General features: G+C 67.4%; 56 protein-coding genes and 1 pseudogene (1 of these 57 cut by a window edge). 28 read left to right on the top strand and 29 right to left on the bottom strand.

Annotated features, from left to right (window positions below):
- On the bottom strand, window positions 1-679 hold the 5' portion of the coding sequence (locus tag ACJH6I_RS18280) for a cellulase family glycosylhydrolase (RefSeq protein WP_226521637.1). 329 nt of this gene lie to the left of the window's left edge; 679 of the gene's 1,008 nt are visible here — the first part of the coding sequence; it begins with the start codon at window positions 677-679; its stop codon lies off the left edge, out of view.
- 60 nt (window positions 680-739) lie between these two features.
- A complete protein-coding gene (locus tag ACJH6I_RS18275) occupies window positions 740-1,351 on the bottom strand; it encodes a TetR/AcrR family transcriptional regulator (protein WP_212811849.1) in 612 nt (203 codons plus the stop codon).
- Between the two features lie 182 nt (window positions 1,352-1,533).
- On the opposite strand from ACJH6I_RS18275, the gene ACJH6I_RS18270 reads away from it, so the two are divergent.
- The 9 genes from ACJH6I_RS18270 to ACJH6I_RS18230 all read left to right on the top strand — a co-directional run bounded on the left by ACJH6I_RS18270 (window position 1,534) and on the right by ACJH6I_RS18230 (window position 12,438).
- Window positions 1,534-3,291, top strand: a complete 1,758-nt coding sequence (locus ACJH6I_RS18270; protein ID WP_318986020.1) for an FAD-dependent monooxygenase — start codon at window positions 1,534-1,536, stop codon at window positions 3,289-3,291.
- Window positions 3,288-4,421 (top strand): VOC family protein, encoded by a 1,134-nt coding sequence (locus ACJH6I_RS18265; protein WP_318986019.1) that lies wholly within the window; start codon window positions 3,288-3,290, stop codon window positions 4,419-4,421. The genes ACJH6I_RS18270 and ACJH6I_RS18265 overlap by 4 nt, the downstream gene beginning before the upstream one ends.
- On the top strand, window positions 4,418-5,356 hold the full coding sequence (locus ACJH6I_RS18260; RefSeq protein ID WP_318986018.1) for a fumarylacetoacetate hydrolase family protein: 939 nt from the start codon (window positions 4,418-4,420) through the stop codon (window positions 5,354-5,356). Before ACJH6I_RS18265 ends, ACJH6I_RS18260 begins: the two co-directional genes overlap by 4 nt.
- The gene (locus ACJH6I_RS18255) at window positions 5,353-7,236 is read left to right on the top strand and encodes an acyl-CoA synthetase (protein ID WP_318986017.1); all 1,884 of its coding nucleotides are present in this window, start codon (window positions 5,353-5,355) and stop codon (window positions 7,234-7,236) included. Before ACJH6I_RS18260 ends, ACJH6I_RS18255 begins: the two co-directional genes overlap by 4 nt.
- A gap of 119 nt (window positions 7,237-7,355) precedes the next feature.
- Window positions 7,356-8,030: a hypothetical protein gene (locus ACJH6I_RS18250; protein WP_212811853.1), complete on the top strand. Its 675-nt coding sequence runs from the start codon at window positions 7,356-7,358 to the stop codon at window positions 8,028-8,030.
- Window positions 8,027-8,836 (top strand): SDR family oxidoreductase, encoded by an 810-nt coding sequence (locus tag ACJH6I_RS18245; protein WP_318986016.1) that lies wholly within the window; start codon window positions 8,027-8,029, stop codon window positions 8,834-8,836. Before ACJH6I_RS18250 ends, ACJH6I_RS18245 begins: the two co-directional genes overlap by 4 nt.
- 4 nt (window positions 8,837-8,840) lie before the next feature.
- Complete coding sequence (locus ACJH6I_RS18240) at window positions 8,841-9,617, top strand: 1-acyl-sn-glycerol-3-phosphate acyltransferase (protein ID WP_318986015.1); 777 nt, start codon at window positions 8,841-8,843, stop codon at window positions 9,615-9,617.
- Window positions 9,618-9,636: 19 nt separating this feature from the next.
- On the top strand, window positions 9,637-11,214 hold the full coding sequence (locus ACJH6I_RS18235; protein WP_318986014.1) for a bifunctional 3-(3-hydroxy-phenyl)propionate/3-hydroxycinnamic acid hydroxylase: 1,578 nt from the start codon (window positions 9,637-9,639) through the stop codon (window positions 11,212-11,214).
- Window positions 11,215-11,247: 33 nt separating this feature from the next.
- On the top strand, window positions 11,248-12,438 hold the full coding sequence (locus ACJH6I_RS18230; protein WP_318986013.1) for a cytochrome P450: 1,191 nt from the start codon (window positions 11,248-11,250) through the stop codon (window positions 12,436-12,438).
- A gap of 61 nt (window positions 12,439-12,499) precedes the next feature.
- On the opposite strand, the gene ACJH6I_RS18225 is transcribed toward ACJH6I_RS18230, so the two are convergent.
- Complete coding sequence (locus ACJH6I_RS18225; protein WP_318986012.1) at window positions 12,500-13,348, bottom strand: PhzF family phenazine biosynthesis protein; 849 nt, start codon at window positions 13,346-13,348, stop codon at window positions 12,500-12,502.
- A gap of 126 nt (window positions 13,349-13,474) precedes the next feature.
- On the opposite strand from ACJH6I_RS18225, the gene ACJH6I_RS18220 reads away from it, so the two are divergent.
- Entirely contained in the window at window positions 13,475-13,822 is a 348-nt protein-coding gene (locus tag ACJH6I_RS18220) for a hypothetical protein (RefSeq protein WP_318986011.1), read from the top strand.
- Window positions 13,823-13,843: 21 nt separating this feature from the next.
- On the opposite strand, the gene ACJH6I_RS18215 is transcribed toward ACJH6I_RS18220, so the two are convergent.
- The 4 genes from ACJH6I_RS18215 to ACJH6I_RS18200 form a co-directional block, all read right to left on the bottom strand.
- On the bottom strand, window positions 13,844-14,344 hold the full coding sequence (locus ACJH6I_RS18215; RefSeq protein ID WP_318986010.1) for a DUF4383 domain-containing protein: 501 nt from the start codon (window positions 14,342-14,344) through the stop codon (window positions 13,844-13,846).
- Window positions 14,345-14,373: 29 nt separating this feature from the next.
- Window positions 14,374-15,393, bottom strand: coding sequence for an alcohol dehydrogenase catalytic domain-containing protein (locus tag ACJH6I_RS18210; protein WP_318986009.1), 1,020 nt, complete (start codon window positions 15,391-15,393; stop codon window positions 14,374-14,376).
- Window positions 15,394-15,481: 88 nt separating this feature from the next.
- Window positions 15,482-15,907 (bottom strand): tautomerase family protein, encoded by a 426-nt coding sequence (locus ACJH6I_RS18205; RefSeq protein WP_318986008.1) that lies wholly within the window; start codon window positions 15,905-15,907, stop codon window positions 15,482-15,484.
- A 55-nt stretch (window positions 15,908-15,962) separates the two neighbouring features.
- Window positions 15,963-17,504 carry an NAD(P)/FAD-dependent oxidoreductase gene (locus tag ACJH6I_RS18200; protein ID WP_318986007.1) on the bottom strand — a complete coding sequence of 514 codons (1,542 nt, stop codon included), beginning with the start codon at window positions 17,502-17,504 and terminating at the stop codon, window positions 15,963-15,965.
- Between the two features lie 73 nt (window positions 17,505-17,577).
- Here ACJH6I_RS18200 and ACJH6I_RS18195 point away from each other — a divergent pair, with 73 nt between their 5' ends.
- Entirely contained in the window at window positions 17,578-18,168 is a 591-nt protein-coding gene (locus tag ACJH6I_RS18195; RefSeq protein WP_318986006.1) for a helix-turn-helix domain-containing protein, read from the top strand.
- 16 nt (window positions 18,169-18,184) lie between these two features.
- Here the strand turns inward: ACJH6I_RS18195 and dprA are convergent, their stop codons facing one another.
- From dprA to ACJH6I_RS18180, 3 genes are read right to left on the bottom strand one after another with little or no spacing between them, the layout of a single operon-like run.
- The gene (gene dprA / locus ACJH6I_RS18190; RefSeq protein WP_318986005.1) at window positions 18,185-19,318 is read right to left on the bottom strand and encodes a DNA-processing protein DprA; all 1,134 of its coding nucleotides are present in this window, start codon (window positions 19,316-19,318) and stop codon (window positions 18,185-18,187) included.
- A complete protein-coding gene (locus tag ACJH6I_RS18185) occupies window positions 19,315-20,823 on the bottom strand; it encodes a YifB family Mg chelatase-like AAA ATPase (RefSeq protein WP_212811861.1) in 1,509 nt (502 codons plus the stop codon). The genes dprA and ACJH6I_RS18185 overlap by 4 nt, the downstream gene beginning before the upstream one ends.
- The gene (locus ACJH6I_RS18180; RefSeq protein WP_318986028.1) at window positions 20,823-21,179 is read right to left on the bottom strand and encodes a YraN family protein; all 357 of its coding nucleotides are present in this window, start codon (window positions 21,177-21,179) and stop codon (window positions 20,823-20,825) included. Before ACJH6I_RS18180 ends, ACJH6I_RS18185 begins: the two co-directional genes overlap by 1 nt.
- A gap of 246 nt (window positions 21,180-21,425) precedes the next feature.
- Between ACJH6I_RS18180 and ACJH6I_RS18175 the strand changes: the two genes are divergently transcribed.
- Window positions 21,426-21,593: a hypothetical protein gene (locus ACJH6I_RS18175; RefSeq protein WP_165605545.1), complete on the top strand. Its 168-nt coding sequence runs from the start codon at window positions 21,426-21,428 to the stop codon at window positions 21,591-21,593.
- Between the two features lie 106 nt (window positions 21,594-21,699).
- Complete coding sequence (locus ACJH6I_RS18170) at window positions 21,700-22,470, top strand: maleylpyruvate isomerase N-terminal domain-containing protein (RefSeq protein ID WP_318986004.1); 771 nt, start codon at window positions 21,700-21,702, stop codon at window positions 22,468-22,470.
- 1 nt (window position 22,471) lies between these two features.
- On the opposite strand, the gene ACJH6I_RS18165 is transcribed toward ACJH6I_RS18170, so the two are convergent.
- From ACJH6I_RS18165 to ACJH6I_RS18155, 3 genes are read right to left on the bottom strand one after another with little or no spacing between them, the layout of a single operon-like run.
- Window positions 22,472-24,034 carry an acetolactate synthase large subunit gene (locus ACJH6I_RS18165; RefSeq protein WP_318986003.1) on the bottom strand — a complete coding sequence of 521 codons (1,563 nt, stop codon included), beginning with the start codon at window positions 24,032-24,034 and terminating at the stop codon, window positions 22,472-22,474.
- Window positions 24,035-24,079: 45 nt separating this feature from the next.
- Window positions 24,080-24,880, bottom strand: a complete 801-nt coding sequence (locus ACJH6I_RS18160) for an acyl-CoA thioesterase domain-containing protein (protein WP_318986002.1) — start codon at window positions 24,878-24,880, stop codon at window positions 24,080-24,082.
- A complete protein-coding gene (locus tag ACJH6I_RS18155; RefSeq protein ID WP_318986001.1) occupies window positions 24,877-26,079 on the bottom strand; it encodes a CoA transferase in 1,203 nt (400 codons plus the stop codon). The genes ACJH6I_RS18160 and ACJH6I_RS18155 overlap by 4 nt, the downstream gene beginning before the upstream one ends.
- 113 nt (window positions 26,080-26,192) lie before the next feature.
- Here ACJH6I_RS18155 and ACJH6I_RS18150 point away from each other — a divergent pair, with 113 nt between their 5' ends.
- Window positions 26,193-27,032 carry an alpha/beta fold hydrolase gene (locus tag ACJH6I_RS18150; protein ID WP_318986000.1) on the top strand — a complete coding sequence of 280 codons (840 nt, stop codon included), beginning with the start codon at window positions 26,193-26,195 and terminating at the stop codon, window positions 27,030-27,032.
- Between the two features lie 270 nt (window positions 27,033-27,302).
- Window positions 27,303-28,700: a wax ester/triacylglycerol synthase family O-acyltransferase gene (locus ACJH6I_RS18145; protein WP_318985999.1), complete on the top strand. Its 1,398-nt coding sequence runs from the start codon at window positions 27,303-27,305 to the stop codon at window positions 28,698-28,700.
- A 9-nt stretch (window positions 28,701-28,709) separates the two neighbouring features.
- Here the strand turns inward: ACJH6I_RS18145 and ACJH6I_RS18140 are convergent, their stop codons facing one another.
- Window positions 28,710-29,510, bottom strand: coding sequence for a mycofactocin-coupled SDR family oxidoreductase (locus ACJH6I_RS18140; RefSeq protein ID WP_318985998.1), 801 nt, complete (start codon window positions 29,508-29,510; stop codon window positions 28,710-28,712).
- Complete coding sequence (locus ACJH6I_RS18135) at window positions 29,510-31,117, bottom strand: NAD(P)/FAD-dependent oxidoreductase (protein WP_318985997.1); 1,608 nt, start codon at window positions 31,115-31,117, stop codon at window positions 29,510-29,512. Before ACJH6I_RS18135 ends, ACJH6I_RS18140 begins: the two co-directional genes overlap by 1 nt.
- 221 nt (window positions 31,118-31,338) lie before the next feature.
- On the opposite strand from ACJH6I_RS18135, the gene ACJH6I_RS18130 reads away from it, so the two are divergent.
- The 6 genes from ACJH6I_RS18130 to ACJH6I_RS18105 all read left to right on the top strand — a co-directional run bounded on the left by ACJH6I_RS18130 (window position 31,339) and on the right by ACJH6I_RS18105 (window position 37,769).
- Window positions 31,339-32,520, top strand: coding sequence for an acyl-CoA dehydrogenase family protein (locus tag ACJH6I_RS18130; protein ID WP_212811871.1), 1,182 nt, complete (start codon window positions 31,339-31,341; stop codon window positions 32,518-32,520).
- A gap of 1 nt (window position 32,521) precedes the next feature.
- Complete coding sequence (gene bphC, locus ACJH6I_RS18125; RefSeq protein ID WP_318985996.1) at window positions 32,522-33,430, top strand: biphenyl-2,3-diol 1,2-dioxygenase; 909 nt, start codon at window positions 32,522-32,524, stop codon at window positions 33,428-33,430.
- Window positions 33,427-34,890, top strand: a complete 1,464-nt coding sequence (locus ACJH6I_RS18120) for an FAD-dependent oxidoreductase (protein ID WP_318985995.1) — start codon at window positions 33,427-33,429, stop codon at window positions 34,888-34,890. Before bphC ends, ACJH6I_RS18120 begins: the two co-directional genes overlap by 4 nt.
- A 250-nt stretch (window positions 34,891-35,140) precedes the next feature.
- A complete protein-coding gene (locus tag ACJH6I_RS18115; protein WP_212811874.1) occupies window positions 35,141-35,941 on the top strand; it encodes an IclR family transcriptional regulator in 801 nt (266 codons plus the stop codon).
- Window positions 35,942-35,972: 31 nt separating this feature from the next.
- Window positions 35,973-36,881 (top strand): alpha/beta hydrolase, encoded by a 909-nt coding sequence (locus tag ACJH6I_RS18110; protein ID WP_318985994.1) that lies wholly within the window; start codon window positions 35,973-35,975, stop codon window positions 36,879-36,881.
- A gap of 33 nt (window positions 36,882-36,914) precedes the next feature.
- Complete coding sequence (locus ACJH6I_RS18105; RefSeq protein ID WP_318986027.1) at window positions 36,915-37,769, top strand: SDR family oxidoreductase; 855 nt, start codon at window positions 36,915-36,917, stop codon at window positions 37,767-37,769.
- A gap of 12 nt (window positions 37,770-37,781) precedes the next feature.
- On the opposite strand, the pseudogene ACJH6I_RS18100 reads toward ACJH6I_RS18105, so the two are convergent.
- Window positions 37,782-38,708: pseudogene (locus ACJH6I_RS18100) on the bottom strand (cupin domain-containing protein).
- A gap of 80 nt (window positions 38,709-38,788) precedes the next feature.
- On the opposite strand from ACJH6I_RS18100, the gene ACJH6I_RS18095 reads away from it, so the two are divergent.
- Entirely contained in the window at window positions 38,789-39,301 is a 513-nt protein-coding gene (locus tag ACJH6I_RS18095; RefSeq protein ID WP_318985993.1) for an anthrone oxygenase family protein, read from the top strand.
- A 69-nt stretch (window positions 39,302-39,370) separates the two neighbouring features.
- On the top strand, window positions 39,371-40,807 hold the full coding sequence (locus ACJH6I_RS18090) for an amino acid permease (RefSeq protein WP_318985992.1): 1,437 nt from the start codon (window positions 39,371-39,373) through the stop codon (window positions 40,805-40,807).
- Between the two features lie 6 nt (window positions 40,808-40,813).
- On the opposite strand, the gene ACJH6I_RS18085 is transcribed toward ACJH6I_RS18090, so the two are convergent.
- A complete protein-coding gene (locus ACJH6I_RS18085; RefSeq protein ID WP_318985991.1) occupies window positions 40,814-41,398 on the bottom strand; it encodes a TetR/AcrR family transcriptional regulator in 585 nt (194 codons plus the stop codon).
- 66 nt (window positions 41,399-41,464) lie between these two features.
- On the opposite strand from ACJH6I_RS18085, the gene ACJH6I_RS18080 reads away from it, so the two are divergent.
- Window positions 41,465-42,409: a hypothetical protein gene (locus ACJH6I_RS18080; RefSeq protein WP_318985990.1), complete on the top strand. Its 945-nt coding sequence runs from the start codon at window positions 41,465-41,467 to the stop codon at window positions 42,407-42,409.
- An 84-nt stretch (window positions 42,410-42,493) separates the two neighbouring features.
- Complete coding sequence (locus ACJH6I_RS18075; RefSeq protein ID WP_212811879.1) at window positions 42,494-43,276, top strand: SDR family NAD(P)-dependent oxidoreductase; 783 nt, start codon at window positions 42,494-42,496, stop codon at window positions 43,274-43,276.
- Between the two features lie 24 nt (window positions 43,277-43,300).
- Here the strand turns inward: ACJH6I_RS18075 and ACJH6I_RS18070 are convergent, their stop codons facing one another.
- From ACJH6I_RS18070 to ACJH6I_RS18060, 3 genes are read right to left on the bottom strand one after another with little or no spacing between them, the layout of a single operon-like run.
- Entirely contained in the window at window positions 43,301-44,101 is an 801-nt protein-coding gene (locus ACJH6I_RS18070; RefSeq protein ID WP_318985989.1) for an SDR family NAD(P)-dependent oxidoreductase, read from the bottom strand.
- Window positions 44,102-44,105: 4 nt separating this feature from the next.
- A complete protein-coding gene (locus ACJH6I_RS18065) occupies window positions 44,106-44,384 on the bottom strand; it encodes a ferredoxin (protein WP_318985988.1) in 279 nt (92 codons plus the stop codon).
- Window positions 44,384-45,514 (bottom strand): Rieske 2Fe-2S domain-containing protein, encoded by a 1,131-nt coding sequence (locus ACJH6I_RS18060; protein ID WP_318985987.1) that lies wholly within the window; start codon window positions 45,512-45,514, stop codon window positions 44,384-44,386. Before ACJH6I_RS18060 ends, ACJH6I_RS18065 begins: the two co-directional genes overlap by 1 nt.
- A gap of 143 nt (window positions 45,515-45,657) precedes the next feature.
- Here ACJH6I_RS18060 and ACJH6I_RS18055 point away from each other — a divergent pair, with 143 nt between their 5' ends.
- Window positions 45,658-47,364 (top strand): 3-ketosteroid-delta-1-dehydrogenase, encoded by a 1,707-nt coding sequence (locus ACJH6I_RS18055; protein ID WP_318985986.1) that lies wholly within the window; start codon window positions 45,658-45,660, stop codon window positions 47,362-47,364.
- Window positions 47,365-47,368: 4 nt separating this feature from the next.
- On the opposite strand, the gene ACJH6I_RS18050 is transcribed toward ACJH6I_RS18055, so the two are convergent.
- Both ACJH6I_RS18050 and ACJH6I_RS18045 read right to left on the bottom strand, forming a co-directional pair.
- Window positions 47,369-47,755, bottom strand: coding sequence for a DUF2237 family protein (locus ACJH6I_RS18050; protein WP_029118411.1), 387 nt, complete (start codon window positions 47,753-47,755; stop codon window positions 47,369-47,371).
- A gap of 3 nt (window positions 47,756-47,758) precedes the next feature.
- Entirely contained in the window at window positions 47,759-48,241 is a 483-nt protein-coding gene (locus ACJH6I_RS18045; RefSeq protein ID WP_318985985.1) for a glucose PTS transporter subunit IIA, read from the bottom strand.
- Window positions 48,242-48,378: 137 nt separating this feature from the next.
- Between ACJH6I_RS18045 and ACJH6I_RS18040 the strand changes: the two genes are divergently transcribed.
- Window positions 48,379-49,890, top strand: coding sequence for a PTS transporter subunit EIIC (locus tag ACJH6I_RS18040; protein WP_406784354.1), 1,512 nt, complete (start codon window positions 48,379-48,381; stop codon window positions 49,888-49,890).
- Here ACJH6I_RS18040 and ACJH6I_RS18035 read toward each other — a convergent pair.
- Window positions 49,887-50,555 carry a PadR family transcriptional regulator gene (locus ACJH6I_RS18035; RefSeq protein WP_020103763.1) on the bottom strand — a complete coding sequence of 223 codons (669 nt, stop codon included), beginning with the start codon at window positions 50,553-50,555 and terminating at the stop codon, window positions 49,887-49,889. The genes ACJH6I_RS18040 and ACJH6I_RS18035 overlap by 4 nt on opposite strands.
- 60 nt (window positions 50,556-50,615) lie before the next feature.
- Window positions 50,616-51,149, bottom strand: a complete 534-nt coding sequence (locus ACJH6I_RS18030) for a TetR/AcrR family transcriptional regulator (RefSeq protein WP_318985984.1) — start codon at window positions 51,147-51,149, stop codon at window positions 50,616-50,618.
- A gap of 142 nt (window positions 51,150-51,291) precedes the next feature.
- Between ACJH6I_RS18030 and ACJH6I_RS18025 the strand changes: the two genes are divergently transcribed.
- Window positions 51,292-52,506, top strand: coding sequence for a cytochrome P450 (locus tag ACJH6I_RS18025; protein ID WP_318985983.1), 1,215 nt, complete (start codon window positions 51,292-51,294; stop codon window positions 52,504-52,506).
- Here the strand turns inward: ACJH6I_RS18025 and ACJH6I_RS18020 are convergent.
- From ACJH6I_RS18020 to rplS, 5 genes are all read right to left on the bottom strand, one after another.
- Complete coding sequence (locus ACJH6I_RS18020; RefSeq protein WP_318985982.1) at window positions 52,497-53,216, bottom strand: TRIC cation channel family protein; 720 nt, start codon at window positions 53,214-53,216, stop codon at window positions 52,497-52,499. The two genes, ACJH6I_RS18025 and ACJH6I_RS18020, sit on opposite strands and share 10 nt — an antisense overlap.
- A 3-nt stretch (window positions 53,217-53,219) precedes the next feature.
- Complete coding sequence (locus ACJH6I_RS18015) at window positions 53,220-53,525, bottom strand: DUF2469 domain-containing protein (RefSeq protein WP_003893809.1); 306 nt, start codon at window positions 53,523-53,525, stop codon at window positions 53,220-53,222.
- A 92-nt stretch (window positions 53,526-53,617) separates the two neighbouring features.
- Window positions 53,618-54,301, bottom strand: a complete 684-nt coding sequence (locus ACJH6I_RS18010; protein WP_212811888.1) for a ribonuclease HII — start codon at window positions 54,299-54,301, stop codon at window positions 53,618-53,620.
- A 9-nt stretch (window positions 54,302-54,310) separates the two neighbouring features.
- Window positions 54,311-55,177 carry a signal peptidase I gene (gene lepB, locus ACJH6I_RS18005; RefSeq protein ID WP_318985981.1) on the bottom strand — a complete coding sequence of 289 codons (867 nt, stop codon included), beginning with the start codon at window positions 55,175-55,177 and terminating at the stop codon, window positions 54,311-54,313.
- 43 nt (window positions 55,178-55,220) lie between these two features.
- Window positions 55,221-55,562, bottom strand: coding sequence for a 50S ribosomal protein L19 (gene rplS / locus ACJH6I_RS18000; RefSeq protein ID WP_020103768.1), 342 nt, complete (start codon window positions 55,560-55,562; stop codon window positions 55,221-55,223).
- Window positions 55,563-55,861: the final 299 nt, after the last annotated feature.

Below are 55,861 nucleotides of genomic sequence, written 5' to 3'. Positions count from 1 at the left end.
CGATGCCGCCCGGGAACACATACGGGTGCATCGCGGTGGCGTCGAAGAACTTCCGCGCGCCATTGGCGTACATGTCGGCGAGGAATTTGGTCGGTGCGTCTGGGCCGGTGGCGCGGCTGAGCCCGGCGGCGATGACCGTGGCGCCGGGCTGAATGGCCTTGATCGCCGGATAGGCCGCCTTGAGCAGCTCGGTGTAGACGGCGGCGCGGTTGTCGGTGAATCCGAAGAACAGCGGCAGATTCGGCTCGTTCCAGATCTCCCAATCGGCGACGCGGTCGCCGTAGCGCTGCACGACGGCGGTGACGAAGGCGGCGTAGTCCGCCGGATTCACCGGTGGCGCACTGAAATACGAGCCCGGCGCCCGAGCCCACGCGGGGCTGTACGCGATCAGGCCGAGCACCTTCAGGCCACGCTTCTTGGAGCCGTTCACCCAGTGGTCGACGTAGTGCCAATTGTATTGACCCTTAACGGGTTCCACGATGTGCCAGTCGATGAGCACCCGCATCCACTGCGCCCGGGTTCGGGCGACGGCATCGAGTTCGCGGTCGGCGTCGGCGTCGCTCATCCAGGACTGGGGCGCGCCGACGCTGAATCCGTAACCGGCGTCGGGCACCGCGGGCATCGCGACGGGCGAGGGACGCACCCACACGCATTCGCCCGCCACGAGTGCGACGACCAATCCGATGACGGCAGCGAGCCACCGAAAACAGCGGCGAGCGCGAACCATGCCAGCGGGCATTCAGGCGGACGGCTGCAGTGCGGGCAGCGGCTCGGTCGCGATGCGGTGCGCCTCTTGGGTGTCGATCCCCAAGGCGCGCAACACAAGTTCCGCAGTGGCCGAGCCTGCCTCACGCCAGGTCTGATGACCTTCCAGAACCATCCACATGGCGCTGACCGTGGCGCCCATGACCATCGAGGCCACGCTGTCGACTCCGATCTCACCCAGCTGGTAGCGGCCGGCCGCCACGCCGGCGTCGACGTCACTGCTCGGCGGGCCGGCCATCCAGGTGCGCAGCGTCTCTTCGCTGAGGCCGAACTTGACGGCGAACCGTCCCAGCATGGGGTTCTCGTGCCCATAGCGCACCCACATCCGAATGCCCGTGGCCAGCCTCGTCGCGGCATCATCGGTCGCCGCCGCCAGGAACGAAGCCGAAACGCGCCGATGCAGGTCCGCGGTGACCTCACTGACGACGCGATCGAACAGATCGTCCATCGAGCCGACGTTCCGGTACAGGGTGCCGCGGGCCACGTTCGCCTCTTGCGCCAGCTCACTGATGGTGACCTGCGTGGTGCCCTTCTCGACGAAGAGCCGCACTGCCGCCGTCACGATCCGGTCGTCAGTTGTGGTCATGGCGCGGCTCCTTCAAGTTCTCCTGCACCGTCTGCATCACCTGTCCAATCCATAACGATAGCAACAGCGATTGCACACATCATCGATCTTCTGAACAACTTTGTTCAAAATACACCCTTGACTTGTGTTGAACACTTCTGTTCAATTCGATACATAGTTGTTGCCACTCGAAGGGATCAACGATGATCGAACCCTCCCCGACTGACCGGGTCCCGGTACTGATCGCCGGCGGCGGGCCGGTCGGCCTCACCTTGGCGCTGACCTTGGCCCGTCAGGGCGTGCCGGCACTACTCGTCGAACGCAATCCGTCGACGACGACGCACCCCAAGATGGACATCACCAATGGCCGCAGCATGGAGCTGTACCGGCAACTCGGCATCGCCGACGAACTACGCAAAGTGGCTGTCCCCGAGGACAATCCGTTCGACGTCGCGTGGGTCACCAAGCTCAGTGGGTGGGAGTTGGCGCGATTCCGCTACCCCGGGGTGGCCGCGCGCCGCGACGCCATCCGGGCCTGCACCGACGGGACCATGGCATTGGAGCCCCCGATGCGGGTCTCCCAGGCGATTCTCGAACCGGCGCTGAAGGAGATCCTGGAGACGCGCACCGGCGTCGACGTCCGGTATGGGTGGGCATTGCAGTCGTTCCGCCAGGACGCCGGCGGCGTCGACGCCGTCATCAACTGCAGCGCCACCGGCGAGACCCGGACCGTACGCGCGGACTATCTGGCCGGTTGCGACGGCGCCGGCAGCATCGTGCGACGCGAACTGGGAATCGCGTTGCACGACATCGATATCCGCCGTATGGCCGCCCGCGAAATCGGGCTGCGCAAAATGGTCGCGGGCACGGTGCGGGCATTCATGGACCAGCGACAGACCCCGATGGACGGCCGCGTGTACATGGTGCATTTCACTTCCCCGGCCCGCGAGATCTTGGAGCGGTTCGGCACCACCTGGCACACCCAGTCCCCCGAAGGCTGGACCCTGATCTCGCAGAACGACCGTGACACCTGGACGTTGCACACGCTGATCGGCGTGGGAGTGAAGACCGAGGCGATCGATCCGAAGCAGTTCCTGTTCGCCCGCCTGGGAGTCGAATTCGACTGCGACATCATCGTTGCCAACGAGTGGCGGCCCCGGCTGTCGCTGGCCGACTCGTACGGGCACGGCCGAGTCTGGCTGGCCGGCGACTCCGCCCACCAGGTGGTGCCCAACGGTGGCTACGGCATGAACACCGGTGTCGGCGACGGGGTCGGGCTGGGCTGGGCGCTGGCCGCCGTTGTCAACGGCTGGGGCGGTCCGCGCCTGCTCAGTGCGTACGCGGCCGAACGCCGCGGCGTCGGGATCGCCAATCGGGATGCCTCAGCACGCCACACCATGGTGCGCCTGGCCATCCAAATGGCAAACCGCGCATCGCTTTCCGGGCAGAACTGGTCAGGTGAACGCGACCGCGCACGCCTGGGACGCGAGATTCTGGATCTCGGCAACCTCGAAAACGAGGCCGACGGAATCGAGTACGGATACCGCTATGACACCTCACCGGTCGTCTGTACGGAACCGAGCTGCCCGCCGGCCGGCCCCTCGCATCGGTACATCCCGAGCACCGTGCCGGGTGCCCGCCCGCCGAGTGTCTTCCTGCCCGATGGCACAGCGTTGTTCGATCTGTTCGGCCCCGGATTCACCCTGCTGCGTTTCACCGATATCGATATCACCGACTTGATGGCGGCGGCCGACGACCGCGGTGTCCCACTGACCGTCGTCGACGTCCGCGACGCACACACCCGCAAGCTCTACGAGCGCGACCTGGTGCTCATCCGTCCCGATCAGCACGTCGCATGGCGCGGAGACCACGGCCCCGCCGACGCGCTGGCCGTGATCGACAAGGTCCGGGGTGCGGTCGGCGCCGCGGTCACAGCGTCACGAAAGGAGTACGCACGATGAGCAGCAACACCATTGGCGCCCACAACGGCCTGCACAGCGCGCAGGGGGCACTGGCCGGCGAGCACCCGGGGCGCTCCCGCAACCCACTGATCAAGGTGACGGACGTCGCCTGGCTGGAATTCGACAAACCCGACCTGGCGCGCGCCGAGGCCTTTGCCCATGCGTTCGGCTTCGGCACCGCGCTGCGCACCGATACCGAATTGCATTTGCGCGGCAGCGATCCCGACGCCCCGTGTGTCCTCATCCGGCGTGGCGCGCAGACGCGTTTCCGCGGCATGGCGTTCGCCGCCGGCGACGACACAGACCTGGTCCGACTGGCCGACAAGACCGGCGCCCGGGTGACCGCGCTACCGGAGGCGATCGGCGGGCTGGGTGTGCACTTGACCGACCCCAGCGGTATTCCGGTGCACGTGGTGTCCGGTACGCATCCGCTGAGCCCGCTGCCGGCCCAGGCACCGCACACCTTCAACCTCGGCCACGATGTCGTCCGGATCAACGCCACTCAACGGCCGCCGCGGGTGCCGACGACGGTGCAACGCCTCGGCCACGTCGTCGTCCAGTCCACCAAATACCGTGCCGCGCTGGACTGGTACCTCGATACGCTCGGCTTGATCGTCAGCGACTTCCTGTACTTCCCGGGCCAGCGCGAACGCGGCCCCACCATGAGCTTCATCCGGTGTGACCGCGGCTCGATCCCGACCGACCACCACACCCTCGCCTTGGCGCTGGGGCCCGCGAACCGCTACGTCCACTCGGCCTATCAGGTCAGTGACCTCGACGCCCTCGCCGCCGGTGGTGAATACCTCAAAGACCATGGCTACCAACGCTCCTGGGGCATCGGCCGGCACATCCAGGGCAGCCAGATCTTCGACTACTGGCGTGACCCGGACGGGTTCATGGTCGAGCACTTCACCGACGGCGACATGTTCGACAGCACGCTCGAACCCGGATGGGCCGAGTTCACCGCCTCCGGCCTGGCGCAATGGGGACCGCCGGCCACCGCCGACTTCCTCGGCACCAGTCCGCGGCACGCGCGCGGCGAGGTACGAGAACTGCTCACCGCCCTGCGCAGCAACAACGAATTCGACGTCAACCGCCTCATCGGCCTACTGAAAGCAGCCAAGTCATGACCATCTCCGTTCTGCGCACCGCCGACGCCTGGTGGGTGCACACCGCCACCGGTGCCGCCAAGATCGCCACCGATGCGACCACCACGGGCGCCCTGCTCGCCGACCGCGCCGCCATCGAAGCCGCTGCCGCCGACACCGCCACGGTGCCGGTCGACAGCCTCGAACTCGTGTCTCCCGTGACCGCACCCTGCCGGGTGGTCGCCCAGATGACGAACTTCGCCTCGCACGTCAAAGACGCCGGGATGGAACCGGCCTCGATCCCGTTGACCTTCTTCCGTAAATCGTCGGCGTCGATCACGGGCCCATCGGACGCGATCGTCAAACCCAGCCACGTGCAGTTCCTGGACTACGAAGTGGAGATCGGTCTGGTCATCGGCACCGACATCCCGGTGGGCAGCACCATCACCGAGGCCAACCTCGCCGACTACGTAGCCGGACTGGTGGTCACCAATGACGTCTCCGCGCGCGACATCCAGCTGCCCCAGACACAGTTCTACGAGGCCAAGTCCTACCCCACCTTTACGCCCGTCGGCCCGGCCCTGGTGCTGTTGACCGCCGCCGAGCTCAAGCGCTTCGGCGAGCTGCGACTACAGCTGCGCGTGAACGGCCAACTGCGGCAAGACATGCGCGTTGCCGGCGACATGATCTACCCGCCGCTGCAGGCCCTGCAATCGCTGACCCGCTTTCAAGACCTCAGTGCCGGCGACCTGATTCTGACCGGCACACCCGTGGGCACCGCGCTGAGTGCGCCGCACAAGGCTGTCGCGTTCATCGGGTCGCTGCTGCCGCCCGCCGTGAAATGGAAGGCCTTCTTCAAGAGCCAGGCGCGCAACCCGAAATACCTGCACGACGGTGACGTCGTCGAGACGACCATCGCCACCGATGACGGCGCCATCGACCTCGGTGCCCAGCGCAACATCGTGAAGTACGCATGAGCGCGAACCTGTTGTGGCCCAGGTACTCCAGCCCGAGCGACCTGGCCGACATCGAAGCCGTCCCACTTTCCGAGCGGGGCTTGCCGGCCTCCACCTACGCGCTGCTGGCGCGCGCGGCACAGATGTGGCCGGACCGGATCGCCGTCAGCGTCGTGCCCGACGGCGAACGTTGGGAGAAGCCCGTTGAGCGCACCTTCAGCCAACTGCTGCACGACGTGCACCAGAGCGCAAACCTACTGCGCGACTTGGGTGTTCAGCGCCATGATGCCGTCGCGCTCATCGCACCGAACTGCGATGACCTGATCACCGCGACGCTGGCGGCTCAGCTCGCCGGCATCGCGGCGCCCATCAACGGCGGGCTCTCCCCGGAGCACGTCAGTGAACTGGTGCGGCGATCCGGCGCCCGAGTCCTCATCACGGCGGACGCTGAGCTCGACGCCTCGGCATGGGCGGTGGCAGAGCGTCTCGTCAGTGCCGGCTTGATCGACACCATCCTGCTGATCGGGCCGACCGGCGCGACGGCGATCGACGTCCCCACGGTGGCGGGAGCCAAGGTCGACTACCTGGCGCGACTGTCCACGGCACACGACGGCACCCGATTCCACGGCGCCGCACCGGAATCCACCGATCTGGCCGCGTTGTTCCACACCGGCGGAACCACCGGCGCGCCGAAACTGGCCGCCCACACGCACGCCAACGAGGTGGCCGATGCATGGATGATCGCCGCCAACACGGTGCTCGATGAAACCTCGGTGTTGTTCGCCGCGCTGCCACTGTTCCACGTCAACGCCCTCGTGGTGACGCTACTGGCGCCGCTGCTGCGCGGACAGCAGGTGCTGTGGGCCGGCCCGCTCGGCTACCGGGATATGTCGCTCTACGGCAACTTCTGGAAAATCATTGAGCGCTACGGGATCTCCACCATGAGCGCGGTACCGACGGTGTACGCCGTGCTCAGCCTGCTCCCCGTCGATGCCAACATCTCCAGTCTGCGGATGGCGATTGTCGGTGCCTCCGCGCTGCCGCCTGCGGTGCGCAGCGATTTCGAGTCGCACACCGGTGTCCCCCTGCTGGAAGGTTACGGCCTGACCGAGGCCACCTGCGCCAGCGCGCGCAGCTTCCCCGACCATCCCCGGCCCGGCTCGGCCGGTCAGCGGCTCCCCTACCAACAACTCAAGACCGTCGACATCGACGACAACGGCGACTGGCACGAACTGTCGGCCGGCCAGATCGGCACCCTCGTGGTCGGTGGCCCCACCGTGTTCCCGGGCTACGTCACCGACCGCAGCTCTGACGGTTTCGTCCTCGACGGCAACGGCAAGCTCGTCGACGGTTGGCTCGACACCGGCGACCTCGCATGGGTCGACGACGACGGCTTCGTCCATCTCTGCGGGCGCGCGAAGGACCTGATCATCCGCGGCGGGCACAACATCGACCCGGCAATGATCGAAGACGCACTGCTGGCGCATCCCGACGTCACCGGCGCGGCCGCGGTCGGCCGGCCCGACGTGCACGCCGGTGAGGTACCGGTCGCGTATGTCACATTGCGGCCCGACGCTGCCACAACTCCGGATTTGTTGCGGCAGTGGGCCGTTGAGCACGTCGCCGAGAGCGCGGCCGCTCCGAAATCGGTAATCGCGATCGACGCCATCCCCGTCACCGCCGTCGGTAAGCCGTACAAGCTGCCGCTGCGGGCCGACGCCGCCCGAAGCGCGGTCCGTGACGCCGTCGCAGATGTCGACGGCGTGCGCGGCGTGACCGCGGATACCGAAGACGCAGCAACGGTTGTCACGGTGCGCGTGGCCCCCGGCACGGACCGTGCCCCGGTCGAGGCAATCCTGGGCCGTTACGCCCTCACGTGGCGGCTGGTGGATGCGGAGTGAGCACCGTGACGCCAACCCGCACCACGTCGCTGCTTGCTCCACTCATGTTGCGTAGCGATCTCTCGCGTGACGCAGCCACCACATACTGGGCAAAGACGCACGCCGACAAGGTCATACGTTTGCCACATCTCCTCGAATACAACCAACGGCTGTTCTCGTCCACCGACCACGGGTTCTGGCCGGCCACCGCCGGCATAGGTACCTCGATACCGCGCACATGGCACCTCGACGGCTGCGCCGAGATCCGATTCACCAGCGCCGCGGCCATGCTGCGCACCGGCCTGCACTCGCGCGAGGTGTTCCTCGATGAGCAGAACGTCTTCACCCGGGTGTTGGCCCACCACACAGGGCCGCGCGGCGGACGCTGGTTCACCGACGGGTACGACAACTCCGCCCAGCAGCACGTCGCACTGTTGTTGCGCCGCCGAATGGGTGTCGCCGCCAGGATGTTTCGTTCCTTTGTGCATCAGCAGCTGAGCCCGGCGCTGATGGCAGCAGGCGCAAGGGATCTACGGTCCTACGCCTTCCTGCCGTATACCCCGCTTCTCGGCGGATCGCCCGGCGTCGCCCACGACAACCCGCCCCAACACCGGTACCACGCAGCGGTGTTTTTCGGCGTGGACGATCGCGCCGCGCTCGACGAGCTTCTCACACACGACAATTTGGCCGAGGTGCTCGACACGCAGCACACCGTGCTGACCGCAGTGCACGGCTATGCGGTGGAGCGCACCGTCCCGGTGATCGGCCGTTCTCGAACCACATCTTTCAACCTCATCGAAGGGACGACCCCATGAGCTTGCCCACCCCGAACCCGTCGTCGACTGCCGTCGTCACCGGCGCGTCATCCGGCATCGGCGCCGACATCGCACGCGAACTCGCCGCCCGCGGCCACAACGTCACCTTGGTGGCCCGCCGCGAAGACCGGCTGCATGCACTTGCTGCGGAGCTCTCCTCAGAAGTCAATGTCGAAGTGATCGGGTGCGATGTCACCGATCCGACGCAGCGGGCCGCACTGTTCAGCACCATCGCAACGCGCGGTCTGCAGGTCGACATCCTGGTCAACAATGCGGGCATCGGAACCATTGGCGCAGTTGTCGACTCGTCCGTGGATGCGGAAATCAACCAGGTCCGCGTCAATGTCGAGGCTGTCATCGACCTGACGACCCGCGCCGTACAGCAGATGGTTCCCCGCCGCCGCGGCGCCATCCTCAACGTCGGGTCAAGCGCCGGGTTCATGCCGACACCCACACAGGCCGGCTACGCCGCCACCAAGGCATTTACCCATGTGTACGGCGAAGGACTGCGCGGAGAGCTCGCGGGCACCGGCGTCACTGTCGCCACGTTGTGCCCAGGGCCTGTGGCGACCGAATTCCTCTCTGCCGCAGGCGCTGACGACGATGTATTCCGGTTGCCCAAAATGATGTACATGTCCTCCCGCGACGTTGCACGAGCCGGCATCGAGGCCATCGATCGCGACTGCGGGACGGTGATCCCGGGGTGGCCAACCCGGGTTGTCACCCGTATCGCGCGCCTTGTTCCCAACCGCCTCCTCGTGCGTGTTCTTGCCTCGGGCAGGCGCTCGCTGCTGACGAGCAGTTGATCCCATGACCGACCCCTCCTCGACGGCATCCGCACTCAAATCCGCAATGCGGGTGGCTGTACCGAACTATCTGCGGTGGTACCACCGTCACGAAATCCACATCGACGCCGAGATTCCCGAGCCTGCATTGCTTGTCGCCAATCACGGCTTCGGCGGCCTGGTGGACCTCAACGTGCTGGCGATGATCGCCGTCCGCGAGAAAGCGGCACTCAAACGGCCGACCACCGCGCTCGTTCACCAGGTGGCGTGGACGGTCGGCGCCGGCCGCATCGCCGAGTTTCTCGACGGCCGGCCCGCAAGCCAGGAATCGGCAGACGCCGCCTTCGCCGCCGGGCACAACGTGCTGGTGTTCCCCGGCGGCGACGTCGATGCCGGGAAGTCCTGGCGGGACCGCAATCTGGTGCATTTCGATGAGCGCTGCGGGTTCGCCCGCCTGGCCATGACTCATGACGTCCCGGTGGTCCCGGTCGTGACGGCCGGCGCCGGTGACTCGTTGTTCGTCGTGTCCGACGGCAGAGGCCTCGCCCGACGATTGGGCCTGCACCGGCGTCTGCGCATGAAGACATTGCCCATCAGCGTCACCATTCCGTGGGGACTCAATATCGGCGTCGCCGGCATGCTCCCCTACGTCGCATTGCCGACCAAGTTGGTGACCGCGGTCCTGCCCCCGATGACCGCGAATCCCGGGGAAACCGCCGAGGACTTCGCGTCCCGAATCGAGGCCGCCATGCAGACGCGCCTCGACGCTCTCGTCGCCAACCGCATGCCGATCATCGGCTGATTCCGAGTCGAGGACCGAAATGCCTGACCCTGTAACGCAATCCGTGCCCGTTGTCGTCGTCGGAGCGGGACCGACCGGTGTCACTGCCGCGACGTTGCTCGCCGACCACGGCGTGCCGACGCTGGTTCTGGACCGCTGGGAATCGGTCTATCCCCAGCCCCGCGCGGTGCACCTCGATGACGAGATTCATCGCATCCTTGCCCGCCTCGGCGTGGCCGAAGAGTTCGCCACGATTTCCCGCCCGGCGCTCGGCTTACGGTTGCTCGACCAGAACCACCACACGCTGGCACAGTTCGACCGCGACCCCGCCCGCAGCCGGCACGGCTTCCCGCAAGCCAACATGTTCGACCAACCCGAACTGGAACAGCTGCTGCGCGCCAACCTGGCCACGCGACCAAATGTGCAGCTACGCGGCAACTCCGAGGTCACCGGCATCACCCAACACGAACCGGGCCGCGTCCGGGTGACCTACTCCGACCGCGCCACCGGGACGGAGCACGTCGTCGAAACCAGCTACGTGCTGGGCTGCGACGGAGCCAACAGCATCGTGCGAGCCTCCATCGGTGCGGCCATGGACGACCTGCGGTTCGAGCAGCGCTGGCTGGTGGCCGACGTCGTCACCGAAGCCGAACTCGAGCAGTGGGATGGCGTGCACCAGGTCTGCGATCCCGTTCGGGCTGCGACGTACATGCGGATCGGCCCCAACCGCTACCGGTGGGAGTTTCGACTACTGCCGCCGGAAACAGCCGCCGACTTCAGCACGATCGAGACCCTTCGGCCCTTGATCGCACCGTGGATCGGCGATGTCGCCGACGACGACCTCGACCTGGTGCGGGTCACCGAATACACCTTCCGCGCACAGATTGCCGACAGCTGGCGGGACCGCAATGTGTTCGTCCTCGGCGATGCGGCCCACCTCACGCCGCCCTTCATCGGGCAGGGCATGGGCGCGGGCCTGCGCGATGCGATGAACCTCGCGTGGAAACTCGCCGGAGTGATCAACGGAGAGCTACCCGAGGCTCTGCTGGCAACATACGAGCAGGAACGGAAACCCCACGCGCGCAGCATGATCGGCCTGGCGCTGGGCGTGGGGTGGGCGATGACAGCCGGTGGACATATCGGAAACCTCGTGCGACGCACCGTCGCACCCCGGCTACGGTTGATACCCGGCCTCCGCGACAAGCTCACAGACGGCACCACCCCGGCGTTACGCGCGTCGGCTCTGGTGATCACGAGCCGTGCGCCATGGCACCTCGCCGGAACCCTGTGCCCCAACCCGGTACTGGCCGATGGCCAGCGCCTGGACACGTTGTTGGGCAATGGCTTTGCACTCATCACCACGATGCGCCCGCTGGCGTTCCAGCTCGCCGCGCTCGATGAGCACGGCATCGTCGTTCATGTCGCCGAGCCCGGCGGTGAGTTGGAACGGTGGTTGCGCCGCGGCCACGCCACCGCCGCTGTCATCCGGCCTGATCGCACCGTCATGTGCGCGGGCCGCGACGTGTGGAAACTGTGTGCGGCCATACCGGGGTTCACGGCGTCCACTCGGACACACAGCGCGCAGCTGCCCTCCGCCGCCCTACGGGACCGCGCCTAATCGTCCGCAGCCACGGTCATGAGAGGAACGTCAATGCCACGCCCACCCGCCGGCCTGCCCATCTATGAACCCGACATCTACGCGGTCGACGCCATCACCAACCCCTACCCCCACTACCAGAGGATGCGTGACCTCGGTTCGGTGATATGGCTGGCGAAGCAGCGGGCATATGCGTTGCCGCGCTACACCGAGTGCAAATCGGTACTGCGCGACGACAAGACCTTTCTGTCGGGCCACGGTGTGGCGCTCAACCCGATCACCAACCGCATGTCGCGCGGCACCACGCTCAACAGCGACGGTGTCGAGCACGAACAACGCCGCAAGCGCGTCGCGCACCGCATGCTGCCACGGGCTCTGCGCGCCATCAGTGACACCGTCGACGACACGGCCCGCAGCGTCGTCGAAACAGCGCTCGGCAGGGGCGATATCGACGGTGTCAACGACCTCGCGGCCGCGCTACCGCTGGCGGTCGTACCCGACCTCATCGGTTGGCCGCGCGATCAACGCGATCACCTGATTGCCTGGGCCGGAGCAACATTCGACGTACTCGGCCCACTCAACTGGCAGGCGATCAAAGCGGTGCCCAACACCCTGCTCATGCTGCGCTTCGCTCGGCGTGTGGTTCGCGAGCGCAACGTCATCGAGGGCAGCATGGCCGACGAGCTGCTCACCGCCGCAGATGAAGGCCAACTGACGCACGACGAATGCCCGCCGTTGCTCGTCGACTACATCGCCCCGTCGATCGATACCACCATGAGCGCGATCTCCAACGCGTTGTATCTCTTCGCCAGCCACCCCGACCAGTGGCAACTGCTCAAGGACGAGCCCGGCCTCATGGCCAACGCCGTCAACGAGATCGTCCGCTACGAGCCACCGCTGCGCGCCTTCGCGCGGTGCACGGCGCAGCAGACCGAAATCGCCGGAGTGTCAATCCCTTCGGGTGCACGAGTCCTGGTGATCTATGCCTCCGCCAACCGCGACGAACGCGAATGGGAAAACCCGACGGTCTTCGACATCCGACGTGACGCCGGCCGCCACGTCGGTTTCGGGCAGGGTGCGCACGCGTGCGCCGGACAGGCCCTGGCCCGCTTGGAAACAACGGCGATGTTGCGGGCGCTGCTCGAGCGTGTGGACCGGATAGAGCTGACCGGCACACCCAAGTGGGCGATCAACAACATCATCCGCCGCCATGAACGATTGCCGCTCAAGCTGATTCCCGCATAACCGCGCGAGACAGAGGACTACCTCGACACTGGGCCGCCATCACCGCGCGACAGTCGCACAGCTATTGGTCCAGCGTGACGACACCACGGATGATAGTTGAGGTGGCACCGCCAACCCACACCGTCCCGTCGGCGTCGGCAGTGATCTCGATAGTGCCCTCGCGCCCTAGGATTGCGCCCTGCGAGACCCGATAGCTCGCGGGAGCGGAACCACTTGCCGTCAACCACTGCCCCACGCTGGCGTTCATGCTGCCGCAGACAGGGTCTTCGGCGACGCCAACTTTGGGCGCGAAAGTGCGCATCTCGAACTGATGCTCAAACCCCTCCGGATAGGCACCGATCGCTCCCACCATGGCCTGCGGAATCACACTCAGATCCGGTTTGAGATCAAGCACTTCTCGGGCCGTCGACAGGCGCACCACCGCCCAGCCCGGGCCGTTGTCGACCCACTGATGGTCGATGATGCGCTCGCGGTCGATCTTGAACGCCGCGGCGATCAGATCGACTTCGGAGTCGTCGATGGGACCGGTGCGCAACGTTGGCGGAGCGGCGAATGACAGCGTCCCTTCGCCGCGCAGCACTGCGACAAGCCCTGCCTGGCATTCCTGCACAACGCGATCCTCACGGCGAGGTGTGCCGCCGTTTTCGAGCCAGGCATGGGCAGAACCAAGCGTCGGATGGCCGGCGAATGGCAGTTCACCGCCCGGAGTGAAGATTCGGAGCCGGTAGTCCGCTTCCGGTTCCATTGCGGGCAGCACGAATGTTGTCTCAGAGAGATTCGTCCAGCGAGCCAGTTGTTGCATCTGCTCGTCGCTGAGCCCGTCGCCGTCCAAGACGACGGCGACGGGGTTTCCCTTCAGCGGATGGTATGAGAAGACGTCGACTTGGGCGAACGCACGATCGATAGCCATAGATCAGAACTCTGCCTCTATCGCGCCCGGACGGCTACTTCGGTCCTCGGGTACGAGGAGCGCGAAGTAACACAAGAACCGCCACTGGCCGCGCCACCTGTAGTGCGAGGTCGCCAGGAATCGCTGTTGGTCGATCTGGACAAGTTCGTCATGAAAGCGCCTGACATAGAACGGATTGTCCTGATTGTAGTGGTCGAGGAGCAGCACGTCGCGGTCGGCGAACAAGGACCGGCCTATTCGTGCGGTGAATCGGTAGCGCCAGGACTCGAGGCTTCCCAGGCCGATTCGGTTCAGGCCAATAACTGTGTTTCCAGGTCCGCGGTCGAAGACCTTGCCACGCCATATCCGAGCCCGCGAGGCAGCCTGGGTCAATACCAGCCCTTCGGCGACGCCGGTGAGCTGTTGTGGCACCGGACACCACCCAGAACTGTGCAGATTGCGAAGATCGGCATCGAGCAGATGGGTGAGCCGTGAGTCGGCACGCTGGTGTGCCACCTACCGGGTCCCCGCGCTCGCAGTGAATGTGGCGGCGTTCGAGTATTTGGCCGACGACCCAGAAAGGCGGTCGTAAGACCAGACAACGATCAGGATCAGCCCTTCAACCACATGGACCCAGCTCCCGAAGATGTCAACACCCAAGTGGTGGCGAACCGCATCGCCGCCGACGAGACCCCACAGCCCCCAGACAACGTAGTAGACGAAGCCCCCAGTCGCGTAGACGATCGCCCACGAGCGTCGAAGAACCGCAGCCAGGCCAATGATTCCGGTACTGAAGTGACACAACGCGTGACACAGGTTCACGGTCACCGGAACGAAGCCGAATACCGTTGTGGTACAGGAATTCATCGGTTCCGATAACATCGACGTGCACGTCAGGTAAGCCGCCGGTCCGTTGCTGGTGAACCAGAAAGCCATGACCCACACACCGAACTGAACCGGCGACGCGGTCAGTGCGATGGTGTAGGCCAGCATCCGAGCGCGAATGTCCAGAAGCATGGTTGCCTTCCTTGACGTTCCGTATCGAGTCAGCGGTCGAGTACGAAAATGGGCTTGTGTCCGGCATCGGATGAGGTGAGGACCTCTGGAATTTCGTCCCATTGGTAGACACCGCTGGTGACGAGTTCTGGATGCAGTACGCCGGCGGCGACGGCTTCGAGGGTCGGCGTCATGTTGGGCCGGGCGTGGCCCTTGCCGTTGTGGAAGTGCACGCCGCGAAGATAGAGCTGCAACAGAGGCAGCGTGACGTCGGCGAAGTAGATGCCGACGCTGTTGACATACCCCTCCGGCATGACCGATACCAGCGCTTTGCGCAGTCGGCCGGGGTCGCAGGAAGCATCAACCGCGAGGTGAAAGTTCTTCTCGCGCTTGCCGTTGATATCGGCCACCTCGGCGCCGAGCTTCTCCGCGACCGCCATGCGGGTGGGATCGTCGTCGTAATACACGGTTCGCGCCCCGGCACAGTGCACCGCGACATCGACGGAGTACAGCCCGATCGATCCGGTCCCGCCGAAGACCGCAATCTGCGGGTCGGCGATACCGGAGATGGTCGGCATGATCGTCTCCCAACCCAGCGCAAGGTTGTCGCCGATCGAGGCGAGATGAACGGGGTCGACACCAGCCGGCAGCGGGGCGAGGTTGTAGTCGGCGAAGGGCACCCGGATCAGTTCGGAGAACGTTCCGCCCCACCTACCGTTGGTGGGCAAGCCGTACTGCGCCTCGCCGTGCGCGAGACAGCGGGCGGGATGACCGAGCAAGCACTGGGCGCAAGCGCCGCAGGCAATATGCCAGGCCACCCCGACCACGTCGCCAACGGACACCCAGGTGCATTCCGGCCCGACTTCGACCACGGTGCCGACGCATTCGTGCCCGAGAGGAAAGGGTCCAAGCCCCGAGAACGGCGTCTTATCGGCGATGACATGGTGGTCGAGGTCGCACGTGGTTGCGGCCAAGGGTCGCACCAACGCGTCGGTGGGTTCTACGAGTGTGGGGGCGTCGACGTCGTCGAATCGCAGTCGTCCGGGTTCGACGAACATCAGGCTTCTCATGAGGTCTCCTAGGGTCGTTGGTAGTGAGCTACTCGAGCGCCGAGCACTTGTATTGCGTTGCTGTGCTGCGCTTTCGGCACGTGCGCCGTCACACCTGGGCGGCGCTCGACCGAGCCTTGGCTTTGAGGTCCTGGAACCGAACGACGGCACCCCCGGCGCCCCACGTGCCCTCAGGCTGCTCGTGAATCAGTACCCAGACTCGCAGTGTGTCGGCTGCCGTCAGGCCGGCTGCCGACAGGATCTGTTCGGTGACTTCCCGGATGAGGCCTTCCTTGCGACGCTGGGAGACCGCTCCTTCAGGGACCGTGATGTCGACGCGAAAGCGCGGCAGATCGTCCTCGAGCGCGACGAAACGGTCACCGGGCACCTCGTCGATGCGGCACCAGGCTTGCGCACGGAAGAACGCGGTGTCGGGTGCGCCCTCCCACTTGAGCAGGGTGGCAGCCAGTGCCTTCTGCAGTTCGCGACGGGCGCTGTCAGCGAAAACACCTGCAGGAAGGGTTAATTCGATCATGGGCATGCTATATCTCCTTGGGATGTGAAGGGTTCGGGCCAAGACGGGTCACCCGTTACAAGCCCGGTGATTGCCGCGCCGCTGCGCGCTGGTGTAGCGCAGTCTCAGCGCTGAGCTCATGGCCGTTCAGCCTGGGAAGCGGCTCCAGACTGGCGCCGAAGTCACTGCGGCGAAGCGACCACCAGTCCAGTAGGTAGTTCTGGCGTATCCGCCACGGCGACGTGGTCCCCTGCTTGGGAAAGGCCGCAACCGAGCGTTGAACGTAGCCCGAGGTAAGACCGAAGAGGTCGCGTTGTGCCATCCGCCCTCGGGGACGAGGCACGACAGCGTGGGCGCCGCGGCGCCGCATCCAATTCAGAACACGGCACACCGTCCGGGTCGACAGGTCTGCCCGCAGCGTCCACGAAGCATTGGTGTATCCGATGCAGAAAGCGAAGTTCGGGATGCCCGAGACCATGGTGCCGTTCCACACGAATTCGTCGGCGACGTCGAGGCCGTCGCCGTCGATGGTCGGCGCGATTCCGCCGAAGGTCTGCATCTGCAGGCCGGTGGCGGTGACGATGAGGTCGGCCGGCAGGACCCGCCCCGAAGTCAGCCGGACTCCTTCGGCGACGAACGCATCGATGGTGTCGGTGACGACCTCGGCATGACCGGCCTTGAGCGACTTGAAGAAGTCGGCACCGGGCGCGGCGCACAGCCGCTGGTCCCACGGTTTGTATGTCGGGGTGAAATGTTCGGCGACCACACGCTCGTCGCCCAAGATTCGCGTGGTCTGGCTCGTGAGCAGGCGGCATGCCCGCTCGGGCAGGCGCTGGCAGAACAGATAGAAGCCGATGTTGAATGCGACGTTCTTCGCACGAATCAGGCGGTGCGCGAAGTGTTCCGGCAGACGAGCGCGCAGCCAGTCGGCCTTCGCGTCGCGGCTGGGAACCGCGCTGATCCAGCTGGGGCTGCGCTGCAGCATCGTGACGTGCGTGGTCGCCGAGGCCATGGACGGTACGAGGGTCACTGCGGTGGCGCCGCTGCCGATGATGACGATCCGCTTGCCGGTGTAATCCAGGTCGGTCGGCCAGAACTGCGGGTGCACGATGCGGCCCGCGAACTTGTCCTGTCCGGGAAACGATGGGGCGTATGCGGCGGCATAGTCGTAATAGCCGGCGCACACGTATAGGAAGTCGCACGTCAGCGTGCGCTGATCCCCTGCCTGGTCGACGGTCAGCGTCCAGACTTGGTCGGCACTGGACCAATCGGCGCCCACAACCCGCGTGTTGTAGCGGATGCGCTGATCAATGCCGAACTCGGCAGCGGTCTCACGGATGTAGCGCAGAATCGACGGCCCGTCGGCAATCGCCTTGGCGTCCTTCCACGGCTTGAAGGCGTAGCCGAGGGTGAACATGTCGGAGTCCGAACGAATTCCGGGGTACCGGAAGAGGTCCCATGTGCCGCCGATGCTGTCGCGTGATTCCAGGATCAGGTAGTCGCGATCAGGGCACTCCGTCTGCAGCCGGTAGCCGGCGCCGATACCGGAAAGCCCAGCCCCGACGACGACGACACCGATGTGATCAGGCAAGGCGTCACTTGCGGCTCGCACCGTCAAACCTCCTCTATAACGATCGTTATAACTGCCGCCACGCTAAACTATAGCGATCGTCATAGCAAGGAGGGTTGTCATGGCGGAGGACAGTCGTGGGAGACAACGCATGGTCGCGGGCGCCGCGGACATGATCAGCCGTCGCGGGCTCAATGCGACGAGTGTGCGGGAACTCGCCAAGCACACCGACGCCCCACTCGGGTCCACCTATCACTACTTCCCCGGCGGGAAGTACGACTTGGCGACTGCAGCCGTCCAATGGGCCGACGACCTCACCGTGAAGGTACTCACCAAAGAATTGGCCGCAGGCCCGGAAGCGGGTCTACAAGCGTTCTTGTCCATGTGGCGAAAAGTGGTCCTCGACAGCAACTTTCACGCTGGTTGTCCCGTACTCGCAGTATCGATCGAAGACGTGGCCGACGAGGGTCATGCCGCGCCTCGCGACGCCGCTGCAGCGGCTTTCGCGCGGTGGACATCCCTTTTGGCCGACTCCTTGCGCGGCGCCGGCGCCGATTCGACCGCAGCCGAACAGATCGCGACCCTGATCGTCTCGTCCGTCGAAGGCACAGTTGCAATCTGTCGCGCCCAACGCAGCATCGTGCCCCTGGATCAGGTTGCAGCGCAGTTGGTTCAGGTCATTCGGACATCGTTGCCCTCCTCACAGTCTTGATCACCAGGCGGGCCTCTCACCCAGCTCTCCTGATCCGCCACTGCCCGTCCTGCTTCTCCACCAGCCCGCTGATCTCGAGCAGCGCCAGCGGCCCGAGGACGCGCTCGGGCGGCAGGGCCGCACCGACCGAGATCTGCTCGAGGCTGCGGAAGCCCCGCGCCGGCAGCGCCTCGTACACCTGAAGCTGGTCCGGTGTCAGGTCGTCGAGCGGTGTTTCCGGATGCTCGGGTTCATCGGCCAGTTCGCCTATCCGCCCGATCAATTCGACGACCTGCTCGGCCCGGTCGACCAGGGCCGCGCCGTTGCGGAGCAGGACGTGACACCCCGCCGACGCGGCCGACGTCACCGGTCCCGGTACCGCACACACCTTGCGGCCCATCGCGGTCGCCCACGCCGCCGTGTTGGCGGCCCCGCTGCGCAACCCCGCTTCCACCACCACGGTGGCACCGGATAGCGCCGCCGCCAATCGGTTTCGGGTCAGGAACCGGTATCTGGTCGGCCGCTCCCCCGGCGGATACTCGCTGAGCAGCAGCCCCGACGTAGCCACCCGGTGCAGCAGCGCCGAATGCCCGGACGGGTACGGCACGTCGATACCCCCGGCAAGCACTGCCATCGTGACGCCGTCCGACGCCAACACCGCGCGGTGCGCCGCTCCGTCGATGCCGTAGGCGCCACCAGAGACGACCGCGGCGTCACGTTCGACGAGGCCCGCCGCGATCTCGGCAGCGACATGTTCGCCGTACGACGTGCACGCCCTGGTGCCGACGATCGCGGCGGCGCGTTCGGCGATGTCATCGAGGCGGGCCGGGCCGAGCGCCCACAACACCATGGGCGGATAACCCGATGGCCGCGCCCGCACCTCCTTGTTCCCGAACGCGACGAACGACAGGTATGGCCACTCGTCATCGTCGGGAGTGATCAGCCGCCCACCCCGGCGATCGAGAATCTCCAAATCCCGGGCCGCACAATCGACCTCACGGCGGGCGGCAACGCTCCCGGTGAGTTCCTTGTCCTCCTGACCACGGCGAATCATGTCCGCCGCCGAGACCGGGCCGCGATCGGCCACCAATGCCGTCAGCCGCGGGCACGGCGGTTCCACCACGCGCGACAGATACGCCCACGCTCGTCGTTCCAGATCGTCGTCACTCATCGGAGCTCTCCCTCTCGGAAACCCAAAGCCGTGCTGACGTCCTCGAGGTTGGGTGAATCGCGGCCGGCCAGATCAGCCAGAGACCACGCGACACGCAAGGTGCGGTCAACGCCCCGGATACTCAACCGTCCGGAGTCCAACGATTCTCGTAGCGGTTTCATCGCGTCCCGGCTCAGCCGGAATCTGCGGCGCAGCACGGGCCCAGGCACCTCGGCGTTGGTGCGGACACCGACTTCCTGCCATCGCTCGGCGGCGGCCGCGCGGGCGGCGGCGACCCGGGCACGGACAGCACCGGTGGATTCGGCGGCATGGTCACCGAACGCCCCGGCGAGTACCGGATGCATGTCGACGCGCAGATCGACTCGATCCATCAACGGCCCGGACAGCTTGCCCAGATATCGGCGCCGGTCGGCCGACGGGCATACACAATCCCGCGGATTCGGCGGTGCGCACGGGCATGGATTGGCCGCGAGCACCAACTGAAACCGCGCCGGATAGCACGCCACGCCGTCACGACGTGCCAGCCGAATCTTGCCTTCCTCCAACGGGGTTCGCAGGGCTTCGAGCACGCTGGTCCCGATCTCGGCGCACTCATCGAGGAACAAGACGCCACGATGCGACCGGCTGATCGCGCCGGGGCGCGCCATCCCGGAGCCGCCGCCGACCAACGCCGAGACACTGGACGTGTGATGCGGCGCGACGAACGGCGGGCGGGTGATCAGCGGCGTATCACCGGTGAGCAGCCCCACCACCGAATGGATGGCGGTGACCTCCAGGGCCTCCTCCTCGGTCAGGTCCGGCAGCAGCCCCGGCAGCCGTTGCGCCAGCATCGTCTTGCCGATCCCTGGCGGCCCTGTGAGCATCAGGTGGTGCGCTCCAGCGGCGGCGATCTCCACTGCCCACCGCGCTTGCGTCTGCCCCACCACATCGGCAAGGTCGACGCCGTCGTCAGCGGCCGGCGCCGTCGTGTCGACCCGGCCGTCCAGCGCCGCCTTCCCGTTGAGCCACGCCTGCATCTGTCCGAGCGTGCGAACGCCCGACACCTCGATGCCGTCGACCAGGCTGGCCTCGGCCAGGTTCTCGGCGGGCACCACCACCGACGGCCAACCCTCACGCTTGGCGGCCATGACGGCGGGCAGCACGCCCTTGACCGGGCGCACCCGCCCGTCGAGCGCCAGTTCGCCCAGCAGGACGGTCTTCTCCAGTCGCTCCCAGTGTGTCTTCAGATGTGCCGACAGCACCGATGCGGCGATCGCCAGGTCGTACATCGACCCGCCTTTCGGCAGCGTGGCCGGTGACAGCCCGAGGGTGAGCCGCGACATCGGCCAGCTGTTGCCGCAGTTGGTGATCGCCGCCCGGACCCGGTCCCGCGACTCCTGCAGCGCCGCGTCGGGTAAGCCGACCAGATGCACCCCCGGCAGGCCCGAGGTGATGTCCGCTTCGATCTCCACCATGACGCCGTCGAGGCCGCGGATCGCCACCGAGTAGGCCCGTCCCAGCGCCATCAGCCGATACCTTTCAGATGCACCAGCTCCGGCACCCGCCCGCCGAGACGTACACCGACCACGTCGATCCGCACATCGGGCCAGTGGGCATTCTGCTCGGCCAGCCAGACACTGGCCAGCCGACGCAGGCGACGGGCCTTCTCGGGCGTCACCGCTTCCTCGATACCGCCGAACTCCGTCGTGGTGCGGGTCTTCACCTCGACGAAAACCACCGCACTGTGGTCCCTTTCGGTGGCGATGACGTCGAGCTCACCCCACCGGCAGCGCCAGTTCCGGGCCAGGACCGTCATTCCGAGCGAGATCAGGTGGTCGACCGCGAGTTGTTCACCGAGCGCTCCGATCTCGGCGCGGGTCATGCGTGGTGGTGTGTTCATGCCGTCACGGTGGCTGGAGCCACCGACAGATCACGGGACGAAGACCCCCGGATCCGGCGCCCGGAAGACAGTTATGCACAGTGCGCGATTCATCCACAGGGCAGGCCCGAAAGACTGATTACTGCCGAAGAACGATCAATTGCTGCCAACGCCCACCTGCAGAAATACTGCCGGCCCCCATGCCGTTGAACTGAGCATCAAAGCTTCGGCTACAAGGAGTTGGGGAAAATGAAGAAGCTCGGAATCGCCGCACTGGTGGCGAACGGACTGGCAGCAGCCGTCCTGGGTTTGGCCGCGCCGGCATCGGCGGACTACTCCCACCACGACTGGGTCAACGACATCCACCCGCGCGCAGAGGCGCCGCAGGTAGACAACAGCGTGCACCAGAGCCGCTGAGCGTCAGCAGGATTCGGGGCCCCTCACCGAGGGGCCCCGAATTTTTTTTGCCCGCCGACCGTCAGTTCGGCGGGCACCGAAACACTTGCGGGGTACCGATGGACACATGGACACCGTCGACATCGACCGCTTTCCCGAGTTCGCGCAATTCGCCGCAGCCGTACAGCGGCGCAACCCCGGAACAGGCACCTGGTGTGAGGCCTGGACCGTGCGCGACATCGTCATCCACCAGACCGGCAACGCCGAAGAGCTCGCCCGGGTACTGGAGGGACACCTGGCCGGCGACCCCGTCGCGACCCGCGGTTTCGGGGAGCGCGAACGGCCGTACCGGGCGCTCAACGATGCCGATCTGTGGACGGCGTTCAACGACCGCATGACGCACCTCGGGCGGGTCGCGGCCGCCGCGGAAGAACTACCCGAGGACACCGACGTCGCATGGACCGGCCGCACGATGAAGGTGCCCTGGTTCGCCGAGCACATGCGCGAGGAACTGGCCCTGCACAGCTGGGACATCACCGGAGACGACGCGCCCGCTCGCGACCGGCTGGCGCAACCGTGGATGACCGGCCACAGCGTCCACGCGGTAGGCGTGCCGTTGCTGCGGCGTGGCCGAGACATCCTGGCGCTGCACGGCAATGAGCGGGTGGAAGCACGAATCCGCGTGGCCGAAGAGGACGATGTCGTGGTCACCGCCGACGCCGAGAACACGGCCACCATCACCCTGGCCCCGCCCGACGGAGCGGCGACCATCGAGACCGACGCGGCAACCCGCGTGCTGCTCCTGTGGGGACGCCGCCCGGCCGATCCCGGCCGAATCCGCAGCGCGGCAGGCCCACTCGAACTGGGCCGGTTGCGCACGCTGCTCAGCGGCTACTGAGCTACAGCAGCGCCGGCACCGCCGCGTCGATCAGGTACGGCCCCGGTGTGGCGTAGCCCACGCGGAGCAGGTCGGCCAACTCCGCCGTGGTCGTCGCCTTGGCGGACGGCACGCCCATGGCCGCGGCCAGCGCCGCGAAATCCGTCGTCGGGCCCGAGAGATCAAGCATCGCCGCGGCTTTCGGCCCGCTGGCCTCGGCCCCGACGCGCTGCAGCTCCATGCGCAGGATCGCGTAGGCGGCGTTGTTGAGGAGCACCGTCACCACATCGAGCTGCTCGTGCGCCATGGTCCACAACGCCGAAATCGTGTACATCGCACTGCCATCGGCCTGCAGACACAGCACCGGACGGTCCGGACACGCCACGGCGGCGCCGACCGCACTCGGCAGGCCGAAGCCGATGGCGCCGCCGGTCAGGGTCAGCAGGTCGTGCCGCGGCGCGCTCATCGTCGCCTGCGGCAGGAGGAACCCACTGGTGTTGGACTCGTCCACGACGATCGCGTCGTCGGGCAGCGTCGCGGCCACCACCTCGACCCAGTTCTGCGTCGTCAGCGCCGAGTCCGACGGCAGCTCCGGCACTTTCAGCTCGGTCAGCACCGGCTCCGTACGCGGCGCCACCGCATCGGCCAGTTCTTCCAGACGCGCGACGGCGTCACCGCCCACGGTGTGGATCTGGCAGCCGCTGGGCACGAGATCACTCGCCTTGCCGGGGTAGGCGAAGAACGACACCGGGGAGCGGGCGCCGGCCAGCACGAGGTGCTCGGTACCGGTCAGCTGGAACTGGGCAGCTTCGGCGAGATACGCCAGGCGTTCGAAGTTGGGCCGGCTGGCACCCCGTTCGAGCCGGGCCGGGAAGGTCTCGATCAACACCTTGGTCCCGGTGGCCGCGGCGATCCGGCTCGCGGCGCGAAGGCCGCGCTCCCGGCACGCGGCGCTACCCAGCAACATGACGGTGCCGGGGCCGAAGACCTCGGCACCGGCGTCGAGCAACTGGTGCTCGTCGGGGTCGACGCCCGCCTGGTAGTCGAACGGGGCCGGACCCACAGCCGGCTCCCCCACCGCGGGCTCGGCGCCCTCGGTCCACGACACATCGGCCGGCAGGATCAGCGTGGCCACCTGTCCCTGCTGCGCGGCCTCGATCGCGGCCACCGCGTCGGTGGCGACGTCGGCCAATTTCTCGCACCGGCGCACCCACCCCGATACCGTGCCGGCCATCGCGTCGATGTCGGATTCCAGTGGTGCGTCGTACTTCTTGTGGCCGAGCGCGTGGTCGCCGACGACATTGACCACCGGCGAATAGGCCCGCCGTGCGTTGTGCAGGTTCGCGATGCCGTTGCCCAATCCCGGGCCCAGATGCAGGAGGGTGGCCGCCGGCTTCTCGGCCATGCGGGCATACCCGTCGGCGGCTCCGGTGACCACACCCTCGAAAAGGCAGAGCACACCACGCATCTCGGGGACGGAATCCAATGCCGCGACGAAGTGCATCTCGCTGGTTCCGGGGTTACCGAAGCAGACGTCGACGCCGGCGTCGACCAGCGTGCGGATCAGTGCCTGTGCGCCGTTCATCGTTCTCCTTCGCCGGGTTCCGTCGACAGCCTGCCGACGACGGTACTACCGGTCCGCGATCAGACCTTCCTGCACCAATGTCGCGACCCGGGTGCCGTCCGCGCCGACCAGACTCCCGGTGATCACACCGCGGCCTCGACCCGCGGCGGGCGATCGCGATTCCAGCAGATTCCAGCGGTCGGCCCGGATCGGGTGGTGGAACCAGATCGAGAAATCGGTGGTGCCGCTGCGGTGGGTGCGGGCCTGCATGGAATGCCCGTGGACCTGCAGCGCCGGGTCGATCCCGTAGAGGTCGGTGATGTAGCAGGCGATCATCATGTGCGGCAACTGTTCTGCCGGCATGGGCACCGTGGCCCGCCACCACATACGCCGGACGAACTCGCCCGACGACCGGTCGTCGACGATCCGGATGTCGATCTCGTCCAGCGGCACCGCGGGCGCCGGCCCCGGCGGCCCGGTCAACGGCAGCAGCTCGGGATCCTCTGGCAGCGACCATGATTCATCGTGCTCGGGGCCGGCCAGGTCCACCGAGAAGGACACCGTCGCGACGGTCAGCAGCCGTCCGGCCTGACAGGCCTCGACCCGCCGTGCCGCCGCCGTTCGTCCGTCGTACACCCGGACCACCGTGTAGTCCGTGGTCGCGCCGGCCTCGCCCCCACGCAGATACTGCAGGTGCATGGCCGTCGGGCGCATCTCCGGATTCACCGTCCGACACGCGGCGGACAGACTCTGCGCCATCAGCAGGCCGCCGAAGGCCCGCTTGCCGTCCGGTCCGCCGGCCTTGCCCACCCAGGCGTCGTCCCCATCTCCGGGCGAAACCCACAACAGACCAGGCAGCACCGTCATGCCACGGTCCCCGCCGCTTCGAGCCCGGCGACGTCGTCGGCGGTGAGCCCGAGCCGTTCGGTCAGCACGGCTGCGGTGTCGTCGCCGAGCGCCGGCGCCGGCCGCGCGGGCGGATACGCACCATCGATCCGCAAGGGCAGGCCCGGCGCCAGGTGGCGCCCGATACGAGGCTGGTCGAGTTCGGTGAACAGCGCGTTGTCGGTCACCTTGGGGCTCGCGGCGACCTCACCGAAATCGCGGTAGCGCTCCCACAGGATCGACGTCGCACTCAGTGCCGCGGTGATCTGCTCGGCGGTGTGCCCGCAGAACCAACCGGTGAACAGGCCGGTGAGCGCGTCGCGGTGCAGGTATCGCTGACCCTCGTCGGCGAAGTCGGCGCCGAGCGATTCAGACAGCGCCGCAACAGCTTTCGTCGTACCGGTGACCTCGACCAGGTCCCGGAAATGGCGTCCGGTCAGCGCGACGATCATGAACGCGGCCCCGTCGGCACTGACGAACTGCTGCCCGTACTGCCCGAAGATCGAGTTGCCGATGCGTTCGCGGCTCACGCCGTTGACCATCACCTCGGTCAGGAAGCTGAGATTCCCGGCCGTCGCCAGGGCGACGTTCTCCAGCGGGATGCTGACCTGCTGGCCCTGGCCGCTGCCGTCGCGGTGGCGCAGCGCCGCCGTCACCGCCAGCGCCAGATAGAGGCCGCACGACACGTCCCAGGCTGCCAGCACGTGGTTCACCGGGGTCTGCAGCTCGGGCGGACCGGTGACGAGCGGAAAGCCCAGCCCGGCGTTGACGGTGTAGTCCACGGCCGTGCCGCCGTCGGCCCGGCCGGACACCTCGGCGTGGATCAGGTCGGGCCGCAGCGCGGAGAGGGTCTCGTACGAATGCCATTGCCGGCCCGCCACATTGGTGATGAAGACACCGGCGTCGACGATCAGCCGGGTGACCAGGTCCTGGCCTTCCGGTGAGCGCATGTCCACCGCGACGGATCGCTTGCCCTTGTTGAGGCCCGCCCAGTAGATGCTCTCGCCGCCATCGGTCACCGGCCAGCGGTGGTAGTCGGCGGCGCCGCCGATGGGATCGATCCGGATGACCTCGGCACCCAGTTGCGTCAGCGTCATCCCCGCCAGGGGCACCGCGACGAAACTGGAGATTTCGACGATGCGCACGCCCGCCAGTGGACGCGCGGACTCTGGCACGGTCATCTGGACACCATAAAGGCCACCCGCAGCACAACCGGGCGCCCCCGGCCGCGGCGCGTCCCGCCGGACGGGAGGTGGTGGCGACCGCGTGACATCCGCACCGTAATTTGGAACGCATGACTGAGCTGAAGGAAGTCCAGACCGAGCGCGGAACGCTGCGTTATTACGACGAGGGCAGTGGGCCTGTAGTGCTGTTTCTGCACGGCTCCGGCCCGGGCGTGACGGGCTGGCGGAACTTCCGCGGCATCCTGCCGACGTTCGCGGCGCACTTCCGCTGCCTGATCCTCGAGTTCCCCGGCTTCGGCGTCAGCGACGACTTCGGTGGCCATCCGATGATCGACGCGCAGTCCGCGGTGGTGCCCTTCCTCGACGCACTCGGAATCGAGAAGGCGGACATCGTCGGCAACTCGATGGGCGGCGGCGTCGGCATCAACTTCGCCATCAACAACCCCGACCGCATCGGCAAGCTCGTCACCATCGGCGGTATCGGCACCAACATCTTCAGCCCCGGTCCGAGCGAGGGCATCCGGCTCCTGCAGGAGTTCACCGAGGACCCGACCCGGCAGCGGCTGATCGACTGGCTGCACTCGATGGTCTACGACGAGAAGATCGTCACCGAGGAGCTCATCGAAGAGCGCTTGAAGCTGGCCTCCGATCCCGAGACGCTCGAGTCGGCGCGCCGGATGTACGGCAAGGCCGCCTTCAAGATGATGATGAAGTTCATGCGGTCGGCCGACGCACCGCCGCAGCCCTGGGCCCAGATGCACAAGGTGAAGGCGCCGACGCTGTTGACGTGGGGCCGCGACGACCGCGTCAGCCCGCTGGACATGGCGCTCATCCCGATGCGCACCATCTCCAACGCCGAGCTGCACGTGTTCCCGAACTGCGGGCACTGGGCGATGATCGAGGCCAAGGAGGCGTTCGAGAGCACGGTGCTGGGCTTCCTGCAGCGCTGATCGTCTTCACGGGCGGCCGCGTACCGCACACCGGTTCGATGGTGTGCGGTACGCGGCCGCTCGTCTGCATCGAGGCCACCGGAATATATTGCCCGGCTTACCAATTGACCGGGCTGCAACATCGCCGGCTACTGCCGGACCAGCGGGTCTCGTTGCGTCCCAAGACGATTGCCGACCCACGACGCGCGGAGACAACCGTCACACGCCGAAATTCGTACCAATCCGCCGATTTCACGCGCCGCACGCAGCACGCGCCCTAGGATCAGGCCCATGAATCGCTTGTCCGGTGCCGACGCGACCTTCTGGTTCGCGGAGACCAACAGCTGGCATATGCATGTCGCCGCCTCGTCGATCTACGACCCCACCGACGCACCGGATTTCAGCTTCGAGTCGGTGAAGGCGCTCATCGCGACGCGTTTGCCGGAGATGCCGCAACTGCGGTGGCGGGTGACCGGCGCACCGCTCGGCCTCGACCGGCCGTGGTTCGTCGAAGACGAGGAACTCGACCTCGACTTCCACGTCCGCCACATCGCGGTCCCCGCCCCCGGCGGCCGCCGCGAACTCGACCAGTTGGTGGGGCGGCTGATGTCCTACAAGCTGGACCGGTCCCGGCCGCTGTGGGAGCTCTGGTTCATCGAGGGCGTCGAGGGCGGCCGGGTCGCCGTGCTGATGAAGATGCACCACGCCATCATCGACGGCGTCTCGGGAGCCGGGCTCGGTGAGATTCTGCTCGATATCACGCCCACCCCGCGGCCACCGGCGGCCGAGCCGAGCAGGTCACTGGTCGGCGTCAAGGCACCCGGGATCGAATTGCAGGCCCTGGGCGGCCTCATCAACATCGGCATCAAGACGCCCTATCGCGTCGTGCGTTTCCTGGAGCAGACGGTGCGCCAGCAGATTGCGGCGCTCGGCGTCGCCAACAAGCCGCCCGGCTACTTCGACGCACCGCACACGCGGTTCAACGGCCCGATCTCACCGCACCGGCGGGTCAGCAATTCCGGTGTGTCGCTGGAGCGCGTGAAGGCGGTCAAGGAAGCGTTCGGCGTGAAGGTGAACGACGTCGTGCTGGCGCTCGTCTCGAGTGCCATGCGTACGTATCTGGAGGACCGCGGCGAGCTGCCCGACAAGTCGCTCATCGCGCAGGTCCCGGTGTCCACCCGGACCGAGAGCTCCAGCGACCAGGTCGGCAATCAGGTGAGCGCGATGTCGGTGTCGCTGGCCTCCGACATCGTCGACCCCGCCGAACGCATCAAGGCCATCTACGCGAGCTCCCAGAGCGCCAAGGAGATGGCGAAAGCGCTTACCGCGCACCAGATCATGGGCTTGACCGACACCACCCCACCCGGCCTGGTGGCCCTGGCCGCCCGGGCGTACACGGCGAGCAAGCTCGGCGGCACCCTCAAGCCGATGAACCTCGTCGTGTCCAACGTGCCCGGGCCGCCCGTGCCGCTGTACATGGCCGGCGCGGTCCTCGAACAGATGATGCCGATGGGTCCCCTGGTGATGGACGTCGGGCTCAACGTCACCTGCTTCAGCTATCGCGACCGCATCGATTTCGGCTTCGTCACCACTCCCGAGATGGCGAACGACATCGATGCCATGGCCGACGCCATCGAGCCGGCGCTCGTGGAACTCGAGATCGCGGCCGGGCTCGTCGAGCGCAGCTAGCCCGACGGGTCAGGCCTTCTGCGTCAGCCCGGCGTCGACGACCAGTTGCGTGCCGGTGATGTAGCGGGCCTCGTCGGACGCCAGGAACACCACCGCGTTGCTGATGTCCTCGGGCTCCACCCACGGCACCGGCAAGAGGTTGCGCGCGGCAAGGACTTCGGCGACATCTTCTGCGGTCGGGTTCTCCAGATCGGGTCGGATGCGCTTGAAGGTCTCCGGGTTCAGCACCATCGGGGTCCCGACCGCGCCGGGGTGCACGGTGTTGACCCGAATCCGCTTGGGCCCCAGCTCGTTCGCCAGGGTCCGAGCCAGACCCACCACCGCATGCTTGGTGGACGTGTACGCCGCGGTGTTCGCGGTGCCCCGAAGTCCGTTGGTGGAACTGATGATCACCACGGATCCGCCGGCGGGGCCGAAATGCGGGATCGCGGCCTTGACGGTGTGCCACACCCCGGTCAGGTTGACTCCGATGACGCGCTGCCAGTCCTCGGCGGTCACCTCCCACGCCGGCGCCGACGCCGAATGGATGCCGGCGTTGGCGACCACGACATCCAGCCGGCCGAACTCCCAGGCCCCTTCGTCGACCGCGGCCTGCACCTCGTCGAACGACGACACGTCTGCCACAGCGGTGAAACAGCGCTGACCGCGCTGCTTGACGGCGTCGGCGAGATCGGCCAGATCGGCTGCGGCACCGGCGACGTCGAGAGCGATGATGTCGGCGCCCTCGTCGGCGAACCGCTCGCAGTGGGTCCGGCCGGTGCCGCGGGCGGCACCGGTGACGAGGGCGACCTTGTTCAGCAGCCCCGACATCAGCCGGCCTTGGTCAGTTCGAATCCCTTGTACCCCGCGGCCGCAACCTCGGCGCAGATGTCGTTGTAGGCGGCGAAGCCACCGATGAACAACATGAAAACCCGTGGCTTACCGGGCACATTCGCGCCCATGTACCAGGAGTTCGCCTTCGGGAACAACGTCTGGTCGGCGCGGCGCACCAGTTCGGCGCCCCATTCGTCGACCGCGTCTGTGGTGGCCTCGATGGCCGCGTAGCCGTTCTTGCCGACGTACTCGATCGCGTCGGCGATCCAGTTCACGTGCGCTTCGGCGTGCAGCACCATGTTGGCCAGCACGGCCGGCGCGCCGGGGCCGTTCACCAGGAACATGTTCGGGAAGCCGTCGACGCCCAGGCCCAGGTAGGTGCGCGGCCCGTCGACCCAGTTCTGCTTGAGCTTCTCACCACCGCGGCCGGTGATGTCGATGCGCCCCAGCGCGCCGGTGAGCGCGTCGAACCCGGTGGCGAAGATGATGGCGTCCAGGTCGAACCGGGCCTCGGTGGTCGTGATGCCGGTGGCGTCGATCTGCTCGATCGGCGTCTTCTTCACGCTGACCAGCTTCACGTGCGGCTGGTTGAACGTCTGGAAATAGTTGGTATCGGTGCAGATTCGCTTGGCGCCGATCGGGTGGTCGTTCGGGATCAGCATGTCGGCGACCTCGGGGTCGTCGATCACCGCGCGGACCTTCTCGTCGTAGAACTTCTTGGCCTCGGCGTTGGCCACCGGGTCGACCATCTGGTCCAGGAAGGTCTTGCTGAACAGCACACCGCCCAGCTGCCAACGCTTTTCGAACTCGGCGCGGCGCTCCTCCGCCGACAGCTCCATGGTGCGCTTGGGGTGCGCCATGTGCGGCGAACCGCCGCCGCTGCGCCACGACAGCGCGCGGCGCTCGTCGTAGTTGGCCTTGACCTCGGCTTCGCGTTCGGGCGTCAGCGGCTCGTTACCGGCCGGCACGGAGAAGTTCGGAGTGCGTTGGAAGACAACGAGTTCGGCAGCTTGAGCGGCCACGATCGGCGTGGTCTGGATGCCCGACGAACCGGTGCCGATGAGGCCGACGCGCTTGCCGGTGAAGTCGACGCCCTCGTGCGGCCAGTTCGCGGTGTGGTAGGTCTCGCCGGCGAAGGTCTCGACGCCCGGGATGTCCGGCAGCAGCGGATCGGACAGCGCGCCGGTGGCCATGACGCAGAACTGCGCGTCCACCGTCTCACCGGTGTCGGTGGTGACGGTCCAGCGCAGCGTCTCTTCGTTCAAGGTCGCCGACACCACGCGGGTGTTCAGCCGGATGTCGCGGCGCAGATCGAACCGGTCGGCGACATGGTTGATGTACGTGAGGATTTCGGCCTGGGTGGCGTACTTCTCGGTCCAGGTCCACTCCTGCTGCAGATCCTTGTCGAACGAGTAGCAGTAGTCGATGCTCTCCACGTCGCACCGGGCACCGGGGTACCGGTTGTAGAACCACGTGCCGCCCACGTCCGAGGCCGCCTCGAACACCACGACCGAATGGCCTTCCGACCGCAGCTTGTGCAGTGCGTAAAGACCGGCGAACCCGGCACCGACTACTACGACGTCAACCTGTTCTGCGCTGCTCATAGTGCGAAGTTAGCCGTCCGCCACACAACCCAGTACGAGGCGTCCCGGTGAACGGACGACCCGGCGGAGCGCGTCCCGGCCAGCGGGGTCCGCGGCGACCAGGAAGCGCCCGAATCGACTTCGGGTGAAGGATTTCGCCCGCTGACCGGGAAGCGCCTCCCGGTGCGCTGCGGGTGCGGTAAACCATTGATTAGCCCATCACAGGAGTTAGGAAAACGACCATGACCCAGCGGGTTATCGACAGACTCGGTGACATCGCCGACCAGCTTCGCGAACAAGCCTGGGAGGCAGAGAAGTTGGGCCAGCTGCCCGACGAGACCGTGAAGCTGATGAAGGCGGCCGGCAACATCAAGCTGCTGCAGCCCAAGGAATATGACGGCCTGGAGGTGCACCCGCGCGAGTTCGCCGAGACCGTGATGGCGACGGCCGCGCTGGACCCGGCCGCCGGCTGGATCAACGGTGTCGTCGGTGTGCACCCGTACCAACTCGCTTATGCCGACCCGAAGGTCGCCGCCGAGATCTGGGGATCGGACACCGACACCTGGGTCGCCTCGCCGTACGCGCCGCAGGGCGTGGCCCGGCCCGTCGATGGTGGCTACATCTTCAACGGCCGCTGGCAGTTCAGCTCGGGCACCGACCACTGTGAGTGGATCTTCCTGGGCGCCATGCTGGGTGACGCCGAGGGCAAGCCCGTCATGCCGCCGCAGATGCTGCACATGATCCTGCCCCGCAGCGACTACGAGATCGTCCAGGACTCCTGGAACGTGGTGGGCCTACGCGGCACCGGCTCCAAGGACGTCATCGTCAAGGACGCCTTCGTACCCACCTACCGCACCATGGACGCCACCAAGGTGATGGACGGCCGGGCGCAGATCGAGGCCGGCATGACCTCGCCGCTGTACCTGATGCCGTGGTCGACCATGTTCCCGCTGGGCATCTCGTCGGCCGTCATCGGCATCGCCGAAGGCGCCCTGGCCGCCGCGCTCGACTACCAGCGCGAGCGCGTGAACTCCAGTGGCGTGGCCATCAAGGACGACCCGTACGTCATGTACGCCATCGGTGAGGCCGCCGCCGACATCAACGCCGCCCGCCAGGAGCTGCTGGCCAACGTCGACCGGATCTACGACATGGTCGCCGCCGGCAAGGAGGTGTCCTTCGAGGACCGCGCCGCCGGCCGGCGCACCCAGATCCGGTCGGTGTGGCGCGCGGTGTCCGCGGTCGACGAGATCTTCGCCCGCTGCGGCGGCAACGCGACCCGCATGGACAAGCCGCTGCAGCGCTACTGGCGTGACGCACACGTCGGCCAGGCCCACGCCATCCACGTCCCCGGCACCACCTACCACGCGTCGGCACTCAGCAGCCTGGGCGTGGATCCGCAGGGCCCGCTGCGAGGCATGATCTGACGTGAGTGACCTGAAGAGCCTGGGCTATGTGAAGGTCCAGACCGCCGACATCGAGCGCTGGCGCCAATTCGCCTTCGACGTACTGGGTTTCGCGAAGGGCAGCGGCCCTGATCCCGACGCGCTTTACCTGCGGATGGACGAGCGCACCGCGCGCATCATCGTGGTGCCGGGCGATGCCGACCGCATCGTCACCGTGGGCTGGGAGGTTCGCGACGGCGCCGCTCTGCGCCGGGTGCAGGCCACCCTCGACGGCGCCGGTGTGCCGTGGAAGCAGCTGTCGCTGGACGAGGCCGACGCCCGTCGCGTCGACGAGGTCATCGCCTTCGTCGACCCGGCCGGCAACGATGTCGAGGTATTCCACGGCGCGGTGCTGGACCACAGCCCCGTCGTCACGCCGTTCGGCGCCCGCTTCGTCACCGAGGGTCTGGGCCTCGGCCACGTGGTGCTGCCGGCGCAGGACGCCAAGGGCCTGTTCACGTTCTACACCGAGGTGCTGGGCTTCCTGCCCCGCGGCGCCTTCCGGGTGCCTGCTCCCCCGGAGTTCGGCCCCCTGCGCGTGCAGTTCCTGGGCATCAACGAGCGGCACCACAGCCTCGCGATCTGCCCGGCCGCGACGCTGCGTGACCCGAAGCTCATCCACCTCATGGTCGAGGTCGACACGCTCGACGCCGTCGGGCAGGCGCTCGACCGCGTGAACCGCGACGGCTTCCAGCTGTCCTCCACGCTGGGCCGGCACACCAACGACAAGATGGTGTCGTTCTACGTGCGTTCACCCGGCGACTGGGACATCGAATTCGGCACCGAGGGCATGAAGGTCGACGAACGGTATTACACCGCAGAGGAAATCACCGCCGACAGCTACTGGGGCCATGAGTGGATGGGCGTGCCGCCTCGGGCGATGCTGCCATGAGCGCCGATCTCAAACCGGTCCCGGCATCGTCCATCACCGCGTGGGATGACGAGGCCGACGTCGTGGTCGTCGGCTACGGCATCGCCGGCGCGGCCGCGGCCGTGGCGGCCTCGGCGGCGGGCGCCGACGTCCTGGTCGTCGAACGCACCGGCGGCTGGGGCGGCGCCGCCGCCATGGCCGGTGGATTCGTCTACCTCGGCGGTGGCACCGCTCTCCAAAAGGCCTGCGGTTTCGACGATTCCGCGGAGAACATGGCCGCCTTCCTGAAGGTGGCCATGGGTCCCGGCGCGGACACCGAACGGATCGACGACTACTGCGCGGGCAGTGTCGCCCACTACGACTGGCTCGTGAGCTGCGGCGTGCCGTTCAAGCCGGTGTTCTGGGGTGAACCGGGCTGGGAGCCACCGAGCGACGAGGGCCTGATGTTCACGGGCGGCGAAAACGCCTTCCCGTACAACACCATTGCCTCCCCGGCGCCGCGCGGTCACGTGCCGCAGATGACCGACAAGGTCGCCGGTGAGCGCAGTGGCGGCTACATGTTGATGAAGCCGCTCGTGGAAACGGCCACCGCGCAGGGCGTCCGGTCGGTGTACGACACCGAGGTGCAGTCATTGATCACCGAGGCCGACGGCCGGGTGGTCGGCATCGTCGCGCGCCGGTACAGCGACACCGTGGCGATCAAGGCGCGCCGCGGCGTGGTGCTGGCCTCGGGCAGCTTCGCCTACAGCGACGCGATGGTCGCCCAGTACGCACCCCGCATCGCGGGCCGTCCGGCGGCGAGCATCGAGCAGCACGACGGCCGGGCGATCCGGATGGCACAGGCGCTCGGCGCCGACCTCGCGCACATGGATGCCACCGAGGTGGCGTTCTTCTGCGACCCGCAGCAGTTGGTCCGCGGCATCCTGGTCAACGGCCTGGGCCAGCGCTACATCGCCGAGGACACCTACGCGGGACGCATCGGCCAGCAGACGCTGTACTACCAGGACAACACGGCCTACCTGATCATCGACGGTGACGCCATGGAAGAGGCCATGGCCGCCACCTCGGCGACACCGTTCCTGCGCCGCCCAGCAACGTGGGTGTGCGAGACGGTCGCCGAGCTCGAAGCCGAGATCGGCCTGCCCGCCGGCGTCCTGCAGCACACCGTGGCCTATTACAACGAGCACGCCGCGAACGGCGCGGACCCGCTGCTGCACAAGAAGCCGCAGTGGCTGCGCCCGATCGGGTCCCCGGTCGGTGCGATCGACCTGCGTAACAGCACCGGCGGGTTCACCCTCGGCGGCCTGCTGACCACGTTGGACGGCCGCGTATTGCACGTCAGCGGCGAACCGATTCCGGGGCTGTTCGCGGCCGGCCGGTGCTCAGCGGGCCTGTCTGCCTGGGGTTATGCCAGCGGGGTGTCGCTGGGCGACGGCAGCTTCTACGGGCGCCGCGCCGGGAGGTCCGCGGCGCAAAACTGAGCCCGCCCGGCGTGTCGCCACCCCGCGTGTCGCCGCTGGAACGACTGTGAGCTCGTGTCCCAAATGTGGGCCATGAGCTGCAAAATTGATACACGAGGCGCCCCTTGCCAACCCGGCTCGGGGCGCCTCGTCGTGCATATATTCTGCCGCGCTCCGACGAAATGTGTGACAAGCCCCACCGCCGTGTGATACAAACAGGCATATTCCTAATAGGAATATCGACACGGAGCAACGGAGCTTGGAGGCCGACATGACAGCAACAGTCGAATCCACCACCCCCAGCGCGGTCATCGACCGGGTATCGCTGGTCCTCGACGCGTTCGACGGCCCCGGCCGCCTGACCCTGGCGCAGATCGTGCGCCGCACGGGCCTGCCCCGTTCCTCCGCGCACCGGATGCTGGAGCGTCTGGTGCAGCTGCGCTGGCTGCGCCGCAACGGCCGGGACTACGAACTCGGGATGCGTCTGGTCGAGCTCGGCTCGCTGGCCGTGCATCAGGACCGCATGCACCGCGCCGCCGGCCCGCTGTTGCACGAGCTGCACCGCGCCACCGGCCTCGTCGTGCACCTCGCCGTGCTCGACGGCGGTGACGTCGTCTACCTGGAGAAGGTCGGCAACGGCATGATGACGGTGCTGCCGTCGCGGGTGGGCGGCCGCCAGCCGGCGCACTGTACCGCCGTCGGCAAGGCGATCCTGGCCTACAACCAGGACGCCGAGGTCGACCTCATGAGCCGCAAGACCAAGTACTCGATCGCCAACCGTGCCCAGCTCGCCACCGAACTGGCCAAGGTCCGCGCCCACGGCGTCGCCTTCGAGCGCGAGGAGTCGGTGCCCGGATTCGGTTGTGTCGCAGCGCCGATCGGCCGCCAGGGTGAGGCCGTCGCCGCCGTCTCGGTGTGTGGTCCAATGAACCGCATGGCCTTCGAACAGCTGACCGCGCCGGTGCGCATGACCGCCATGGGCATCTGGCGCAACGCCGAGGATTCCCGGGTCGCGCCGACGCTGCAGCCGATGCGGCCGCTGCGCATGGGCCCGGCGTTGCAGTACGCATGAGCCGCCAGCGAGTAGCGCTAGCGGATCACGCATGAGCCTGGACCCCCAGATCGCCGGCCTCCTCGAGGCACTCAACAGCGGCTTCCCCGACCTGCCGAACATGACCGGGGCGCAGGCGCGCGCCGCCATTCGTGCGCGATTCGTCGCACCTGCCGAACCCGAAGCGGTCGCCTCCGTCACCGACACGGAGGTCGACGGCATCGGGGTCCGGGTCTACCGCCCCGCGGCCGACGGCCCGCTTCCGATCTTCGTCTTCGCACACGGCGGCGGCTTCGTCTTCTGCGATCTGGATTCGCACGACGGCCTCTGCCGCAGCTTCGCGAATTCGATTCCCGCCGTGGTCGTTTCGGTCGACTACCGGCTGGCACCCGAACATCGGTGGCCGGCCGCCGCCGAAGACGTCTACACCGTGACCCAGTGGGCCGCCGCCCATGCCGCCGAACTCGGCGGCGACCCGGCGAAGCTCGTCGTCGGCGGCGACAGCGCCGGCGGCAACCTCGCCGCCGTCACCGCGCTCATGACCCGCGACCGCGGCGGTGCGCCGCTGGCCGCGCAGGTACTGCTGTACCCGGTGCTGACCGCCGATTTCACCTACGGCTCGTACCACGAGTTCCGCACCGGCTACTACAACACCACGGCCGCCATGCAGTGGTACTGGGACCAGTACGTGCCCAACACCACCGACCGCGAAAACCCTTATGCGGCACCGTTGTCCGCATCCGTCGAGGATGTCGCCCCGGCCGTGCTCGTCGTCACGGGCTACGACCCGATGCGGGATGAGGCCCTCGCCTACGCCGAAGCGCTGCGCGAGGCCGAGGTACCGGTGACCGAGCTGTACTACGGCGCCATCCACGGTTTCCTGACCATGCCGGTGCTCGACATCGCGCACCGGGCCCGTCGTGACGTGGCCGACGCAGTGACCAAGTTGCTCGCCGATTAGACGGCGCTTCCCCAACCAATCGAGGAGTTCATCATCGGCACCTACGCTGTGACCGGTTCGGCATCCGGCATGGGATACCAGGCGGCGAAGCAGTTGCGCGATCAGGGCCATACGGTGATCGGCGTCGACCTCAAGGACGCCGATGTCATCGCGGACCTGTCGACCGCCGACGGCCGGCGTACCGCCGCCACGCGGGTGCTCGAGCTGTCCGAAGGCACGCTCGACGGTGCCGTGCTGGCCGCCGGGATCGGGCCCGGTGCCGGCGCCGACCGCGCGCGCCTGATCGCCCAGATCAACTACCTCGGCACCGTCGACCTGCTGACGGCGTGGCAGCCCGCACTGTCGGCCGCCGGTAACGCGAAAGTCGTTGCGCTGGGTAGCAACTCCAGCACGACGGTGCCAGCGGTCCCCCGCCGCGCCATCCGCGCACTGCTGGCCGGCGACGCCGACCGGGCAGCCCGCGCCGTGCGGTTCTTCGGCGGCGGCGCCTCCGCGCTCATGTACGCCGCGTCCAAGATCGCCGTGGCCCGCTGGGTCCGGCAGACCGCGGTGACGGCCGACTGGGCCGGCCGCGGCATCCGGCTGAATGTACTGGCGCCCGGGGCCATCATGACGCCGCTGTTGCAGGCGCAGCTCGATTCGCCGCGCGAGGGCAAGGCCGTCCGCGCCTTCCCGATCCCGACCGGCAACTTCGGCGATCCCGTGCACCTCGCCAACTGGATCGTCTTCATGCTGTCGGACTCCGCCGACTTCCTCTGCGGCAGTGTCATTTTCGTCGACGGCGGCACCGATGCCTACTTCCGGCCCGACGGCTGGCCCAAAGGTGTCCCCCTGCGCGGCATTCCGCGGTATGTGTGGCGGCACCGCCGCTTCGCCAAGACCCGCTGACCGCCCACCGGCCTACCCCTGGGCGCGGATTGCCTTGGGGCTCATGCCGTAACGGCGCTTGACCGCCGTACTCAGCGCGAAGGCGGTGCCCTAGCCCACGCGGCCGGCAACGGCTTCGATGGTGGCATCGGAACCGCGCAGCAGGTCGACGGCCAGCGCCAGGCGAATCTCGGTGAGGAGCGCCATCGGCGGCTCGCCGACGAGTTGGGTGAACCGCCGCGCCAGGGCCGCCCGGGACAGCCCGACCTCGGCGGCCAGCGACCCCACGGTCCAGGGATGTGCCGGATTGTTCTCGATGAGCCGAAGTGCCGTGCCCACCTGAGGATCTCGATACGCGCGATACCAGGTCGGTGCCTCGGCACGGGAGAACCAGCTGCGCAGAGCGGCGATGGTGAGCAGATCGAGCATCCGGTCGAGCACCGCGCCCTGGGCCGGCTCATCGCGCGCCATCTCGTCGAGCAGCAGATCGACCAGCATGGTGTTGACCTCGCCCCGCCGGATCACCACCAGCGGCGGCAGCGCGGTCAGCAGCCTCCGGCAGACCGCACCCACTTCTTCGTAGGCGCCGGTGATCAACAGGGTCTGCGCGTCAGGTCGGGTACCCCAGCTCCGGATCCCCAGACTCAATGCCTCACACAGTGGTTCACCATCGATGGTCGTGGTGACCTGCCCCGGGTGCACGACGACTCCGGGCGCGGTCGCCGCGTCGTCGGCGACGGTGTAGCAGTCCGGCCCGCGGCAGATCGCGATGTCGCCCGCCTCGAGTCGCCGGCCGGCGGCACCATCCGGGATGACGGTCGCCGACCCGCGGGCGACCACCACGATGGTGAGCGGCGCGCGGTCCTGCACGCGCAGCGACCACGGCGGGTCGAGCAATGACCGCATCAGAAATGCGCCACGCGCACGTGGCCCGTCCAGCAACCCGGCCAGGGCATCCACGTGGAAAGCGTAGACGCTCACGTATGAAAGTGAGCCTTTTGCGGATGGAGCGTCCAGCCGTCGGTCAATACCGTCAGCTCATGACATTCACCAAGCTCCCCCAGCCCCTCGGCACGACGGCGCTCATCGTCGCGCTGTTGTCCTCCGGGCTGCTCGCGGGCCTCTACTACGCATACGCGGTGTCGGTGCTGCCCGCACTCGGCGCGTTCGACGACCGGACCTTCATCGACGTCATGAACAAGATCAACGTCGTCATCGTCAATCCGCCGTTCCTGCTGACCTTCCTCGGGTCGGTCGGCTTCACCGCGCTGGCCGGGGCGTTCTTCGTCAAGCCCGGCGCCCGCCCGGTGCTGATCTGGATCGGTATCGGCCTGGCCCTCAACCTCGCCAGTCTCGCCGTCACATCGGTGGTCAACGTGCCGCTCAACGACAAGCTCGCCACCGCGGCGGGCTCGAGCAGTGCCGCCGATCTCGCGTCACTTCGCCAGCAGTTCGAGTCGTCGTGGGTGCGCTGGAACATTATCCGCGCAGTGGCCAACACCGCGGCCACCGCCGTCCTGGGTTGGGCGCTCGCCGTGCCGGTCCGCGGTTGACGCGGGATTAACGCACGGTGACCACAACCATGGGCCGGCGCGCCGAACTGCGGCATCGTCGCGTCAGTGGTGAGTTCAGAGATCAAGGCCAGTGATGCGCAGCTGGCGAAAGGCCTGCGGCGCAGGCATTTGAACCTGATCGCCCTCGGCGGAGTGATCGGCGCCGGGCTCTTCGTCGGCAGCGGCGTCGTGATCGGCAGCGCCGGGCCCGCGGCCATCGTGTCGTTCCTGATCGCCGGCATCATCACCCTGCTGATCATGCGGATGCTCGCCGAGATGGCGGTGGCGCAACCGGTGGTCGGCTCGTTCTACGTCTACGCCCGGCAGGCGCTCGGGCGCCGTGGCGGTTTCGTCACCGGCTGGATGTACTGGTACTTCTTCGTCATCGTGGTCGCGGTCGAAGCCGTTGCGGGCGGCCGCATCCTGCATCTCTGGCTGCCCGCGGTGCCGCTGTGGGTGCTCAGCCTCGGTCTGATGCTGGCCCTCACCGCAAGCAACCTGGTCTCGGCGCGCTCGTTCGGCGAGTTCGAATACTGGTTCTCGTCGGTGAAAGTCATTGCCATCGTGGTGTTCCTGGGCATGGGCGCGCTGTGGATCACCGGACTGTGGCCGCACTCGACACCCGGCCTGGCCAACCTGATCGACCACGGCGGCTTCGCGCCGCTGGGCTGGGGCGCGGTCCTGGCGGCCGTCGTACCGTGCGTCGCGTTCTACACGGGCGCCGAGATCGTCACCATCGCCGCCGCCGAATCCGACGAACCCGAGCGGGCGGTGACCCGGGCGATGAAGTCGATCGTCTTCCGCATCATCGGGTTCTACGTCGGCTCGATCCTCGTGGTGGTGGCCATCCAGCCCTGGAACACCAAGAGCGTCAGCATCAGCCCCTACGCCTCGGTGCTCACCGTTCTGGGCATCCCGGGCGTCGCGACGATCATGAACTTCATCGTGCTCACGGCGGTGTTGTCCTGCCTCAACTCCGCGCTGTACACGACGTCGCGAATGCTGTTCGCGCTCACCACCTCTGGTGACGCGCCCCGGTTCTTCACCAAGCTGTCCCCGAGCGGCGTCCCGCGCCGTGCGATCCTGCTGGGCACCGCCGTCGGCTACGCATCGGTCGCCGCGACCTACGTGTGGGGCGACGTGGTGTTCAACTTCCTGATCAACTCCTACGGCGCCGTCGCCCTGTTCGTCTACCTGATCATCGCGATATCGCAGGTCGTCCTGCGCCGCCGCATCGAACGGACGCGGCCCGGCACGTTGAAGCTGACGATGTGGCTGTTCCCGTGGCTGAGCTACGCCACCATCGCGCTCATGGCGACCGTCATCCTGGCGATGGCGTTCCTCCCCGACACCCGCTCGCAGTTCCTGATGAGCGGTGTCACCCTGGCCGTCATCCTCGTTTCGTTCGAGGTGGTCCGACGACGCAACACCCCTGACGCCGAACCCGGCACCCCGGCGCCGACGAGCGTCGACAGTCGTGTTCCCGCCGACGCGGTCGAGAACTGACCCGAATCACTGCCCTGCCGACAGGATGCTGATCGCGATGTCGGTGGCCGGGCCGATGACGGTCTCGATGTCCAGGTCGTCTTCGGCGGTCTGCGCGGCGAGCTCGCGCACGCCGGCCAGCAGCATCACGGCCTTGGGCCTGGTGATGGGCGGCAGCGCGGCCCGCTGAAATCCCGGGTTGGCGGCGAGTTCGCCGAGCAGCGCGGCGAGTTCGGCGAAGTTTCGCCGCTGAATCGGACGGGCGGCCGCGCCCAACGCGGGCAGGTCGCGTATCCAGCTCAGCGAAATCGCCGGGCGCGCCGTGAGATGCGCGATGTAGGCCGTGAACATCTGCCGAATCTGATTGTGCCAGTGCGCATCTGAATCGACGGCCGCCCGGATGTCGGCGACCAGATCGTCGGTCACCGAGGCCAGCAGGGCCAGGTAGCACTCCTGCTTGTTCGCGAAGTGCAGGTAGAAGGTGGTCTTGGAGGCCTGCGCCTTGCGCACGATGTCGACGACGGACGTCGCGGCGTAGCCGCGTTCGCCGATCAATGCCGCGAGCGCGTCGACAAATCGCTGACGGGCGTCGTCGTCCTCCGTGTTGCGCATCCCAGTACGTTATCGTACTGTGCCCTGACGTGCGAGTACGACCTCGTACTCACAGATGGGGAAACCATGATTCGTGCGATCCGAAGCCGCAGACGCGGCACCGCTGCCCGGTTGGCATCGGCCGCGGCGCTGGCGCTGCTGGCCGTCGTCGGCGCACCGCCGGCACCGGCGTCCGCCGTGGCCATCACCCGGTGCCCGTGGCGCGCCACCACCGTCGCAAGTGGGTTGGGCTCCCTGGAAAACCTCGCGTTCGACGGTGTGGGCACCATGCTCGTCTCACGCACCGTCGGCAGTTCGGGGCAGCTGTACCGCCTCACCCCCGACGGCAAGGGCAGCACCTTCGTACCGAATGTTGCTGCGCCGGGGAGCATCACCGTCGCCGACGGGGCGGCGTACTTCACCACCGGCAACAGCTTTCTCTCCGGAGTCTTCGGCGCGAAGGACGGCGGCATCGCCCGCGTGGATCTCGGCAGCGGCGTGCTGACGACGGTCGCGACCAAGCTCACCATGCCCAACGGCATGGTCCGGTTGCCCGACGGTTCGTTCGTCGTCTCCCGCAACATCGGCTGGACCACCGGGCTGACCAGGATCAGCGCCGACGGCACCCGCGAAAGCCGCCTCGCACCCTCTGTGACCATGGCCAATGGCCTGACATACGACACCGCGCACCACACCGTCATCGCCTCGATGGACCTGCAACCCGTCAGCACCCTGGCCATCGTGGACGTCACCGACCCCAGCCACATCCGAACCGTCAACCTGGGCCTGTTCGGGCTGTTCGGATTCCCCGATGACCTCACGGTCGGTCCGGACGGCCTCATCTACCTGGCGATGGACGGCGGCGACATCGTGCGCATCGATCCCGAACGCCACGCCGCGTGCATCCTGGCCTCTGGCATGTTCGGCAGTACCTCGGTGCGCTTCGGCGCGGGGCCGGGCTGGGACCCGCAGGCGCTGTACAGCACCGACCTCTTCGGCACCGTCCGCAAGCTGACGCCGACCGCGGGCTGAGAAGACATCCCGGTGACCGGACCACAGCCGTCCAGCCGGACACCGGTGCCGCAAGAATCCTTCGGCAACGAAAGGACTTGCAGCATGGATAGATTCAGCGACCGCCGGGTCATCGTGACCGGCGCCGGGTCGGGCATCGGACAGGCCACCGTGGCCCGCCTGCTCGACGAGGGCGGCACCATCGTCGCGTGCGACATCTCCGCCGAAGGCCTGGCCCGTACCAAGGAAGCCGCCGAAAAGGCCGGCACCGCAGCGCGTCTCACCACCACGGTGCTCGACATCTCGTCGGAAGCGGACGTCATCAAGGGCGTCGACGCCGCCATCGCCGACATGGGCGGCCTGGACGTGCTGGTCAACGTCGCCGCGATCGAGACGTGCTCACACACCCACGAGATCACGCTGGCCGACTGGAACCGCATCATCGCGGTCAACCTCACCGGCACCTTCCTCATGACCCGCCAGGCGCTGCCGGCGCTGCTGGCATCGGGCCGCGGGGTGGTCATCAACTTCACCTCGACCTCGGCGAGCTATGCCCACCCCTATATGGCGGCCTACTCCGCCAGCAAGGGCGGCATCCTGAGCTTCACCCACTCACTGGCGCTCGAATACGCCAAGCAGGGACTGCGCGCGGTGAACATCCAGCCCGGCGGTGTCTCCACCCCGCTGGCCAACGGCACGTTCGCCAAGATGCCGGAAGGCACCGACTACGGGCTGTGGACCAAGCAGGTCCCGATGCTCAACACCGGCAACGACGCGAACCTGGGTGATCCCAGCGCGGTCGCCGCGGTGGTCGCCATGGCGGCTTCCGATGACGGCGCGTTCCTCACCGGCACCGAGATCCGGATCGACGGCGGCGCGCACTGCTGACGCGCCACGAACTTCCGCGGGTGCTCAGCGGACGACCACGTCGCTGGGCACCCGCGGATCACCAAGCATCGCCCGGTGCGACGGCGGCGTGCGCCCGTCGACGTCGGTGATGCCGTAGCGCTGGGCTTCTTCCGCGGCGATCACGGTCTGCCCGCTGATGCCGTCCAGGTCCGGGTCCTGATACAGCGCGTTGATCACATGCCCGATGAACTCCGGCGTCTCGAAATTACCGGCGGCCTTGGCCAGCGTCTCGGCGTCGAACGCCTGCTTGAACTTGTCGGTGAGCAGGATGCCCATCCAGATCGACAACGTCGACACCCCCGTGCCGTGGAAGTCGACGGCCATGTCGGCGGCCATCTTGTCCACGCCGGCCTTCTGCGCGCCGTAGGCCGGGCCGTGCATGTAACACACCCCGCCCGGCGACGACGTGAACGCGATCAGGCCACGGCCCCGTGCCACCAGCAGCGGGGCGGCGTGCCACGACGCCACATACGCCGACCGCAGACCGACGTCGAGCACGTCACCGAGGCCGATCGGCTTCTCCCAGAACGGCTTCGGGTCGACGAGGTTGTCGTGCACCACGGCGGCGTTGTTGACCAGCAGATCGAGCTGTCCGGCCTCGTCGGCCACCCGCGCGAACAACGCGGCCACGGCGTCGTCGTCGCGGTGATCCACCGGCACGGCGATACCGCCGTCGCCGGGATCGGTGACGGTACGGCCCGTCAGGTACACCGTCCACCCGTCGGCCACCAACGCCGCGGCTATACCCTTGCCGGCGCCCCGGCTGGCACCGGTGACGACCGCGACCCGCTTGTCTGAGCTCATGCGGCTATGGTGCCACGCCCAGTTCGTCCTGAACGACGTGCACGACACCGGCCGCCACCGCATCCGCGATGGACTCCTTCAGCTGGCCGCACGCCAGGAAGATCCGGCCCGGCAGACACTCGGCCCGCCGGCGCTCCTCGCACCGCGCAGCCGACTCGCGCGTCCACTGCACGCTGGTCTGCTGCCAGCTGCCCTTGCGCGCCAACACCTCTGCGCCACAGGCACGGCAGGCCACGGGCACCATCGGCATGTCGGCCAGCCGGATGTCGGGCCGCGCGGTCATCAGACCGACTCCGCGGCCCGTGCTGCGATGTTGGCTTCCATCTCCTTGGTCCACGCCTCACGCGGGACGGTGGTGTCCAATTCGTATTCGAAACGGTCGGTCATCTCCGGCACCACATCCGCGACGTCGACGTAGAACTGCTCGTACCACCGGCGCAGCTGGTAGACCGGGCCGTCTTCCTCGACCAGGAGCGGATTGTCGATGCGCGCCTTGTTCTTCCAGATCTGCACGTCCTGCTCGAAGCCCTGCTTCACCCAGTCACCGAGCGCGTGCGCCGTCGCCACAGCCGCCTCCTCGGGCAGGCCCGCCATCTTCTTCACGATGATTCCGTACTGCAGCACAAAGGAATTCGAGTCGATCGGGTAATGGCAGTTGATCAGGATGGTCTTGTGGTCGGCGTCCGGGTAGTGGTACGTCAGGTCATCGATCATGAAGGACGGTCCGTAGTACGACGCCACCGACGTCGAGCCGAGCATCTTCGCACCCTCGGTGCCCTGCATGTCCTCGCGACCACCGCCGTTCATGTACTGCGTCGCGACCTGGCCCTCGAAGATGTTCTTGAAGTGCGACGGCACCGCGCCGTGGATGTAGAAGAAGTGCGCCATGTCGACGACGTTGTCGATGATCTCGCGGCAGTTGACGTTGACAACCGTTGTGTACCAATGCCAATCGGTCCACTCATCGCTGCCCGCCTGCTCGATGCGCGGGATGTAGTTCTCCGCCGGCGGCGCGCTGCCCTCGGGGTCGTTCCAGATGAACAGCATCCCGTCCTGCTCGAGGGTCTCCCACTTCGCGGTACGTGCCAGCCGCGGGGTGCGCTTGGCGTACGGCACCAACTTGCATTTGCCGTCGCCACCCCAGCGCCAGTCGTGGAACGGGCAGGCGATCTCATTGCCCTTGACGGTGCCCTGGCTCAGGTCACCACCCATGTGGCGGCAGTAGCTGTCCAGCACGTTGAGCCGGCCGTCCGCGCCACGGAACACGACGAGTTTCTGCCCGAAGGCCTTGATCGAGTGCGGTTTGCCGTCACCGAGGTCCTTGGTCAGGCCAAGGCAGTGCCAGCCACGGGCGAACCGGGTCGGCGCTTCACCGGCTTCGATCTGGCGAACATCGACATCCTCCACCGACATCTGATGACCATCCTCACATTGAAAACTGGGCTGCAGTTTGATGTTTCAGGTCTAACAGCAACGGGGTGCGCAATGCACGTGTTCTCCCGCTGGCAGGGACGCGCGAGGCCGGAAATCGGTCTGTCGCAATACGCTTGGCGGCCGTGACGACATCTGCCGCGGCCACGATTCCGGCCGGCCTCGACATCACCGACACCACCGTCGATCTGCTGGTGATCGGTTCCGGTACCGGCCTGGCCGCCGCGCTGAGCGGTCATGAATCGGGGCTGAACGTCCTGGTTGCCGAGAAGGCCTCCGACATCGGCGGGTCCACCGCCCGCTCGGGTGGCGCCCTGTGGCTGCCGACGACTCCCCTGCTGACCGACAAGGGCACCGCCGACACCGCCGACCGCGCCGCGACGTACCTCGACGCCGTCGTCGACGGCACCGCACCGGCGGCCCGCTCGGCGGGCTTCCTGCAGCACGTCAACGCGACCGTCGACATGCTGGGCCGCACCACCCCGATGCGGCTGTTCTGGGCCCGCGAGTACTCCGATTACCACCCCGAGCGACCGGGCGGCCGCGCCACCGGGCGCACCTGCGAATGCCGCCCGCTCGACGCCGGCGTGCTGGGCGCCTACCGGGACCGGCTGCGCGGCGGTGTCATGGAGGTCAAGGTCCCGATGCCGACGACCGGCGCGGACTACAAATGGATGAACCTGATGGCGCGGGTGCCGCGAAAAGGCTTGCCGCTCATCGCCAAACGGCTCGCGCAGGGCGTCGGCGGCAAGCTGCTGGGACGCGAGTACATCGCCGGTGGTCAGGCGCTGGCGGCCGGGCTGTTCGCCGGTGTGCTGCGGGCCGGCATCCCCATCTGGACCGACACGTCGCTGGTCCGGCTGACCGGTGACGGTCAGCGCGTCACCGGCGCGGTGCTGTCGCACGGCGGCGGTGAGGTCACCGTCACCGCCACGCGCGGTGTGGTGCTGGCGGCCGGTGGCTTCGATCACGACATGGCGATGCGCCACAAGTACCAGTCCGATTCGCTCGGCGGCCACGAGAGCCTCGGCGCCGATTCCAACACCGGTGAGGCCATCCGCGCGGCCACCGACCTCGGTGCCGCCACGGCGTTGATGGACCAGGCCTGGTGGTTCCCGGCAGTCGCGTCCGCGAACGGCCGCCCGCCCGCCGTGCTGCTGGCCGAGCGCTCGCTGCCCGGCTCACTCATCGTCGATCAGGACGGCAAGCGCTTCGCCAACGAGTCGACCGACTACATGTCGTTCGGCCAGCGCGTGCTCGAACTCGAGCGGGCCGGCACGCCCGTCGAGTCGATGTGGATCGTGTTCGACCAGAAGTACCGCAACAGCTACGTCTTCGCCGCCGGCTCGTTCCCGCGGATGCCGCTGCCCAAGTCCTGGTACCGGGCCGGTATCGCCGCCAAGGCCACCAACTTCGCCGATCTGGCGGCCCAGATGGGAGTCCCGGCCGCCGATTTCGAGCGGACCATGGCGCGGTTCAACGAGAGCGCGGCCGCCGGCATCGATCCCGATTTCGACCGCGGTCTCAGTGCCTACGACCGCTACTACGGTGATCCGACGGTGACGCCCAACCCGAACCTGCGCCCGCTGGTCAAGGGCCCGTTCTACGCGGTGAAGATGACGCTGAGCGACCTCGGCACCTGCGGCGGCGTGGTGGCCGACGAGCGCGGCCGGGTCCGCAGGGAGGACGGCGGCGTCATCGAAGGCCTGTACGCGCTGGGGAACACCGCGGCCAACGCCTTCGGCGCCGTCTACCCGGGCGCGGGCGCGACCATCGCGCAGGGCCTGGTGTACGGCTACATCGCCGGACGGGATGCCGCCGGGAAGTTGTAAGAGCTCAGAGCCCGCCGAGGTCGTCGGGCACGTCGACGGCGTACGCCTGGAGCACCTCGAGCGGCACGACCTCGAGCGTCCGCTCGTGTGTGGAGGCGAGCACCACCGGTGCCGCGTATCCGTCGTTGTGCGCCCGCAGCCAGTTCACCGCGGTCACGCACCAGCGGTCGCCGGGCGACAGGCCCGGGAAGCGGTACTCCGGCATCGGCGTGGACAGGTCGTTGCCTATCGAACGCTGGTGCGCCAGGAACTCGCCGGTCACGACGGCGCAGATGGTGTGCCGGCCGGCGTCCTCGGGCCCGGTCGAGCAGCAGCCGTCACGGTAGAAGCCCGTCAGCGGTTCGGTGCCACACGGTTCCAGCGGAGCACCGAGCACATTGCGATCTGCCACCGGTCAATCCTTCCTTACCTTGCTCGCGGTGAAAAGGCTTGCCCCGCACTCGATGTCCGCACCGGAAGTGACCGCGGCCGACAAGGTCACGTTCTCCGGCACACGTTGGTCCATCACCACCACGGCGACAATGGGATTGAGCCCCCTGGCCTCGACCGCGGGCACGTCGTAGCCGATCACGACCTGCCCCGCGGTGACGTCGTCACCCTGACTGACATGAGCCGTGAAACCGTCACCGTCGAGCGTGACGGTGTCCAGGCCGAGGTGCACGAGAACGCCCACGTTGTCCGAGGTCAGGACGACGTAGGCGTGCGGCATGAGTTTCAGGAGTCTGCCGGTGACCGGGGCGACGGCCTCGATCACGCCGCGCGGCGGGTCGATCGCGGCGCCGTAGCCGACCATGCCCGCCGAGAACACGGGGTCCGGGACTTCCTCGAGCCGAACCGCGCGCCCCGCGACCGGGGCGAGAACTGACGTCTGACTCACTGGCGTATCTCCTCTGTTCGTGCGCTCCCACAATACGAGCGCCGCCGAACGAGCTCTCACGGACGCAGGTTCTCGTCTAAGCTGCCGCAAAGCTCTCGCGCCGAGTGGCGTTTCTGCGGCAGAGAAGGGTCTCGCACATGAACGGCACAGCGAAAATCTCAGGTGCACAGGAAAAGTCGGACCTGCGCATCCCCGGCTTCGCTCAACTGCAACGGCTCGGCAAGAGCCTCATGCTGCCGATCGCCGTGCTGCCCGCGGCGGGAATCCTGCTCCGGCTGGGCCAGGACGACCTGCTGGGCAAGATCAAGGCGCCCGTCATCGGGCCGTTCGTCCACGCGATGAGCGCTGCCGGCGACGCACTGTTCACCAACCTCCCGCTGCTGTTCGCCGTCGGCGTGGCCATCGGGTTCGCCAGGAAGGCCGACGGCTCGACAGCGCTGGCCGCCGTCGTCGGCTACCTCGTGGTGCAGTCGGTGTTCAAGACCATGTCGCCCGTCGTGCTGGCCGGCGAGGTCGACAAGGCAGGCGCCCAGGCCCAGATCAACTACAGCGTGTTCGCGGGAATCGTGGTCGGCCTGCTCACCGCGTGGCTCTTCGACCGCTACCACACCATCCAATTACCCGCGTACCTCGGGTTTTTCGGGGGCAGGCGGTTCGTCCCCATCGTGGTGTCGATCGCGTGCCTGTTCCTCGCGTTCGCGATGAGCTACTGCTATCCGCTGTTCGACGCGGGCCTGACCGGCCTGGGCAGGTTCATCGGCGGTTCTGGGGCCTTCGGCGCGTTCGTCTACGGATTCGCCAACCGCATGCTGATCCCCCTGGGCCTGCACCACATCCCGAATTCCTACGTGTGGTTCCTCTACGGCGACTATCAGACCCCCGACGGCCACGTCGTCACGGGTGAACTCACACGCTTCGCCTCGGGCGACCCGACCGCGGGCATCCTCACATCGGGGTTCTACCCGGTGCTCATGTTCGGATTGCCGGCCGCCGCCCTGGCGATGATCCACGTGGCCGACAAGAAACAGCGGAAGGTCGCCGTCGGCATCCTGTCGGCGGCTGCGCTGACCGCGCTGCTGACCGGGGTCACCGAGCCGCTCGAATTCTCGTTCATGTTCGTGGCGTTCCCGCTGTACGTCATCCACGCCGTGCTGACCGGGCTGTCGCTGGCGGTCGCGTACCTGCTCGACATCCACCTCGGCTTCTCCTTCTCCGCGGGACTGGCCGACCTCCTCCTCTACGGCACCGCCCCGGCCGCGAAGAACATCCCGCTGCTCATCGGCATGGGTGTCGTCTTCTTCGTCGTCTACTACGTGCTGTTCCGGTTCGCCATCACGAAGTGGAATCTGCGGACCCCGGGCCGGGAGCCGGATACCGAATTCGAAGCCGAGGAGCAGGCCAATCTCGGCGAAGGCGCGGATTCGAGGCCGGAGCAGGTGATCGCGGCCTTCGGTGGGCGGGGCAACCTCGTCGCCGTCGACGCATGCATCACGCGGCTGCGCATCGAGGTCGCCGACACGAGCAAGGTGGATCAGGACCGGCTGAAGAGTCTCGGCGCCGCGGGCGTCATCGAGGTCGGCAACAGTGTCCAAGCGGTTTTCGGCACCGACTCCGAAGCCCTCAAGAACGACATCGCCGCGATCCTCTAGACGTCGTGGCGGCCCTGAACCTCGCGCTCGACCTCACGCCACAGGCCCGGCATCGAACGCGGCATGCCCGCAACGCCTTTCGCCGCGGTCTGTAGCACCGCGTCGGCGTCGTCGATGTCCTTCATCAGTTCGAGCGCCAGTTCCCGCTCGGCGGCGTAGTACTTGGCCGCCCAGCGCAGCGCGATCACCGAATACGCCCACACCGGCTGGGCCTTGGCGCCGTCGGAGTCCTCGGCGGCCTGCCGCTCCATGGCCTCGCAGTAGGCGACGTGCTGCTCGAGCAGCTCCCGCAGCCGGGTCGGGTTGCTCAGGTGGCCGAACGTAACCCGCAGCAGCACACTGTGTTTGAGCACCGGCGGGTCGACGGGAGCGTTGTTGGTCCAGTCGGTCACGGCAGCCATGCCGGACTCGGTGATCTTGTACAGACGGCGCGTGCGCAGGCCTTCGTCCTGCTCGACGCGGGACTCGAGATAGCCAAGTCCCTCAAGCTTTTTCAGCTCGGTGTAGATCTGGCTGTACGACGGGCTCCAGTAGTAGAAACCGACGCTCCAGTCGATCCACTTCTTGATGTCGTAGCCGCTGAGTTCCTCTTCGTACGACAACATGCCCAGCAGCGTCCAACTCGTCGCCGCCAGCGACGGTTTGCTCTGCGGCTTGCTTGCCATCTGTTTAGCCTAACAATCTATTGCCGCAAAGGCCCCAGTCATGACCGCCTGTCGGGACAGTCATTTACCACCCGCCGGCGGGGCTACGGCGGCCACATACCGGCGTACCACCAGCTCTTCGGCCTTTTCGTCGGCCAACGGCCAGCACAGCAACGACAGTACAACCCGCACGATCCAGTCCGCGAGCAGCGGATCCGTGATGCCCGTCAGCTCGGCCGCCGCCTGCGAGAGCCGGGGTGAGTCGAAGTCGACGAGGGCTCCGGCACGCACCACACCCGAGGCCAGCGGGTCCGCCCGGACCACCCGCAGGGACGTCAGCACGGCCGCCGCGATCCGCTCGGGCCCGGTGTGCCCGGCCACCGCCTGCGCGATCTCCTGCCCGACCCGCATGACCGCGCGCGCCAGCACCCCGTCGCGCAGCGCCTGTTTGCCGCCGACGTGCCGGTACACCGTGGCGCGCGAACAGCCCACGCTGGCGGCGACCTCGTCGATGTTCAACCGGTCCAGGCCTCGGGTCGCGGCGCTGGCGGCCGCGGCGGCATAGATGCGTTCGATGCCCGCGTCGCGGCGGTCGGCGCCGATCAGCCAGTCCATCGGCCTGATACTAATCCATTGATTTGTCTCATAGCGAGACGAAAATTCTCAATCCGTCTGCATCACCGCAGCTCGCAGACCGTGCGTGAGACAGCCGAATTCCGGCCTTGACATGCCGTTATGGGAGCCCAAAACTCAAGGCGTGCAACTAGTTTCAGATCTGCTCAGCCCGTCCACGCTGGACGATCCGTATGACTGTTATGCGCAGCTCCGCCTGGCCGGTCCGGTGCACCGCGTGCCCGGCACCGACTTCTACCTGGCCACCACCTGGGATGCCGTACAGGAAGCCGTCGGCCGCCCGGAGGACTTCTCCTCCAACCTGACCGCCACGCTGGTGAATGCCGGAGCGCAGACCGGGACGGTTCGGCCGGGAACCTTCGACATGGGAGCCGTCGACACCGCCGGACATGTCCTCGCCACCGGCGATGAACCGCGTCATGCGCACGAACGCAAACTGGTGCTACCGGCGTTGGTGGCCAAGAGGATTCGGGCCCTCGAGCCGGCGATCGCCGACATCGCCCGGCAGCTGTGGGACGACGCGGCGGCGGACGGCCGCATCGAGTGGATGTCCGCCATCGGCGACCGCCTGCCGATGACGTTGGTGGCCAGGCTCATCGGGCTGCCCGACGACGACGTGCCGCAGCTGGTGCAGTGGGGCTACGGCAGCACCGAACTGCTCAGTGGCGTCTTCGACCTCGAGCACATCGGCACCGCGGTCGAGACGTCGGCACAACTCGCCGGCTACCTGTACGCCAAATTCGCTGAGGCACAGGCGAATCCGGGTGAAAACCTGCTCGGTGACCTCACCCGTGCGGTGGCCCAGAACACCGTCACGGCCGAGGTGGCGGTGCTGATGCTGCTGCAGCTGGTCGGCGCCGGCGGTGAGTCCACCGCCGGGCTGATGGGCAACGCCGCGCGGCTCCTCGCCACCCACCCCGACGTCCAGGAACAGGTGCGCCGTGACCCGCAACTGGTCCCCGCGCTCCTGGAGGAGACGCTGCGACTGGAGTCGCCGTTTCGCAACCATCACCGGCACATCCGGCGGGACACCACGCTGGCGGGTGTGCCGCTGCCCAAAGACGGCCACCTGCTCCTGCTCTGGGGGTCGGCAAACCGCGACCCGGCGGCCTTCGACGACCCCGACCGGCTGCAACTGGGCCGGCCGAACCTGCGCAATCACCTGGCGTTCGGGAAGGGCCTGCATTTCTGCGTCGGCGCGGCGCTGGCCCGCACCGAGGCCCGCCTCGGGATCACCACGCTGCTCGAGGCCACCAACTGGTTCGAGCTCGCCGGCGCCGAATGGGTGCCGAGCCTCATGGTCCGCCGGCACCTACGACTGGAGCTGCGCTACCGCTGACCGTCGCCGGTGGCGCCACCGGCGTCGTCCCGCACCATCCGCACCGACACATGTGGCAGCCGCTGCCCCGGCTTGCGGCTGAAGCTGTACTCCCACGACAGTCCACCCCACAGCTGCCAGCCACGGCGACGCGAGATCAGGCACAGTCCGGCCCCGACCGCGGTGCCCACGAGAACGCCGGTCTGCGCCAGCCCCAGATTCCAGAACCCGGCCACCACCGCGCTGGCCGCGAGCGCGCTCGTCGCGTACAGCGTGTTGCCACCGAAAATCTGCGGTACCCGGTGCGTCGTGAGATCCCGCAATGCGCCGCCGCCGACCGCCGTGATGGTGCCCAGCAGCAGGGCCGGCACCCAGCCGAGCCCCAGCGCCAGCGTCTTCTGCGCACCGGCGGTCGCCCAACAACCGAGGGCCAGCGCGTCCACGTAGGGAAACACCGCCTGCCAGCCGCGACCGCCGATCGGCATCAGGAACGCGATCGCCGCGCCGATCACCGCGCACAGCGCGTAGCGAAAGTCCGTGAGCGCCACCGGCGGTCCGTGCTGCAGCAGGGTGTCGCGGATGATGCCGCCGCCCAGCCCGGACAGCAGTGCCAGCGTCAGGAAACCGATCGGATCCATGCGCTCGTCGCGGGCGACGATGCCGCCCAGGATCGCGTTGGTCAGGACACCGGCCAGGTCGATGACGGCGAACAGCTCGCCGAGGGTCGGCACGGGCTATTCGGGCAGGCGCAGCTCGGGCTTCTCGACCTCTTCGATGTTGACATCTTTGAAGGTGATCACCCGGACCTGCTTGACGAACCGCGCCGGCCGGTACATGTCCCAGACCCAGGCATCGGCCAGACGCAGCTCGAAGTAGACCTCTCCGTCGGCGTTGCGCGGGATCAGCTCGACGCTGTTGGCCAGATAGAACCGCCGCTCCGTCTCGACGACGTAACTGAACTGCCCGACGATGTCCTTGTACTCGCGGTACAGCGAGAGCTCCATCTCGGTTTCATACTTCTCGAGATCCTCGGCACTCATCGGCACAGACTCATCAGTTCAGCGGTCCTTCGGTTTACTCGGTGTTGCAGGGCCATGTCTGGTTCGGATCGGCGGCCGGTTCCCATTTTCCCCTACCCGGATCGGCAGCGCTGCCCTATCGCCGGGTTGGCAGCGAGCTTGCGCACATTGGCGAACGAGAACCGGTGTTCGGGGCAGGGCCCCAGTTCGGCCAGCGCCGCGGTGTGGGCGGCGGTGCTGTACCCCTTGTGTACCGCAAACCCGTAGCCCGGGTGCACGGTGTCCATCTCGACCATCAGGCGGTCGCGGCTCACCTTGGCCAGCACGCTGGCGGCGGCGATACAGGCCGCCGCGGCGTCCCCGCTGACCACCGGCAGCGACGGCACCGACAGGCCCGGCACCCGGAACCCGTCGGACAGCACGTACCCCGGCCGCACGGACAGGCCCGCGACCGCGCGGCGCATGCCCTCGATGTTGGCGATGTGCACCCCGCGCCGGTCGACCTCGACCGACGGGATGAACACCACGTGGTACGCGAGCGCGTAACGCCGGATCAACGGGAACAGCCGTTCCCGTTCGGCTTCGTTCAGCTTCTTCGAATCATCAAGGGCGGCCAGGCTTTCCAGCCGATTCGGGCCCAGCACGCAGGCCGCCACGACGAGCGGGCCGGCGCAGGCCCCACGGCCGACCTCGTCGACCCCGGCCACCGGACCGAGGCCGCCGCGGTACAGCGCCGACTCCAGCGTGCGCAGGCCCGCGGACTTGCGGATCACCGTGCGAGGCGGCCAAACGGACACCGAAGAACCTTATTGACCGGTCTGCGGATTGACCGTGACGACACCACCCCAGCGCGACGGCGGCCACGCGATGAACCGGGCCTTGCCGATCACGTTGGCGACGGGCACGGTACCCGCGGTCGGGTCACCGGTGCACATCAGCGCGTTGATGGCGTCCGCCGGTGTGTTCGTGCAGTGCGCGCGCGAGTCCGCCGAGTGGGTGCGGTTGTCGCCCATCACCCAGAGCCGACCGTCCGGCACCTTCACCGGGCCGAACTCGTTGCCCAGGCACGGATCTGTCGCCGGGTCGACCATCATGGTCGCCGGGTCCAGGTACGGCTCCTTGAGCTTCTTGCCGTCGACCGTCAGTCCCGTCGAGTTGCGGCACTGCACGGTCTGACCACCCACGGCGATGACGCGCTTCACCAGATCGTTCTCATCGGGCGGCACGAAGCCGACGACCGAGAGCGCGTTCTGAATCCAGCGCATCGTCGGGTTGTCCGAACGGATCGACTTGTAGCTGATGTTCCAGTTCGGCGGGCCCTTGAAGACCACCACGTCGCCCGGCTCCGGCGAGCTGAACCGGTAGGTCAGCTTGTCCACCATGATGCGGTCGCCGACGCAGCCGCTGCAGCCGTGCAGCGTGGGCTCCATGGATTCCGACGGAATCAGGTACGGCCGCGCGACGAACGTCAGCACGAGGTAGTACAGCAGCACCGCAGTGACGACGAGGACGACGCCCTCACGCAGCGCGGCCAGCTTCGACTTCGGCTTCTCGTCGGCATCTTCGGCCTTGCGGGCCTCGTCTGCCTTGACCGGGTCGGCGGTCGCTGTCGTGTCGGCGTCGTCCGTCGCCGGACTGTCCGGAGTGGTGCTGTCTTCGCTTGGGCCGGTCACGGCACCAGGCTAATCAGCTCGGCGGAAGAGTCGCCGAACAAGCTCAGCGCTTTTCCTTGATCTTGGCCTTCTTGCCACGGAGCTCGCGCAGGTAGTACAGCTTGGCGCGACGGACGTCACCGCGGGTGACGACGTCGATGTGGTCGATGTTCGGCGAGTGCACCGGGAAGGTCCGCTCGACGCCGACGCCGTAGCTCTCCTTGCGGACGGTGAAGGTCTCACCGATGCCGCCACCCTGACGACGGATCACGACGCCCTTGAACACCTGGATGCGGTGCTTGTTGCCCTCGATGACCTTGACGTGCACATTGAGGGTGTCGCCGGGGTTGAAGGCCGGGATGTCGTCGCGCAGCGACGCCTGGTCGACGAAGTCCAGCGTTTTCATCGGTGACACTTCCTTGCTAACTCGCGGGCTACAGCCGCCGGACACCATGCGGCGCGACGGAAAAGCCATTCTCTTTACGGACGTTGGTCGGATGCCGTAGCGGGCGGGGACACATCCGAAACAGACGCCGACCCCGCGCCCAGCGCAGACAACTGCTCAATTGTGCCAGACAGCCGCCGGGTGACGAAATCGTGACCCCCGCCGGGCCGGTGCAGCCGACATCACACGCGGCACCGTCACAGTCGTCACACCCAACACACGTTTACCGGTTACGCTGATCAATCAGATTTTTATCCACC

The sequence above is a fragment of the Mycobacterium sp. SMC-13 genome, assembly GCF_045311035.1.
Taxonomy (GTDB): domain Bacteria; phylum Actinomycetota; class Actinomycetes; order Mycobacteriales; family Mycobacteriaceae; genus Mycobacterium.
Note: the sequence above shows the minus strand (reverse complement) of the source record. Positions and strands in the feature narration are given on the sequence as shown.

Coding starts and splice junctions, on each gene's coding strand:
- ACJH6I_RS18270 (WP_318986020.1), top strand. CDS start 1,534: ATGATCGAACCCTCCCCGACTGACCGGGTCCCGGTACTGATCGCCGGC.
- ACJH6I_RS18205 (WP_318986008.1), bottom strand. CDS start 15,907: ATGATCGAATTAACCCTTCCTGCAGGTGTTTTCGCTGACAGCGCCCGT.
- ACJH6I_RS18065 (WP_318985988.1), bottom strand. CDS start 44,384: ATGACCGCGCGGCCCGACATCCGGCTGGCCGACATGCCGATGGTGCCC.
- ACJH6I_RS18235 (WP_318986014.1), top strand. CDS start 9,637: ATGCCTGACCCTGTAACGCAATCCGTGCCCGTTGTCGTCGTCGGAGCG.
- ACJH6I_RS18145 (WP_318985999.1), top strand. CDS start 27,303: ATGAATCGCTTGTCCGGTGCCGACGCGACCTTCTGGTTCGCGGAGACC.
- ACJH6I_RS18170 (WP_318986004.1), top strand. CDS start 21,700: ATGGACACCGTCGACATCGACCGCTTTCCCGAGTTCGCGCAATTCGCC.
- ACJH6I_RS18265 (WP_318986019.1), top strand. CDS start 3,288: ATGAGCAGCAACACCATTGGCGCCCACAACGGCCTGCACAGCGCGCAG.
- ACJH6I_RS18230 (WP_318986013.1), top strand. CDS start 11,248: ATGCCACGCCCACCCGCCGGCCTGCCCATCTATGAACCCGACATCTAC.
- ACJH6I_RS18180 (WP_318986028.1), bottom strand. CDS start 21,179: ATGACCCGCGCCGAGATCGGAGCGCTCGGTGAACAACTCGCGGTCGAC.
- ACJH6I_RS18030 (WP_318985984.1), bottom strand. CDS start 51,149: ATGGACTGGCTGATCGGCGCCGACCGCCGCGACGCGGGCATCGAACGC.
- ACJH6I_RS18185 (WP_212811861.1), bottom strand. CDS start 20,823: ATGGCGCTGGGACGGGCCTACTCGGTGGCGATCCGCGGCCTCGACGGC.
- ACJH6I_RS18165 (WP_318986003.1), bottom strand. CDS start 24,034: ATGAACGGCGCACAGGCACTGATCCGCACGCTGGTCGACGCCGGCGTC.
- ACJH6I_RS18015 (WP_003893809.1), bottom strand. CDS start 53,525: ATGAGTGCCGAGGATCTCGAGAAGTATGAAACCGAGATGGAGCTCTCG.
- ACJH6I_RS18040 (WP_406784354.1), top strand. CDS start 48,379: ATGAACGGCACAGCGAAAATCTCAGGTGCACAGGAAAAGTCGGACCTG.
- ACJH6I_RS18075 (WP_212811879.1), top strand. CDS start 42,494: ATGGATAGATTCAGCGACCGCCGGGTCATCGTGACCGGCGCCGGGTCG.
- ACJH6I_RS18035 (WP_020103763.1), bottom strand. CDS start 50,555: ATGGCAAGCAAGCCGCAGAGCAAACCGTCGCTGGCGGCGACGAGTTGG.
- ACJH6I_RS18130 (WP_212811871.1), top strand. CDS start 31,339: ATGACCCAGCGGGTTATCGACAGACTCGGTGACATCGCCGACCAGCTT.
- ACJH6I_RS18275 (WP_212811849.1), bottom strand. CDS start 1,351: ATGACCACAACTGACGACCGGATCGTGACGGCGGCAGTGCGGCTCTTC.
- ACJH6I_RS18225 (WP_318986012.1), bottom strand. CDS start 13,348: ATGGCTATCGATCGTGCGTTCGCCCAAGTCGACGTCTTCTCATACCAT.
- ACJH6I_RS18210 (WP_318986009.1), bottom strand. CDS start 15,393: ATGAGAAGCCTGATGTTCGTCGAACCCGGACGACTGCGATTCGACGAC.
- ACJH6I_RS18240 (WP_318986015.1), top strand. CDS start 8,841: ATGACCGACCCCTCCTCGACGGCATCCGCACTCAAATCCGCAATGCGG.
- ACJH6I_RS18120 (WP_318985995.1), top strand. CDS start 33,427: ATGAGCGCCGATCTCAAACCGGTCCCGGCATCGTCCATCACCGCGTGG.
- ACJH6I_RS18150 (WP_318986000.1), top strand. CDS start 26,193: ATGACTGAGCTGAAGGAAGTCCAGACCGAGCGCGGAACGCTGCGTTAT.
- ACJH6I_RS18060 (WP_318985987.1), bottom strand. CDS start 45,514: ATGTCGGTGGAGGATGTCGATGTTCGCCAGATCGAAGCCGGTGAAGCG.
- ACJH6I_RS18255 (WP_318986017.1), top strand. CDS start 5,353: ATGAGCGCGAACCTGTTGTGGCCCAGGTACTCCAGCCCGAGCGACCTG.
- ACJH6I_RS18085 (WP_318985991.1), bottom strand. CDS start 41,398: ATGCGCAACACGGAGGACGACGACGCCCGTCAGCGATTTGTCGACGCG.
- dprA (WP_318986005.1), bottom strand. CDS start 19,318: ATGAGTGACGACGATCTGGAACGACGAGCGTGGGCGTATCTGTCGCGC.
- ACJH6I_RS18135 (WP_318985997.1), bottom strand. CDS start 31,117: ATGAGCAGCGCAGAACAGGTTGACGTCGTAGTAGTCGGTGCCGGGTTC.
- ACJH6I_RS18215 (WP_318986010.1), bottom strand. CDS start 14,344: ATGCTTCTGGACATTCGCGCTCGGATGCTGGCCTACACCATCGCACTG.
- ACJH6I_RS18245 (WP_318986016.1), top strand. CDS start 8,027: ATGAGCTTGCCCACCCCGAACCCGTCGTCGACTGCCGTCGTCACCGGC.
- ACJH6I_RS18110 (WP_318985994.1), top strand. CDS start 35,973: ATGAGCCTGGACCCCCAGATCGCCGGCCTCCTCGAGGCACTCAACAGC.
- ACJH6I_RS18080 (WP_318985990.1), top strand. CDS start 41,465: ATGATTCGTGCGATCCGAAGCCGCAGACGCGGCACCGCTGCCCGGTTG.
- ACJH6I_RS18260 (WP_318986018.1), top strand. CDS start 4,418: ATGACCATCTCCGTTCTGCGCACCGCCGACGCCTGGTGGGTGCACACC.
- rplS (WP_020103768.1), bottom strand. CDS start 55,562: ATGAAAACGCTGGACTTCGTCGACCAGGCGTCGCTGCGCGACGACATC.
- ACJH6I_RS18160 (WP_318986002.1), bottom strand. CDS start 24,880: ATGACGGTGCTGCCTGGTCTGTTGTGGGTTTCGCCCGGAGATGGGGAC.
- ACJH6I_RS18115 (WP_212811874.1), top strand. CDS start 35,141: ATGACAGCAACAGTCGAATCCACCACCCCCAGCGCGGTCATCGACCGG.
- ACJH6I_RS18140 (WP_318985998.1), bottom strand. CDS start 29,510: ATGTCGGGGCTGCTGAACAAGGTCGCCCTCGTCACCGGTGCCGCCCGC.
- ACJH6I_RS18195 (WP_318986006.1), top strand. CDS start 17,578: ATGGCGGAGGACAGTCGTGGGAGACAACGCATGGTCGCGGGCGCCGCG.
- ACJH6I_RS18095 (WP_318985993.1), top strand. CDS start 38,789: ATGACATTCACCAAGCTCCCCCAGCCCCTCGGCACGACGGCGCTCATC.
- ACJH6I_RS18155 (WP_318986001.1), bottom strand. CDS start 26,079: ATGACCGTGCCAGAGTCCGCGCGTCCACTGGCGGGCGTGCGCATCGTC.
- ACJH6I_RS18175 (WP_165605545.1), top strand. CDS start 21,426: ATGAAGAAGCTCGGAATCGCCGCACTGGTGGCGAACGGACTGGCAGCA.
- ACJH6I_RS18070 (WP_318985989.1), bottom strand. CDS start 44,101: ATGAGCTCAGACAAGCGGGTCGCGGTCGTCACCGGTGCCAGCCGGGGC.